Consider the following 55,609-nt stretch of genomic DNA (forward strand, 5'->3'; position numbering starts at 1 on the left):
GACATTGGAGCCTTCCAGCGCGCCCTGCACGACATGCGGCTTTTCGACGGGCACTTCCGGCTGGTCGGTGGTGTAGAGCGTGCCGCCCGCCGCCTTCAGCAGGCGCTCATTGTCGAATTCGACGAGGCCGAGCGTGCCGCGCTGGCCCTGATCGGTCGAAATCGTGCCGTCGCGGGCGATGGCGATGTCCTGCTCGTCGGGACGGAAGGTGACGACCGAGCCGTTGTCGTCGAGTACGGGGTTTCCTGAGACATCGACGAGGCGGCCCTGCGCGTCGAGCGAGAAGTGGCCGTTGCGGGTGTAGCGGATGCCCGCATCCGTCTGGACCTTGAAATAGCCCTTGCCGGCAATGGCGACGTCCATCGGGTTGCCCGTCGGTTCGAGCTTGCCGTCGGCCAGGTTGCGGTTGAGGCCGATGTCCTGGACGAAGGAGAGCGACTTGTCCGGGCTGTCCTCGGAGGCGACCGGCATGACGTATTCGTCGAACAGCATGGATTCCGACTTGTAGCCATTGGTGTTCATGTTCGCGAGGTTGTTCGCGATGATGGCCATGTTGCGTTGCATGGCCATCTGTCTCGACAATCCGATGAGCAGTGCGTTTTCCATGGTGCAGTCGTCCTGGGTGGCTGTCCGGTTTGCGCTGTGATCCCGGGTTTGCTTGTGCAGGCGCTGTGCCAGATAAATATTTCAATGAAAACAGTGGGTTGGCGTTTCCACGACGGCGGCGTTATTTGCTTGTGGAAGGCTTTACCCGGCAAAAACTGCCGCTTTTTCCGGCGCGCCTATATAAGGATTCGCGCGCATGTGTACGCGCAATCATTAAGGGATCTTCCGGTTACAACCCTTCGTTAACGAAACTCCACGATGATCGGTTTGTCATGAAGCACATGTCCCGGGCAGGACGTTTCATGACGCGGGCAAACAAGAGGTGGGGCTATGACCGCGACAGATGTCGATCCGTCCACGGATGTGGGTGACGTCTCCGATTCTTCTGAAAAGAAGTCGGGACCCAACAAGCTCGTGCTTGTCGGGGGGCTCGTTGCGGTGTTGCTCGTCGTCGGAGGCGCCGGAGCCTGGTTCACGGGCATGCTGGGGGGCTCCGGCGCCCCGACGGAAGAGCAGGCGGCTGTTGCGCCCGTCTTCTACGACCTTCCCGATTTTCTCTCCAATCTGAGCGGTCCGCCGCCGCAGCGCTATCTGAAGATGCGGGTGTCGCTGCAACTGGAAAACCCCGAAGCGAGCAAGATCGTCGATCAGCAGCTTCCCCGGGTTCTGGACGGCTTTCAGACCTATCTCAGGCAGCTCCGCCCCGAAGACCTCGAAGGGTCGGCGGCGATGATGCGCCTGAAGGAAGAGCTTCTGCGGCGCCTGAATCTGGCGATTCAGCCGCCCGTGGTCAAAGACATCCTGTTCAAGGAAATCATCGTTCAGTAAGCGGACCGAATTCTCATGGCCGACGCCGACCTGCAAGACAAGACTAGCGAAGCCCCGGGCGAGACGCCGGAGGCCGCCGAGGGCACGTCCGAGCGCGTGCTCAACCAGGACGAAATCGACAATCTTCTCGGCTTCGAGGTCGAGGAGGAAGAAGCCGACGAGCGCACGGGCATTCAGGCCATCGTCAATTCGGCGCTGGTTTCCTATGAGCGCCTGCCGATGCTGGAGATCGTGTTCGACCGGCTGGTCCGGCTGATGACGGTCTCGCTCAGAAACTTCACCTCCGACAATGTGGAGGTCTCGCTCGACAATGTGTCGTCGATCCGTTTCGGCGATTATCTCAATTCGATCCCGCTGCCGGCGATCCTCGGCGTGTTCCGCGCCCGGGAGTGGGACAATTTCGGCATGTTCACGGTCGATTCCAACCTGATCTATTCGGTGGTCGACGTGCTGCTGGGCGGACGCCGCGGCACCGCGGCCATGCGGATCGAGGGGCGTCCCTATACGACCATCGAACTCAATCTCGTGCAGCGCATGATCGAGGTCGTGCTGCAGGACGTGCAGGCGGCCTTCGAGCCGCTGTCGCCGATCACGATGGAACTCGACCGGATGGAAACCAATCCGCGGTTTGCCGCGATTGCGCGTCCGGCCAATGCGGCCATTCTGGTCAAGCTGCGCGTGGACATGGAAGACCGGGGCGGGCGCATGGAAATGCTGCTGCCCTATGCGACGCTCGAACCCATCCGCGAATTGCTGCTGCAGATGTATATGGGCGAGAAGTTCGGCCGCGACAGCATCTGGGAAGAACATCTGGCGACCGAACTCTGGTCGACCAAGGTGCAGCTCGACGCGGTGCTCGACGAGCAGCGCATGTCGCTGCGCGACGTGATGAAGTTCGAGGTCGGGCAGACGCTTCTGCTCAACAACACGCCGGACGGTTTCGTCGACATGCGATGCGGCGAAGCGGTGATCGGGCGCGGACATATGGGCCGCGTCGGCAACCGGATCGCCGTGAATATCGAAAAGGCGATGCGCAAGCGGGCGCAGGCCGCGGTTTCGGCTCCGGAAAAAGCCGAAGACCTTCAACCTGGCGCCGCGCCGGAGCGGCCCGAGGCGGAGACGAAAGAATGAATAGCGTACCTGCGGGACTGCTGCTTGAAGGCGTCGTTTGCGTGTTTCTCGTCGCAACGATCGGTTATTGCTGGCTGCTGAACAAAAGGCTGCAGGCGCTGCGGTCGGGCCAGGACGGGCTGCGCGATCTCATCCGGGACCTGAACAAGGCGACGGGACAGGCGGCGAACGCGATCAACGAGCTGAAGGCGGCGAATGCCGAAGCCGGCGCGGCGCTGAACGGACGCCTGAGAGATGCGCGGGAACTGGCCGACGAGCTGGCGCTGATGGTGAATTCGGGGAATTCGATTGCCGACAGGCTGGGGCGGAGCATCGAGCAGCGTCATGCCGCCGCGCCCGCGCCGAAACCCGCCGCCGGCCCGCGACAGCAGGCGCCGCAACAGGCCCCGAGGCAGCAGGCTGCGCCGCAGCGCCGGGACGGCGCACAGGCCGCCGCGCCCGCCCCGCAACGTGTCCAGCGCCAGCCGCATCCGCTTGTCGATGCCGTGCGCGGCAAACGCTAAGAGCGCTTTGAGGAATTTGTTTCATGCTTGACCGGCTTCGACTTCTGCCCATGGTGATGGTGGCCGCGGCGCTTCTGCTGGGGCTGAAAGTCATCGATATCGGCGAGCAACTGACCGGCGGTCCGGGCGGACGGTTCGACTATGTGTCGCCGGCCGTTGCGTCGGCGCCGGAAAAGGATGTCGCGGAAGACGCGGAGAAGGACACGGCGGAAGACGCCGATACCAAGGCCGCGGAGGCCGGGGACGATCCGGCGGGCGATAGCGTGGTCGCGAATGCTCCAGCCGGTGCGACGGGGATCGACGGCGGTGCGAACGATCTTTCCAAATCGGAGATCGCGGTGCTCGAAAGCCTGTCGAAGCGGCGCGAGGAGCTGGCGCGGCGCGCCAAGGCGCTCGACATGCGCGAACAGCTTGTCGGCGCGGCGGAAAAGCGCCTTCAGGATCGCGTGGACGAACTGAAGCAGATCCAGGCCGATATCGACAGAACCATCGAGCGGAAGGACGAGCGGTCCGAAGAGCGTCTGGCCTCGGTCGTGAAAATGTATGAGAGCATGAAGCCGAAGGATGCGGCGCGGATTTTCGAGCGGCTGGATATGGGCGTGCTGCTCGATGTGGTGAAGCGCATGTCGCCGCGCAAGATGGCGAGCGTTCTCTCGCAGATGGACCCGGTGGCGGCGCAGGAACTGACTGTGGAACTGGCGACGGGCGAAAACCTGCCCGACATCAAGGGCGGGGGCATGCCGCCGCGCACGCTGCCGGCGGCATCGGTTGCGCCGGTGAATTCCAGCTCGTGACGGACCGACGGCGGGGATGAGGCGTCGCGCTTAAAGAGGGCTTAACCGTAAGCGGCTAGCCTTCAGGACTGGGTATTTTCAAACGCTTCGCCCATGGACGAGCAAAGCCGGGGCGGGCAGGGCGAGTGGATCGGGTGGGAAGCGCGTGACCGGCATCCGGTATTTCTGGAACGTGGCGAACGGGGCAGGGTGGCGAACCGCGATGGCGGCCGCCCTCATCGTGACGCTGTCGCTCGCGTCGAGCATCGCCCGCGCCGCCGAAACGCCGCGCCTGTCGCTCAAGGAGGAAGACGGCTTTGGCCGGATGATCTTCACCTTCAAGGGCGAGGTGCCGGCCTATACGCAAAAAACGGTGGCGGGCGTGCTGGTGCTCACTTTCGAGCGGCCGGTGAGCGTCGGTCTCAAGACATTCGCCCGGGAAATGCCGCGCTATGTGGCGCAGGCCCGCGAGGACGCCGCCGGCAAGACGCTGCGCCTGGCGCTGACCACCGATTTCTGGGTCAATATGCGCGTTGCCGAACGCTCTCTTTATGTCGATCTCATTCCGCCGCAATGGACAGGCCCGGCACCGGACCTGCCAAAGGACGTGCTGGCGCGCCTGGCGGCGGCGGAAAAGGCGAAGCAGGAAGCCGAAGCCGCGCGGAAGGCGGCGGCCAAGGCCGGTATCGACGTGCCGACCGCGCCCGCGCCGACGCTGCGCGTGCGCGCGGTACATGCCAATGCGATGACGCGGCTGGTGTTCGACTGGAACCAGCCGGTTCTCTACGCGCTGGCGCGACGCGGCAACCGGGTGACGCTTACTTTCGACCGGGATGCGGAGGTGGATCTTGCGCCCCTGCGCGTGAACCGGCCGCCTTATCTGAAGGATATCGAGGCCACCAAGCATCAGGGCAAGCTCGTCGTGCAGCTGACGGTGGCGGACAAGGCCAAAGTGCGCGATTTCCGGGAAGAGCTGAGCATCGTGCTCGACATAGAGGGCGATCATCCCGCCGCGTCGGCGGTGACGGATACGACCGGAACGACGGCGCCCGACGCCGCGCTGTCGCATGAGGCGGCGGGCGGCGTTGCGAAAGACGGCGCGGCGAAGGTTGGGGCGTCCGCGCCGGAACGGGATCGCGCAGATGGCGAGGCCGGGCAGGCGAGGGCGGACCGTCAAGGCGGGGCGGAGGTTTCCTCTCGTACCGACGGGGCCCGGGCCGACGACATGCCGCTGCCGAAAGAAGGTTTGCGGGCCGCCGATGGCGAGGTGACGGTGACGCTCGATGCGGGGCCGGAAACAAGCGATCTCATTTTTTCTTGGCCGGAAGAAGTCGGCGCGGCCGTTTTCGAATGGGCGGGCGATCTGTGGGTGGTTTTCGACCGGAAGGCCGATTTCGACCTTTCGTCGCTGCCGGCGGATGGCGGGGCGCGCATCGGGAAATGGCGCGCCGTGGCGCTGCCGAAAGGCGCGGCCTTTGCCGCGAAGCTGAACGGCCCCATGCTCATCGGCGCCAATGCGGAAGGGCGCGACTGGCGGATCAGCATTGGCGAGACGCTGACCAGCGCGGGCGGCGCCGTTTCGGTGTCGCGAAGCTGGCAGGATGACGGCCGGGGCGTGGTGACGCTGGGACTTGCCGCCGCGGACCGGGTGATCCGCATTACCGACCCGCTGACAAGGCAGAAGGCGATTGCCGTGACGGCGCGGGCGCCGGTGCAGGGCGTTCAGACGCCGCGCAGCTTTATCGAGTTCCGGATTCTGCAATCGGTGCAGGGCGTGGGCGTGGTGCCCATTGCCGACGATGTGAATGTGGCCGTGGCGCCGCAATCGGTGGTGGTGTCGCGCAAGAACGGGCTGACGCTGTCGGCGGATATGCCGGTGGACCGGGGCGGGCGCATGGCGCGGGCCGAGGGCGAGGACGGCGGCACGGCCGGGCGTTCCCTGCCGGGGCGCATGGACCTCGAAGAATGGGCCAAGACGCCCGCGGAAGCCGGGAGCGGCTTCACGGCGGGACGGCAATATTACCAGAGCCGCATTGCGCGCGCGGGCTTTACCGATGGGGGCGCGGCCTGGCTCGACTATGCGCGCTATCTGGTCGGGAACGGGTTGGGGCAGGAGGCGCTGGCGGCTCTCGCATCGGCGGTCGCGGCCGAGCCGTCCTTCATCAACACCGCTTCCTACCGGGCATTGCGCGGCGCGGCGGGCGTGCTGGCGCGGCATTATGCCGAGGCGATCGACGATCTCAACGGGCACGGGCTCGACAGCGACCCCTATGCGGCGGGCTGGCGCGGCGCGGCCCGGGCGCGGCGCGGCGAATGGGAAAGAGCGCGCAGCGAATTCGCGCTGGCGGGCGACACGGTGGACGGTCTCGGGCCGGAGACGGCCCTCGGTTTCCGGATCGACGCGGCGGTGGCGGGGCTGGAGACCGGCGATCTCGATTTCGCCCGGCGCATGGTGCGCGCCATGCCCGATGCCGGCGGTGACGGGAAGATGGCGGCCCGGACGCTTGTCGTTCAGGCGCGGCTTGCCGAAGCGCAGGGCCGGGTCGACGATGCGAAGATCCTCTATGCCGATGCCGACGAAACCGGCTATCCGCCGGTGCGGGCCGAAGCGCGGTTCCGGATTTCCGATCTGAAACATCGCAGCGGCGAAATGGACGACGCGGCCTTTGCCGACGAGCTTGAAAAGCTGCGCATGGCGTGGCGCGGCGGCGAGCTGGAGCTTTCGGTGTTGCGGGCGCTGGCGGATATCCGTCTGCGCCAGGGCAATATTCAGGCGGCGCTGGAGCTGATGCGGACGGTGTCGCTCAACTTTCCCAACAGCGATGCCGCGCATGTGCTGGCCGGGCGGATGTCGGATGTGTTCGCGAATTATTTCATTTCGGGCGGCGGCCAGGACATGTCGCCGGTGAAGGCGCTCGCCTTCTATTACAGTTTCCGGCAGCTGACGCCGGTGGGGCAGAAGGGCGACGAGATGATCCGCCACCTGGCCGACCGGCTGGTGGAGGTGGACCTGCTGCCGCAGGCGGCGCAATTGCTCGACTACCAGATCGAGAAGCGCCTTCATGGCGGGGTGGCCAAGGCGCAGGTCGCCGCGCGGCTGGCAGGCATCTATCTGCTTGACCAGAAGCCGAAGGCCGCGCTCAGAGTGCTGCGCGATACGCGGCAGGTGCAGCTTCCCGCCGCGCTGCAGGAACAGCGCCGTCTTCTGGAAGCCCGCACGTTGGCCGACCTGCATCAATACGACAATGCGCTCGACCTGCTGGCGCAGATGCGGGACCGGAAAGCGGTTCTGCTACGCTGCGACGTGCTGTGGGATTCCGCGCGCTGGCCCGAAGCGGGCGCGGCGCTGGAAGCGCAGCTCGGCGATAGCTGGAAGAGCGACGGCGCACTGGACGGGGAAACCCGCTTCGAGGTGATGCGGACCGCGATCGCCTATTCCATGGCGCAGGACGAGGAGGGGCTCGGGCGGCTGCGCAAGAAATTCGGCAAGAAGATGCAGCAAAGCCCGGATGCGAGCGCGTTTGCCGCCGTGTCCGACCCCATCGGGGCGGGCAATGGCGGGGTCTTCCGCGATACGGTGCGCCGCATCGCCTCGGTGAACACGCTCGACAAGTTCATTGCCTCGTTGGGCAAGGACAAGATGTCGGATATGGCGCTGAACTAGCGGTTTCCTTTCAGGTCACAAACGGCGGATTTTTCTTCCTCTTGCGTGCGGCCCCTGTTTCATGATTGTTATGTTATAATGTAACAAAATGTTCCGGCTCACGTTTCAGGAGGCTCCCATGTCCGCGCAGAAACTTCCCGTTACCGTCCTGTCAGGATTTCTGGGGGCGGGGAAGACGACACTCCTCAACAATATCCTGAACAATCGCGAAGGCCGCCGCATCGCGGTGATCGTGAACGATATGAGCGAAGTGAATATCGACGCCGATCTCGTGCGCGCGGGCGACGCGGCCTTTACGCGGTCGGAAGAGCAACTGGTGGAAATGACCAATGGCTGCATCTGCTGCACCCTGCGCGACGACCTGCTGAAAGAGGTGCGCGACCTCGCGGAGGAGGGCCGCTTCGATTATCTCGTGATCGAGTCCACCGGGATCTCGGAACCGCTCCCCGTGGCCGCCACATTCGATTTTCGCGACGAAGAAGGCGAGAGCCTCGGAGATGTGGCGGCACTCGATACGATGGTGACCGTGGTCGATGCGGCGAACCTGCTGAAGGATTATTCCTCGACCGACTTTCTCGGGGATCGCGGCGAAAGCCTCGGCGAGGGGGATGACCGCTCGCTGGTGGGCCTGCTGGTCGAGCAGATCGAATTCGCCAATGTGATCGTTCTCAACAAGGTGGACGAGACGACGCCGGAGGATCTCGATATTGCGCGCGGCATCATCCGGTCGCTCAATGCGGATGCGAAAATCATCGAGACCAATTTTTCGCGCGTGGCCCTCGATGAGGTGATCGATACGGGACTTTTCGACTTCGACGAGGCCCAGCGGCATCCGCTCTGGTACAAGGAATTGCTGGGCTTTGCCGACCATGTGCCGGAGACCGAGGAATATGGCATTCGCAGTTTCGTCTATCGTGCGCGGCGACCTTTCCACCCGGAGACGTTCCACGCATTTCTGAACAAGAGCTGGCCGGGCGTGGTGCGCGCCAAGGGGCATTTCTGGCTGGCGACGCGGCCCGAATGGGTGGGCGAGGTCAGCCAGGCGGGGGCGCTTGTGCGCAATGAAGCCATCGGTTTCTGGTGGGACGCGCTGCCGCGCGAGCGCTGGCCGGAAAATCCCGAATGGCGGACCGAGTTGCGCAAACACTGGCACAAGGTCTGGGGGGATCGGCGGCAGGAGATCGTGTTCATCGGGCGCGATATGGACGAGGCGTGGATCAGGGCGGAACTCGATGCCTGCCTTCTCGGAACCGACAGGAAAGCGCGTTTCGACTGGAAGGCCTGGTCGGAGCTTCGAGATCCATTCCCGGTCTGGCGGAGCGATGTGCTGGCCGAGGACGCATAAAAAAAGCCGGGCATGACGCCCGGCTTTTTCGTTGCTCCCCTCGGGCTCGCGCGGGCCCCTTCACGCCGCCTTGGCGTGGCCGTGCTGCTCGCGGATGGTTTCGTCGTGATATTGCGAGGGGTCGGTCGTGTATTCGGCGTGGCCGTATTCGACCAGCAGCTTGTTCAGCTTGTCGATCAGGCGTTTGTCGGCCCATTTCCTGAGGCCCGGCGTGCGCAGGGCGAGCGCGTAGAGCTTCTCGCGGCCGAAGATGAAGCCCGCCAGGGCGACGAAGAGCGGCAGGTCGTAGGGCCTGAGTTCCACGCCCATCTGCTTGGCCTTGCCTGTCGTGTCGCCGCGCAGGAATTGGCGGTTGAAATAGACGCGGGCGAAGCTCCTCTCCGCCCAGTTGAAGAGGCGGCTTTTGAGCGATTTGTCCGACGGGAAATAGGCGGCCATGGTGGCGCGGACCAGCGCGCCGCAGGTCTCGTCGTCATAGCCGTCGCGCAGCGTGCCGGAATAGACGGTCATGGCGTCGTAGATACCTTGCGGCGTGGTGGCCAGCAGGTCTTCCGGCAGGCCGAGAAGCCAGCAGCGATAGCGGTTGAACTCCACGAAGGCGCGTTCGGCGGGCGTGAACTCCGTGCGGCCCGCGCGCATCATCTGGAAGGCGAGGAGGAAGACGGCGATGGTGCCCGCCGGCATCTGGTCGACCTGCGGGACCGGAATGCCATAGACGTTCACGTCCCATTTGGCCGAGCCGCGCAGCACGTTGAAGCGCACCATGGAGTGCATGAGCCGCACCATGGCGGCCGATTTGAAGCCGGGGCCGAAACGCTCCAGCGCGCCGGGGAGCGAGGTGGTGGTGAAGAAGCTCGCCGTCTCCTTGATGCGGCGCACGGCGGTCTCGTGCGAGAGCGTACCGGTGAGCGCCATGGGGAGCGCGGAATATTTGTTGAGGAAGGTGGCGACGAAGGCGCCGCGCACCACGAAGGGGGAGAGGTTCGCCATGGGATTGCGGCTCACCCGCGCGCCCGCCTCGATGAGGCGCATGTCGATCCAGTCGGGCGTGTCTTCCATTTCGCGGATGAAGGCGACGAGTTCCTTCGGCGCGTCGGGCACGTTTTCCACGCCCTTGTCGCAGGCTTCCGTCAGCATGGAGATGAGCCCGCGAAAGCCGTATTTCGGCATCAGCGCGGCATAGGCGTCGGAGGTGGCGTCGCCCAGCATGGTGTAGGCGCGGGCACGGGCGACCTTTTCCGGATCGGAAAGGAGGCGGCGGCGCACGGGCTCGTCGCCCTCATTGAGCTGCATGCTCGGGATGTCGAGCGACCCGGCGAACCGCTCCGGCGTAATCGAAAAATCCACCTTGCCGTACATTTCCGGCAGGTTGACGGCTTGCGCGGCCACGCGCGCTTCCAGGGCTTCCAGGCTCTCCATCCCATCCTCCAAAACTTACAATTCATAAGTTACAAATTGTAAGTTATGCTCTCCGGAGCAGCGGAGCAAGTATGCAGAAGGCAAAAAATACAAGTCGAACCACACCGCGCCAGCGCATGAGCGTGACGGACAGGCGCGAGCAGATCCTGGATACGACGCGGGACATGGTGGACGCGGAAGGCTTTCACGCGGTGACGCTGGACCGGGTGGCGGGGGAATGCGGCATCACGCGGACGGTGATCTACCAGCAATTCGGCAATCTGTCGGACCTGCTGCTTGCCATGGTGGACCGGGAATACGAGCGGGCGGCGGAGAGCTTTTCGCTTGCCTCGCAGCGCGCCGAGGGCAAGGGGCGCTCGCGCTTCGCGGCCGGCGTGGCGGGCGTGCTGGAGGCGGTGGACGCCTCGCCCGCGACCTGGCGGATGCTGCTCATGCCGAGCCCGGGCGGGCCGCCGGAGCTTTACGACCGGCTGGAACAGGGCCGCGCGCTGACGCGGGCGCATTTTTCGGAGGCGCTGGCGAAGGAGGGCATGGGGGCCTCGCCCCGGGCCAACCCGGATAGCGAGCTTGCCGTGCACATGCTGCTCGCCGTGTCGGAGGAGCTGGTGCATCTGAGGCTGACCGATCCCAAGGCCTATACGACCGAGCGCCTCATCGCGCAGGCGGAATGGCTCTTCAAGGCCATGTTCCCGGGGTGAGGGGGGCGCTCAGGCGGCTTTCATCGCAACAAGGCACGTTCCCATGACAGTACAAAAAGTGCGTTAGGTGCACTTTTTCTTGTTATAGTGCGCCGTATGCACTATATTTCCCGTCAAGGAAGTACGGAATGCCAACCATCAAGCAAATCGGGAATGTGAAGGTGCAGATCTTTCCCGACGACCATAACCCTCCGCACTTCCATGTGGTTACGCCCGACCATGAAGCTCTGATCCTTCTTTCCAGTTTCGAGCTTCTTGCCGGGCGCATGGATCGCAAGTCCCTTGAGGCGGCCCTTGATTGGGCCTCGAGCAACAAGGAGCTATTGCAAGATGAATGGACACGCCTCAATGAGCGATGAAATTCTGGATACAGGTATCGACCTGCCCCGCATTGCATCCGCCGAGCCACTCGACGGGCGCAAGGTTCGCGTTACCTTTGACGATGGGGAAACCAAAGTGGTGGATATCGCCCCCGCTTTGGCCAACCGCCGTATCTATATGCCGCTTCGGGACGATGACGAGCTGTTCCGCTCCTTTAAAGTCAATGAGGAGCGCAATGCTATCGAGTGGAACGACGATCTGGATTTTTCCGCTTTGTGGCTGGCCGAGCTGCCATCGACCGAGTTCGGCAATGACGAGTTCTGCGATGCCATGGAGCGGCTTGACATGACGTTGGACGGGATGGCCGCCGCCCTGGAAATTTCGCGGCGCCTTGTCGCGGAATACAAGAAGGACAAGCCGATCCCCCGTCACATCGCTCTGGCGACGCGATATCTGGTGGAGAGAAAGGCCAGGAAAAACCTGGCGGCGTAAATGCCGTTAGATTGGAGGTGCTCCGTCACCTGCCAAATTCCGATTTGATTTTGTCCGCCGACAGAACGCTCATCGAGCCGGTCGTCGTTGAAGTACTGCTGGATATGAACTTCGGACGTGGACAAGCGGGAACAGCTTGCAGCCGCCCTTTCAGATTCCGCAGCTCCGGACCAGTTTTGTCGCTTTGCCGAAGCGCGGGGCGATGGGGCGTTCAGGCGGCTTCCATATCCTCGAGCTTTTCGATCGCGGCGATCTCGTCTTCCATTGCCTCGGCGTCGATGGCGAGGTCATAGGCCGCCTGCATGTTCATCCAGAATTGCGGCGTGGTGCCGAAAAACTTGGCCAGGCGCAGGGCGGTGTCCGTCGTGACCGGGGTTTCTTCTCGGGCGAGGCGTTCGATCCGCGTGCGGGGGACGCGGAGCTTCTTGGCGAGTGCATAAGGCGTCAGCCCGAGGGGACGCAGAAATTCCTCACGCAGGATTTCGCCCGGATGGATGGGCGGCAGTTTGTTCGGTGCCATTCGATCTCTCCATGTATGCCATGGGTTTCAGCGGTTAGTGATAGTCAGTGATCTCGACATCCTCGGCGTGACCATCGACCCATTTGAAGCAGAGACGGAACTGGTCGTTCACCCGGATGGCGTGCTGACCTTTCCGGTCTCCCTTCAATGCGTGCAGTTTGTTTCCCGGCGGCGAGGCGAGGTCACCCAACGCCACCGCATGCTCGAGCATGACAAGCTTGCGTTGGGCTATGCGGACAAGATCGGCCGGAAATCCCTTGAACGGTTTTCCTTCGGCCAAAGCGGCCGTCTTCCTGTCCTTGTATGACCGTATCATCCCGCCTCCCAATGAAGCGTATCGTAGGGTGATACTATTCCGCGGTCAAGCGAATTGTATCGTGTGATGATACGGTTTTGCCAAATGGTAGCGCCGGTGCGACTTGAACCCCCACAGGGCGAAGGCGGGGGCCGCCTTACCGATTTGCAACCATATGCCGCATTGCAAATGAGAGGGGCTTGCAGTGAAGTGCGCCCGAACCTGCCCGCGAGAGGCAGGCTGAAGGGCAGGCGCCATGACCACCGACACCGTTGACCGATCCACCGTTCCCCATTGGCCGCTTGGCGAAGGCCGGGTGGGCGATGCCGGGATCGTGGCCGATATCGTAGCGGCCGACGACCAGCCCGAACTCGAGCGCCTGCTGCTCGAGATGGGGTTCGTGGAGGGCGCGCGGGTGGAACTGCTGCATGAAGGGCCGATGGGGCGCGATCCCATTGCCGTCAAGGTGGACGACATGCGCGTGGCGCTGCGCCGCCGCGAGGCCGGTTTCATCCTTGTGGTTTCGGAAGCCCGCCGGCCATGACGTCTTCCGCGCTTCATCTCGGCCTTGTCGGTAATCCCAATTGCGGAAAGACGGCTCTCTTCAATGCGCTGACCGGCAGCCGGCAGAAGGTTGCGAACTATGCAGGGGTGACGGTGGAGCGCAAGGAGGGCCGGTTCGTCACGCCCGCGGGGCGCGAGGTCGTGCTGCTCGATCTGCCCGGCACCTACAGCCTTCGGGCGCGCAGCCCCGACGAACAGATCACGCGCGACGCGGTGCTGGGCACGCTGGAAAGCGAGTGTACGCTCGACGCCATCGTCTGCGTGGCCGATGCGACCAATCTCCGGCTGATGCTGCGTCTGGTGCTGGAGCTGAAGCAGACGGGACGTCCGCTCGTGCTCGCACTCAACATGTACGACATTGCGAAGCATCGCGGCATCGACATCGATATCGACAAGCTGTCCGGCGAACTCGGCATTCCCGTGGTGCCGACGGTGGCGGTGCGGCGCAACGGCACGGATGCACTGCTGGCCCTTCTCGACAAGATGGCGCCGGACAAGGTCGTGGCGGCGGCGGCCGCTTCCGCCAATAGCTGGGCGGCACCGGATGCGAAGACCGTGCGCGAAACGCACCGCATGGCAGACCTCATCCTCAGGGATTGCGTGACGCGGCCGGAAGACGGCGACGAGTGGACGGCGCGTCTGGACCGCGTGTTGCTGCATCCGATCTGGGGCATCGCGATCCTGCTCGGCATTCTCTTTCTGATGTTCCAGGCGGTGTTCAGCTGGGCGACGCCGCTGATGGACATGATCGGCGCCGGTTTCGAGTGGCTGTCGGCGCTGGTGCAGACCGCGCTGCCGGACGGGTTGCTGCGCAGCCTGATTTCCGACGGCATCATTTCCGGCGTGGGCAGCGTGCTCGTCTTCCTGCCGCAGATTGTGATCCTGTTCCTGTTCATCATCCTGCTGGAAGATGTGGGCTATATGGCGCGCGCGGCCTTTCTGATGGACAAGCTGATGGGGCGGGCGGGGCTTCACGGGCGCGCCTTCATTCCGCTGCTGTCGAGCTTTGCCTGCGCCATTCCCGGCATCATGGGGACGCGCGTCATAAACAGCTGGCGGGACAGGCTGGTGACCATTCTGGTTTCGCCGCTGATGACCTGTTCGGCGCGCATTCCCGTCTATACGCTCATCATCGCCGCCTTCATTCCGCGCGGCACGGTGTTCGGCGTGGTCGACCGGCAGGGGCTCGTCATGTTCGGTCTTTACGCGGCGGGGATCGTGAGCGCGCTGAGCGTTGCCATGGCGATGCGGCTCTTCTTTCACCGGCATGCCTCCGAGCCGTTCATCATGGAGCTGCCCGACTACAAGCTGCCCAGCGTGAAGAATGTGGCCTGGGGCGTGATCGAGCGGGCGCGCATCTTTTTGCGCCGGGCGGGCACCATCATCCTGTCGATGATGATCGTGATCTGGTTCCTGAGCAGCTTTCCCGCGCCGCCGCCGGGCGCGACGGAGCCCGCCATCCATTACAGCCTCGCAGGCATGATCGGCCATGCGGTGGAGCCGGTTCTGGAGCCGATCGGGTTCAACTGGCAGATCGCAGTGGCGCTCATCACCGGGCTGGCGGCGCGCGAGGTGGCGGTGGCCGCCCTCGGCACCGTCTATGCGGTGGGCGGGGAGAGCGGCGGGTCGCTGACGCAGATCCTCGCCTCGCACTGGTCGCTCGCCTCGGGGCTCGCTTTTCTGGCGTGGTACATCTTCGCGCCGCAATGCGCCTCAACGCTGGCCGTGGTCAGGCGCGAGACGAATTCATGGCGCTGGCCGGCCATCATGTTCGCCTACATGCTGGCGATGGCCTATATCGCGGCGCTGATCGTCTATCAGTCGGCGGTCTATCTCGGCGGGTAGGCCGGACGTTATCCGTGTCCGAAACTTCGGACGAGGCTTCCCGCGATCAGCGACCAGCCGTCCACCAGCACGAAGAAGATGAGCTTGAACGGCAGTGAGATGATCACCGGCGGCAGCATCATCATGCCCATGGACATGAGGACGGAGGCGACCACCATGTCGATGACGATGAAGGGCAGGAAGACGAGGAAGCCGATCTCGAAGGCGCGGCGCAGTTCCGAGATCATGAAGGCGGGAACCAGCACCTGAAGGCCGATGTCTTCCGGTTTGTCGGGCGTGCCGGCCTCGGAGAGGTCGACGAAGAGCTGCAGATCCTGGTCGCGCACCTGGCCCAGCATGAACGTCTTGAAGGGCTGGGCGGTCTGGGTGAAGGCTTCGCCGAATTCGACCTGCTGGTTCATCATCGGCTCGATGCCCTGCTCATAGGCCGCCTTGAAGGTCGGCGTCATGATGAAGGCGGTGAGGAACAGCGACAGGCTGATGAGGACCGCATTGGGCGGCGATTGTTGCATGCCGAGCGCGGTGCGCATCAGCGAGAGCACCACCACGATGCGAACGAAGGACGTCACCATGATGAGGATCGACGGGGCGAGGCTCAGAATGGTGACCAGCGCGACGATCTGGACGATGTGATCGGTGAGGCCGAGATCGCCGCCGAGATTGACGGTGATCGGATCGGCGGCCATGGCGGTACCGCCCGCGAAAAACGCGACGGCGAAAGCGAGCGCGGCGGGAAGAAGCGTTTTGCGGGTCATGCGCGGCGCTCCTTCAGGCGGCTTACCAGGCGGTGCATCTGCTGGGCCGGGACGGGGAGCTGCGCGACGAAACGCTCGTTTGCGGTTTGGGTTGCGGTTTCGGGCTCTCTCTTATCGTTCGTGTCCGCGTCATTGGCGGGCGCTTCGACCTTCCGTTCTTCGACGGGTGCATCGATGCCGCTTTCGATGACGAGACTTTGTTCCGCGCCGAGCAGGATCAGATGTTCCTTGCCGTCGCGGCGAATGAGGACGAGGCGGTTTTTGGTGTCGAGCGGTTTCGTTTCCACGATGGCGAGGCGTTTCAGCGCGCCCGGCATGGTGTAGCCGCCGGTGAAGAGACCCCATTTGCGCGCGGCATAACCGCAAAGCCCGATCAGCCCGATGATGAAGACGAGTGCGCCGACGAAGCGCAATACTTCCGTGATATCCATTGAATGCCCAATCCACCCCAAACGACGAAGGCGCAGCCCAATTGCGCGTTACCGCCGTGAATAGGCAGAATTTGCCGCGTCAGACTTAATGCCGGGTTAAACGAACGGACAGTCGCCGTCTTTTTAGGTAAATGCGAAATGAAACGCCCGGCAGAAATTGCCGCCCGTTAGGGGCTTCTTAAGAACCGGGGGTCAACACTGATCCTGCCGCCAAGGAATGCGTGGCTCTTTTCATACCGGCAGTAGCGGGCTTCAGAAGGAAGTGCGTGACGAATTCCCCGGGCAGGGAACGCCGGTCGGTGGGGCACGCACATGGCTTTGGGCGATCTTCCTCTTTTGTCGATGATGAAGCTGCGGCTGCAATGGCTCGGCGAGCGCCAGCAGGTGCTTGCGCAGAACGTCGCCAATGCGGACACGCCGGGCTATGCGGCGAAAGATCTCAAGGATCTGGATTTCGGCGCGCTGGTGAGCCGGCAGAGCGGCATGCTGTCGCCCGTCGCCACGACCACAGGACATATCGGGACGCCGGTCGTCGGCGCGTCGCTGACGGGTACCGCGGCGGGGCGCGCGGCGGTGACCCATGCGCGCGGCGGCGAAGTGCAACGCGCACCGGATTTCGAAACCTCGCCGACGGGTAATTCCGTCGTGCTGGAGGAACAGATGATGAAGGCCGCCCAGACACAGATGGACTATCAGGCGGTCACGGGTCTTTACGCCAAAAGCGTCGGGCTTATCAAAATCGCGCTGGGACGCGCCTGAGGCGCCGTGCGCGGCCAGGGAATAAAGGAGAGACGGGCATGACTGCGATGGATCTCATCAAATCGATGATGGTGGCGGCCTCGGGCCTGAAGGCGCAGAGCGGGCGCATGCGCATCATCGCGGAAAATATCGCCAATGCGGAGTCCACCGGCAACACGCCGGGCGCGGACCCGTATCGCCGCAAGATCGTGACCTTCGAGGATACGCTCGACCGGCAGATGGGCGTGGACAAGGTGACGCTGGGCCGGCCGGAAACCGACAAGTCGGACTTCAAGCTCAAATACATGCCGGACCATCCGGCGGCCAATGGCGACGGCTATGTGAAGTTTCCGAATGTGAACGGCATGGTCGAGGCGATGGATATGCGCGAGGCGCAGCGCAGCTACGAAGCGAACCTGAACATCATTCAGGCCTCGCGCCGCATGATTTCGCAGACCATCGACATTCTGCGCGGATAAGGGGTAGGGGACCATGGCAACACCGGCTTCTCTTGCACTGAACGCCTATGCCCGCGCCGCGGGCATGGCGTCGAAGGGACCGCAGACGCAAGGCGCCAATGCCGGACAGGCGGCGGGCGGCTTCGACAACATGCTGAAAAGCGCGCTCGACGAGGCGGTGGATACCGGCAAGGCGAGCGAGCAGAAGGTGGCGGCGATGACCGGCACGAGGCAGGGCAACCTCGTGGATGTGGTGACGGCCGTTTCCGAAGCCGAGGCCACGCTGCAGACCGTGGTCACGGTTCGCGACAAGGTCATTTCGGCCTATCAGGAAATCCTGCGCATGCCCATCTGAGGGCCTGCGTTCCAGTTTTAGTCGGGTGGGGGCATGACCGGACCTGAAGTTCTCGATATTGCGCGGCAGGCGATCTGGGTGATGCTGGAAGCATCCGCCCCGATGATGATCGTCGCGCTGCTGGTGGGCCTCGTCATCGCGCTCTTCCAGGCGCTGACGCAGGTTCAGGAAATGACGCTGGTCTTCGTGCCGAAGATCGTCGCCATTTTCCTGACGCTGCTGATCTCGCTTCCCTTCATGGGCAGCGTGATGAGCGGGCTGATGCATCTCGTCGCCCAGAAGATCGTCTCGGGCTGACTATTGCGATGACCGGCGATCCCGTTATCAGCATCGACATCCTGCCGGATACGGCTTTCGTGTTCCTGCTCGTCTTTTCGCGGCTGGGCGCGATGGTGATGATGATGCCGGCGATCGGCGAAAACGGCATTCCGGCGCGCGTGCGCCTCATCATGGCGCTGCTGCTGACCCTCATCATCATGCCGCTTGTCGCCGACAGCTACGGCAAGCTGCCGGAAAGCGTGGCCGGCGTGGCGGGCATCATCGTTTTCGAGGTCGCCGTCGGCATTTTCATCGGGATGGCCGCGCGGATCATCATGTCGGCGCTGCATGTGGCGGGCAACATCATCGCACTTCAGATGAGCCTGGCCTTTGCGCAGAATGTCGATCCCACGCAGGGCCAGCAGGGCGTGCTGATCGCGAATTTTCTCAACCTGCTCGCCGTCACGCTGATTTTTGCGACGGGGCTCGACCATCTGCTGATCGCGGCGATGCGCGACAGCTACGATCTGTTCAAGCCGGGGCAGTATCTGCCGGTCGGGGATTTCTCGCGCATGGCGGTGGAAACCTTTTCCCACGCCTTTCGACTGGGATTGCAGCTTTCGGCGCCGTTCCTCGTCTTCGGACTGGTCTTCTATCTGGGCATCGGCGTGCTTTCGCGCCTGATGCCGCAGATCCAGATTTTCTTCATCGCCATGCCGGCGAACATCATGCTGGGGCTTTTGCTGCTGATGGTTCTGCTCGGCGCCATGATGACGTGGTTCCTCGACGCCTTCGAAGCCACGCTCACCCTCTTTCTGCATTAGGGGAGAGGCATGGCGGAAGAAAACGATTCAGAAAAAACAGAAGAACCGACACAAAAGAAACTCGACGACGCCGCCAAGAAGGGCGACGCCCCCAAGAGCCAGGAGGTCAATGCCTGGTTCGTGATGCTGGGCGGTGCGCTCGCCGTCATGATGCTGGGCAATTCCACGGCCGGGGCGCTGATGGATCATCTGCGCATCTTCATCGCGCAGCCCGAGGCGATCCCCATGGACGCGGAACATCTGCGGCTTGTCTGGCTGGGGCTCGGCAAGTCGGTGATGGGGGCCATCGCCATTCCGCTGCTGATCCTCATCGTCGCGGCGATCGCGGGCAATGTGGTGCAGCACATGCCGGTGTTCACGGGCGAGAACATGAAGCCGAAGCTCTCCAAGATCTCGCCGATGAAGGGGATGGAGCGGCTGTTCGGGCCCAAGAGCGTGATGAACCTCGTCAAGGGCATCGTGAAGATGGCCGTGGTGGGGCTCGTCACCTTCCTGATCGCCTGGCCGGAACGCGACCGGCTCGGCCTGATGATGACATGGGACGTGACGCTGCTGCTGCCCGCGGTGCAGACCATGGCGCTGCGCATGCTGGCGGGCGTCATCGCGGTGATGACGGTCGTCGCCGTGCTCGACTACATGTTCGAGCGGATGCAGTGGATGAAGAAGCAGCGCATGTCCGTTCAGGAAGTGAAGGACGAATACAAGCAGATGGAAGGCGATCCGACGGTGAAGGCGAAGCTGCGCCAGATCCGCGTGGAGCGCGGCCGCAAGCGCATGATGGCCGCCGTGCCGGAAGCGACCGTGGTCATCACCAACCCGACCCATTATGCCGTGGCGCTCAAATACGAGCAGGGCATGGGCGCGCCCATCGTGGTCGCCAAGGGTATGGATGCCATCGCCTTCAAGATCCGCGAAATCGCGCAGTCGCACGATATTCCCGTGCTCGAAAACCCGCCGCTCGCCCGTGCGCTGCATGCCAGCGTCGAGGTCGACCAGCCGATCCAGCCCGAGCATTACAAGGCCGTGGCGGAGGTGATCGGCTACGTGATGCGTCTTAAGGGTAAATTCGCTAAAAACTGATCCTATTCGCGATAGACTGCGATTCGGGCAGAGTGGTTTTTGGCGGGAGAATGCAGGGCATGGCTGACGCGCCGGCCGACATGACGAAGGGCGAGGATGCGCCCGGAGAGGGGATCGAGCAGGCCGGGTTTCGCCCCGGGCCGCGCAACGCCCTGCTGACGCCGCGTCTCGTCATCATTATCGCCGCCGTTTCCTTCGGTATCATTGCCACGCTTCTCGATCTCGTCGGGGTGCGCCTGTTCGATATGGGCGGCGCGCTGATGGCGACGGGGTTGATTGCCATCGCGCTCGCCGCGTTTTTCGGGTTCGTTTCGGCGGGGGCGAACGATCTGACGCGCTCGCCGCTCGCGGCCGCCGAAGCCTTCAATGCGCTGCCCGACCCCTGTTATGTGACGGACAGGCGCGGGGCGGTGCTTTTTGCCAATGAGGCCTATCGCCATCTGGCAGGCGTCTATGCGCAGGACGAGCGCCCGGCCTCGCTGGAAAGGCTGCTGGCGGGGCGGGCGGATTCCGCGGAGATCGCTTTCCGGCTGGCGCAGGCCGCGCGCACCGGCTTTGCCGCCGACGAGGAAGTGCGACTGGCGATCCGCAGCGGCTTTACCCGCATCTATAAGGTGATCGTGCGGCCGATGAGCGGGGCGCGGGGCGGGGCGGTGTGGCTTTTCCGCGACCTGACCGTGGAACGCGAGCGGCTGGAAGTCGCCGAACGGAAGCTCGACGCCTTCACCTCCTATCTCGACGGGGCGCCGGCGGGGCTTTTCATCGTCGGCCCGGGCGGCGAGATCGATTATGCCAATGCCGCGCTGGCCGGCTGGCTGGGGCTCGATGCGGGCCATATCGCCGAGCAGGGGACGACGCTCGATGCGATCGCGGCGAGCGCGTTTTCCGACATTCTCGACGCCGAGGGGGACGAGCCCGGTTTCGTGGGGCCGGTCGATGCCGAACTGAAAAAGACGGACGGCACGCTGTTGCCGGTGCGCGTCGTGGCGCGGCGGATCCGCCGCGATGGCGGGCAGGGCTGGTGCGTGCTGGCGCTCGACCGCGAGCTGTCGGGCGAGGGGCAGGACAATGCGCGGGATGCGCAGCTTCGCTTTGCGCGTTTCTTCAACAATGCGCCCATCGGGATTGCGACCGTCGATACGCAAGGCCGGATCGAGAACGCCAACAGCGCCTTCATGGCCTATGTGGGCGGGGAAGCGGTGCGCGGGCAGGCGCTGGCCGAGCTGCTGGTCGAGGACGACCGGCCCGCCGTGCTGGAAACGCTGTCCGATACGAGCGCGGGGCAGACCGCCGGACCGGCGGTCGACATTCACCTGCTCAACCATCCCGACCGCGTGGCGCAGCTTTATGCCGCGCGGATCGATACGGGCGAGGGAGCGTCGCTCGTCGTCTATCTGATCGATGCGACGGAGCAGAAATCGCTCGAAATGCAGTTCGCCCAGTCGCAGAAGATGCAGGCGGTGGGCCAGCTCGCGGGCGGCGTGGCGCATGATTTCAACAATCTGCTGACCGCGATCATCGGCTTTTGCGACCTGTTGCTCGCGCGGCACCAGGCAGGCGATCCGAGCTTTGCCGATGTGGTGCAGATCAAGCAGAACGCCAATCGCGCGGCGAACCTGACGCGGCAGTTGCTCGCCTTCTCGCGCCGCCAGACGCTGCGCCCCAAGGTGCTGTCGCTGACGGACTCGCTTGCCGAATTGCAGAACCTGCTGGCGCGGCTGCTGACGGAGCAGGTGGAACTGAAGATCGTGCATGGGCGCGATCTCGGCCTTGTGAAGGTCGACCAGAACCAGCTCGAACAGGTCATCATGAACCTGGCCGTCAATGCGCGCGACGCGATGCCCGAGGGCGGGCGGCTGACCATTCGCACCGCCAATGTGAGCGAGGAGGACAGCCGCGCGCTCGACCATGCGCTGATGCCGGTGGGCGAATATGTGCTGATCGAGGTGTCGGATACGGGCTTCGGCATTCCGAAGGAAAATCTCGGCAAGATTTTCGAGCCCTTCTATACGACCAAGGATCCCAGCAAGGGGACGGGGCTCGGCCTTTCCACCGTTTACGGCATCGTGAAGCAGACGGGCGGCTATATCTTCCCGTATTCCACGGTGGGCAAGGGGACGAGCTTCCGCATTTATCTGCCGCGCTATGTGGAGACGGCGGCCGAAAAGGCGGCCAATGAAGAAGAGATCGCGGTGCCGCCGCCGGAGGCCGCCGACCTGACCGGCAAGGGCACGATCCTGCTGGTGGAAGACGAGGACGCGGTGCGCACCTTTGCCGCCCGGGCGCTGGAGACGCGCGGCTATGAGGTGTTGCAGGCAGAAAGCGGCGAGGCGGCGCTCGACGTGGTGGCCGGTTTCGACGGGCGGATCGATCTCGTCGTCTCCGACGTGGTGATGCCCAATATGGACGGGCCCACCATGGTCAAGGAACTCAAGGGCAGGATTCCCGATACGAAGATCGTTTTCGTTTCCGGCTATGCGGAGGACGCCTTCGCCAAGAGCCTCGACCCGGATCAGGAATTCCACTTCCTGCCCAAGCCCTTCTCGCTGAAGCAGCTTGCCTCGATGGTGAAGGATGTGATGAACGGCTGAGGGCGGCATTTCGTCCCGGCGGCGGGCGCCTTTCATCGTCGAGACTGGCCCTTTACGGGCATCTGGCCTATTTTACCGGAACAGCCATGTATTCGGCCGGGCGGGCCGTCGATTGGCGGAGGGCTCTTTTTTGGCAATGACGACACTCGAAGCAGTGGAAGCGGGCAGCTCGCGCCCCGTGGCCGCGGCGTCGGACGCGCATATGGAACATCACCGCGCGGCGCTGACCATTGCGCGGCGCTATATGGGCGACGTCGCCTGGGGCACGGTGGCCACCTCGCTGGGCTCGCTCGCCGCGCTGGGGCTTTCGAGCTATGCCGCGCTGGCGGGCTGGTGGCCCTATTGGGCGGCGATGCTGGCCAATGGCTATCTGCTTCTGATGCAGTTCATGGCGGTGCATGAGGGGCTTCACCGCGCGATCGGCGGGGACGACCCGCGCTGGAAATGGCTGAGCCCGGCGCTCGCCTGGATCGGCGGTATCGCCACGCTCATTCCCTATCGCGGCTATGACACGATGCATATGGTGCATCACCGCTATACCAACGATTTCGAGCGCGACCCCGATACCTGGTGCGCGGGCACGAACCCCGTGCTGCTCGTCCTGCGCTTCTTCACCCAGACGCCGCATTACATCTATCTGATGACGAAATTCGGCTTCTGGAAGGACCCGAAGGAGCGGCGCGGCTACTGGATCGCGGCGGCGCATCACATCACCGCCTGGTCGCTGGTGGCGGCGGGGTTCTGGTTCGGCTATTGGCGCGAGATCCTGATGCTGTGGATCGTGCCGACCTTCCTCAATGTCGCCTTCATCGGGCTCATCTTCAATTACCTGCCGCACCACCCGCATGTGTCGCGCGAGCGCTATACGGATACCAGCGTCTTCCTGCTGCCCCGGCCCATTCACGGGCTGGTGACGGCGCTGGACATGTTCCAGACCTATCACCTGATCCATCATCTTTTCCCGCGCATTCCTTTTTACCGGATCGGCCGGGCCTTCGACGAGATGCGGCCCATTCTGGAAGCCGAGGGCGCGCCGATCCATGACTGGAGCGACGCCTGGAGCCGGAAGCGGGCGTAAGGCGGAATCGGTCGAGGGCGGCGGGGCGCTGCGCGGCACGCGCGGCCGACCGGGTGCGCGAGTCGGGTTTCCTTGCGTGAACGTCACGCGAACTTGTCCTGAAATTCATTTTAAAATCAATTGGTTGAAAATATCTTTGCCATTGGGAACAAAATAGGTACATTAACTGAAATTGCGCGGGACAAATCGGTATGAAATAAGGGGTGCAGGTCCATGTCCAAGAATGTTGTGAACCTCGTGGCAAAAGACGATTCCGAAAAGAAGAAGGCGCTTGAGGCGGCTCTGAGCCAGATCGAGCGCAATTTCGGCAAGGGCTCCATCATGCGGCTCGGCAAGAACGAGCAGGTGGTGGAGATCGAAGCCATATCCACGGGCTCGCTGGGCCTCGACATCGCGCTGGGGATCGGCGGTCTGCCGCGCGGCCGCGTGATCGAGATCTACGGGCCTGAAAGCTCCGGCAAGACGACCATGGCGCTGCATACGGTGGCCGAAGCCCAGAAGAAGGGCGGCGTCTGCGCCTTCGTCGATGCCGAACATGCGCTGGACCCGGTCTATGCCCGCAAGCTGGGCGTGGAACTCGACGACCTTCTGATTTCGCAGCCCGATACGGGCGAGCAGGCGCTTGAAATCGCCGATACGCTGGTGCGCTCCGGCGCGGTGGACGTGCTGGTGGTGGACTCTGTCGCCGCGCTGACGCCCAAGGCCGAACTCGAGGGCGAAATGGGCGACTCGCTGCCCGGCCTGCAGGCCCGCCTGATGAGCCAGGCGCTTCGCAAGCTCACCGGCTCGATCTCCAAGTCCAATACCATGGTGATCTTCATCAACCAGATCCGCATGAAGATCGGCGTGATGTTCGGCAGCCCGGAGACGACGACGGGAGGCAATGCGCTGAAATTCTATTCCTCCGTCCGTCTCGATATTCGGCGTATCGGCGCGATCAAGGATCGCGACGAGGTGGTCGGCAACCAGACCCGCATCAAGGTGGTCAAGAACAAGGTCGCGCCGCCCTTCAAGCAGGTCGAATTCGACATCATGTATGGCGAGGGCGTGTCCAAGACGGGCGAACTCATCGATCTCGGCGTGAAGGCCGGGATCGTGGAGAAATCCGGCTCGTGGTTCTCCTACAATTCGCAGCGCATCGGGCAGGGCCGGGAGAATGTGAAGAATTTCCTGAAGGAAAACCCGGACATGGCCGACGAGATCGAGGCGGCGATCCGCCAGAATGCGGGGCTGCTGGCCGAGAAGATCATGGATGTCGGGCCGGATGCGGAGGACGACGGGGATTTCGACGATGCCGAGGGCCTGGAGGCCAATGGCTAGATAGCGGTCGGGGCGCGAGGCCGCGCCCCGGACATCCCTTGAAACAGAGCGGCGCCGGAACCCCGGCGCCGCTTTTTTCGTCTGTTTCATATCTGTTTCGCGTCTATTTCTCATTCGGGGCCCTTGCTGGACAGCACCGAGGGCGACAGGTAAAAGCGTGGGCCTTATATTGCCTTTGGAGAGAGGCAGTTAGCCCGTTGAGGGCAACGGCTCCAAAGTAGCGAAGCGTTCAATTTGCGAGATCTATTCCCATGTCCGGCCTAAACGAGATCAGAGCCAAATTTCTCGACTATTTCGCGTCGAAGGAGCACGAGATCGTGCCCTCCGCCTCGCTTGTGCCGAACAACGACCCGACGCTGCTCTTCACCAATGCGGGCATGGTGCCGTTCAAGAACGTGTTCACGGGGCAGGAGACGCGGCCCTATAGCCGCGCCACCAGCTCGCAGAAATGCGTGCGCGCGGGCGGCAAGCATAACGATCTCGACAATGTGGGCTATACGGCGCGCCACCACACCTTCTTCGAGATGCTCGGCAATTTTTCCTTCGGCGATTATTTCAAGCCGGATGCCATCGAATTCGCCTGGGAGCTGGTGACGAAGGAATTCGGCCTGCCGAAGGAAAAGCTCATCGCCACGGTCTATTCCGAAGACGACGAGGCGTTCGAGCTGTGGAAGAAGATCGCGGGTCTTCCCGACAGCAAGATCATCCGCATTCCGACCGCCGACAATTTCTGGCAGATGGGCGATACCGGCCCCTGCGGTCCGTGCTCGGAAATCTTCTACGATCATGGCGACCACATTCCCGGCGGCCCGCCCGGCAGCCCGGACGAGGACGGCGACCGCTTCATCGAGATATGGAATCTCGTCTTCATGCAGTTCGATCAGCAGGGCGACGGCGAGCGGCTCAACCTGCCGCGGCCGTCCATCGATACCGGCATGGGGCTCGAGCGCATCGCCGCGGTGCTGCAGGGTACGCATGACAATTACGCGACCGATCTGATGCGGGCGCTGATCGAGGCATCGGCTCATGCGGCCAATTCCGATCCCGACGGGCCGCACGGGGTGAGCCATCGCGTGATCGCGGACCATCTGCGCTCCAGCTCGTTCCTGATCGCCGACGGCGTGATGCCCTCGAACGAAGGGCGCGGCTATGTGCTTCGTCGCATCATGCGCCGCGCCATGCGCCATGCGCAGATCGTGGGCGTGGACGAGCCGTTGATGTGGCGGCTGGTGCCGGCGCTCGTGCAGCAGATGGGCGCGGCCTATCCAGAGCTTCGCCGCGCCGAAGCGCTCATCACCGAAACGCTGAAGCTGGAGGAAACGCGCTTCCGCGAGACGCTGGCACGCGGGCTGAAGCTGCTCGACGAGGAAGTGGAGAGCCAGGCGGCGAAGGGCGTGCTGCCGGGCGAAGTCGCCTTCAAGCTCTACGACACCTATGGCTTCCCGGTCGACCTCACCCAGGACGCGCTGCGCGCCAAGGGCATGACGGTCGATATGGACGGCTTCGACGCCGCCATGCAGCGCCAGCGCGAGGAAGCGCGCAAGGCCTGGTCGGGCTCGGGCGAGCAGGCGACGGAAACGCTCTGGTTCGAGCTGCGCGACCGCGTGGGCGCGACCGAATTCCTCGGCTACGAGACCGACGACGGCGAAGGCAAGATCGTCGCCATCGTCATGGACGGGCAGGAGGTGGATGAGATTTCCGCCGGCGCCAGCGCGCAGATCGTGACCAACCAGACGCCTTTCTACGGCGAGTCCGGCGGCCAGGTCGGCGATACCGGCGTGATCTTCACGCCCAAGGGCGCGGAGTTCCCGGTCGAGGATACGCAGAAGAAGCTCGGTGCGCTGCATGTGCATATCGGCGAGTTGACGCGCGGCACGCTGAAGGTCGGCGATGTGGTGGAGATGAAGGTCGATACGGCACGGCGCGATGCGACGCGGGCGAACCATTCCGCGACGCATCTCCTGCATGAGGCGCTGCGCCGGGTGCTGGGCGATCACGTGACGCAGAAGGGGTCGCTCGTCATGCCGGACCGGCTGCGCTTCGACTTCAGCCACCCCAAGCCGATGACGCAGGAGGAGATCGCGGAAGTCGAGGAAATCGTGAACCGCGTGGTGCGGCAGAACTCCGATGTCAGTACACGGATCATGACGCCGGACAAGGCGATCGAGGCCGGTGCGCTGGCGCTTTTCGGCGAAAAGTATGGCGACGAGGTGCGCGTCCTTTCCATGGGGCTCGACGAGGAGAAGGCGAACGGCGTCTATTCCGTAGAGCTGTGCGGCGGCACGCATGTGCGACGGCTCGGCGATATCGCCATCTTCAAGATCGTGAGCGAGGGCGCGGTCGCCTCCGGCGTGCGGCGCATCGAGGCGCTGACGGGCGAGGGCGCGCGGCGCTATCTGGCCGAACAGGAACGCATTGCGCGGGAAGTGGCCGGCGCGCTGAAGACGACGGTGGACGATCTGCCCTCGCGCGTGCATTCGCTGGTGGATGAGCGGCGGCGCCTGGAGCGCGAACTGGCCGAAGCGAAAAAGAAGCTCGCGCTGGCGGGCGGCGGCGGAAGCGGCGGCGAGCAGCCTTCCGCGAAGGACGTGAACGGCGTGCAGCTTCTCTCGCGCCGCCTCGACGGGGTGAACCCGAAAGACCTGCGCGGCCTCATCGACGAGGGCAAGAAACAGGTCGGGTCCGGCATCGTCGCCTATGTGGCCGTGTCGGAAGACGGCAAGGTGGGCATCGCCGTCGGCGTGACGGACGATCTTACCGCGCGCTACAACGCGGTGGACCTTGTGAAGACCGGTGCGGCGGCCCTGGGCGGCAAGGGCGGCGGCGGCCGGCCGGACATGGCGCAGGCGGGCGGGCCGGATGCTTCCAAGGCGGATGCGGCGCTCGACGCCGTGAGCGCCGCCGTCGGCGAGTTGGCGGGTGCCGCCTGAACCGGCGCATAGGCCTGCCGGATCTTCCGGCGGGGCCGATGACGGCGGGGGGCCGGCTCCCGGTCCGCTGGAGGGGGTGCGCGGCCGCCTCTACATCATCCTGGAGGCGGGCCGCACCAGCGACTGGCCGAGCCGGGTCTTCGATTTTTTCATGGTGTCGCTCATCCTCGCCAACGCGGCGGCGTTTGCGCTGGAGACGGTGGAACCGCTGGCGGCGGAATATGGATCCGCCTTCGCGCTCTTCGATCTCGTTTCGATTCTGATCTTCACTGCCGAATATGCGGCCCGGCTATGGGTGTGCGTGGAGCATAGCGAGCATGAGGAGCTGCCTTCCTGGCGGATCCGGCTGCAATTCGCGCGCACCTGGCCGATGCTGATCGACCTCGCGGTCATCCTGCCGTTCTGGCTGGGGGTCTTCGTTCCGCTGGATCTGCGCTTCCTCCGGATTTTCCGGCTGATCCGGTTCCTGAAGCTCGGGCGCTATTCGCCCGCGCTCTCCTCGCTCGCCCGCGTCCTCTACAATGAACGTCACGCCATCACGGGCGCGCTCATCATCATGGGCGGCCTGCTGCTTTTGTCGGCGACGGTGATGTATGAGCTGGAAAGGCATGTGCAGCCGGAGGTCTTCGGCTCCGTGCCCGCGGCCATGTGGTGGGCGCTCGCCACGCTGACGACGGTCGGGTATGGCGATGTCGTGCCGGTGACGGTGCTCGGCAAGATCGCGGGCGGGATGGTGATGATCTTCGGTCTGGGCATGTTCGCGCTGCCCATTGCCATCGTGTCGGCGGGCTTTGCGCAGGAAATCCACCGGCGCGAATTCGTGGTGACCTGGGGAATGGTGGCGCGGGTGCCGCTGTTTTCAAAGTTCGACGCACTGACCATTGCGCGGCTGGCCGAACATCTGAATGCGCGTGTGGTGGAGGCGGGTACGGTAATCGCACGGAAGGGGGAAGAGGCGGACGCGATGTATTTCCTGCTTTCCGGCGAAGTGCAGCTCGATTTTCCCGACGGCCCGATCACGCTGGAGGACGGCGCCTTTTTCGGCGAGATGGCGCTGCTCTATCAGCGCCGCCGGGCGGCGACGATCACGGCGATCACGCGCTGTACGCTGCTGACGCTGCAATCGGACGATTTCGCGCGCTTCATGCGGCGCCACCCGGATGTCCGCAATACCGTGGCGCAGGTGGCCGAGCACCGGCTCGCCGAGCTGAGGCGGCGCAGCGAGGCGGAAGCCGAAAGGCAGGAAGCGGAGCGCGCCCAGGAGGCGCAGTCCGCACCGGAGTAGATCGTCATGGCCCGGCTTGTCCGGGCCATCCACGTCTTTACACGCCGCAGGCACAGGGCTGGATGCCCGGATCAGGTCCGGGCATGACATCGAAGGATAGGGAAGTGAAAAGCCCTTACTTCTTCAGCGCCTCTATTTTTTCAGGGCCTTGGCGAGGTTTTCCTCGACCTTGTCGAGGAAGCCTTCGGTGGAGAGCCAGGACTGTTCGGAGCCGACCAGCAGGGCCAGATCCTTGGTCATGTGGCCGCTTTCCACGGTCTGCACGCAGACCTTTTCCAGCGTGTGGGCGAATTCTTCCAGCTCTGGCGTGTCGTCCAGCTTGGCGCGATGGGCGAGGCCCCGCGTCCAGGCGAAGATGGAGGCGATGGAGTTGGTCGAGGTCGCCTCGCCCTTCTGGTGGTTGCGGTAGTGGCGCGTCACCGTGCCGTGCGCGGCCTCGGCTTCCAGCGTTTCGCCGTCCGGCGTCATCAGGACCGAGGTCATGAGGCCCAGCGAGCCGAAGCCCTGCGCCACCGTGTCGGACTGCACGTCGCCGTCATAGTTCTTGCAGGCCCAGACATAGCCGCCGGACCATTTGAGTGAGGAGGCGACCATATCGTCGATAAGGCGGTGCTCGTAGAGGGCGCCGACCTTTTCGAACTCGGCCTTGAACTCGTTCTCGTAAACCTCGGCGAAGAGATCCTTGAAGCGGCCGTCATAGGCCTTGAGGATCGTGTTCTTGGTCGAGAGATAGACGGGGTATTTGCGCGGCAGCGCATATTTGAAGCAGGCGCGGGCGAAGTCGCGAATGCTGTCGTCCAGATTGTACATGCCCATGGCGACGCCGCTGCCGGGGAAGTCGAAGACTTCTTCCTCGATGGTCTCGGAACCGTCTTCCGACACCCATTTCATCATCAGCTTGCCCTTGCCGGGCACGCGGAAGTCGGTGGCGCGATACTGGTCGCCATAGGCGTGACGGCCGATCACGATCGGTTCCGTCCAGCCGGGCACGAGGCGCGGAATGTTGCGGCAGATGATCGGCTCACGGAACACCGTGCCGCCCAGAATGTTGCGGATGGTGCCGTTGGGCGAGCGCCACATCTTTTTCAGGCCGAATTCCTCGACGCGCGCCTCATCCGGGGTGATGGTCGCGCATTTCACGCCGACGCCGTAATGCTTGATGGCCTCCGCGGAGTCGACCGTGACCTGGTCGTCCGTCGCGTCGCGGTGTTCGATGCCGAGATCGAAATATTTCAGATCGATGTCGAGATAGGGAAAGATGAGTTTGTCCTTGATCAGCTTCCATATGATCCTGGTCATCTCGTCGCCATCGAGTTCGACGACCGGATTTTTCACTTTGATCTTGGACATGGAGCTACCCTTCGAAACATAACGGACGGGGGGTCGGCGAGGACCGGCGGGGGCGGTCTTCGATCGAAGACCTGCGTGGCTCTCCTATAACACCGCTGGCGCATTGATTAAAGACAGGCGATCCCTTATTGACGCAGGCTTGTTTGACCAAAAACGCATGTCGGAACGATGGCCGGAACGGATCGTAGAAAGTCGGGTGTGACGCTGGGTGAAGAAAGCCCCGCCATTGTGCTGGTGGCACCTCAACTTGGCGAAAATATCGGCACGGCTGCCCGCGCGATGCTCAATTTCGGGCTGACCGATCTGCGACTCGTCAGCCCCCGGGACGGATGGCCCAATGGCCGCGCTGTCGCGGCCTCGGCGGGCGCCGATATCGTGATCGAGAATGTGCGCGTTTTCGAGACGACGGCGGAGGCGGTGGCCGATCTCGATTATGTGCTGGCCACCACGGCGCGCCCGCGGGACATGGTGAAGCTCGTCTATACGCCGGATCGCGCCGCCGCGCGGCTGCGCGAGGCCTTCGCGGGCGGGGGCAAGGCGGGGGTGCTGTTCGGGCCGGAGCGGACGGGGCTCCATAATGACGATGTGGCGCTGGCGGACGCGGTGCTGACGGTGCCGCTCAACCCGGCCTTTTCCTCGCTGAACCTGGCCCAGGCCGTGCTGCTGATGAGCTATGAGTGGCACAAGGCGGCGGACGAGACGGAGGCCGAAACGCTGGAAATGCGCGAAGGGCGGCCTGCCACCAAGGAAGAATTGCTGATGTTTTACGAGCATCTGGAGCGCGAACTCGACGCGCACGGGTTCTTCCGGACCGACGACAAGCGGCCCGGCATGGTGCGCTCGATCCGCAATCTTTTCGGGCGCTCGGGTATGACGGAGCAGGAGGTCCGGACCTTCCGGGGGATCGTCGCCTCGCTGGTGCGCAGCGTGCCGAAGGGGCAGGGGCCGGAGAAGGATCCGGACGGCGACGAATAGGCCGAACCCCCTGATTTCGCGCGGAAATCGGCTCTTCGGGCCGCCCGATGGCGGATTGACACGGGCGGGCCCAGGGGCTAGAAGAACGGCCTTGCGGGGCGGGCCTTGAGGTCGGTCCCGTTTCATATGAAATATACGCACCCGAGGGCCGGATACGCTTTACGCCGGTTCCTGTCGGTTTCGAGGCAACTCGAGGCAGAGGAGGGCGCGTTTCCTTGGTTTTTTTGAAAGGAAACAGCGATGTCAAAGCGCATTGCCGCCAAGCATAAACTCGACCGCCGTATGGGCGAAAACATCTGGGGTCGCTCCAAGAGCCCGGTGAACCGCCGCGATTACGGCCCCGGCCAGCACGGCCAGCGCCGCAAGGGCAAGCTCTCCGACTTCGGCGTGCAGCTTCGCGCCAAGCAGAAGCTCAAGGGTTTCTACGGCAACATCACCGAAAAGCAGTTCCGCGCCATCTACAAGGAAGCCGAGCGCCTCAAGGGCGATACGGGCGAGCTTCTGATCGGCCTGCTGGAGCGCCGCCTGGACGCGATCGTCTATCGCGCCAAGTTCGTGCCGACCGTCTTCGCCGCCCGCCAGTTCGTGACCCATGGTCATGTGAAGGTGAACGGCAAGCGCGTGAACATTCCGAGCTACCGCGTCCGCGAGGGCGACGTGATCGAGGTGAAGGACGCTTCCAAGCAGATGGGCCTCGTGCTCGAAGCCATCCAGAGCCCGGAACGCGACGTGCCGGATTACATCGACGCCGACCATGACAAGCTGACCGCCAAGTTCGTGCGGACGCCGGGTTTCTCCGATGTGCCCTATGCGGTGCAGATGGAACCGAACCTCGTCATCGAATTCTATTCGCGCAGCTGATTTTTCAGTCGAGCGATAGCGAATACGAAAAGGCCGCTCTTTCGAGCGGCCTTTTTTGTTTTCCCTCGTCAAGCGTCATGCCGGACCTGATCCGGCATCCATGGGAAGGCCGAGGCAGATGGCGACGCCCTATGGACCCCGGGGCAAGCCCGGGGTGACGGTCAAAGAAAAAGGCCCCGGATTTTTCCGGGGCCTTTCTTCGTTCCGATGGCAGTTCGACTACTGCTGCGCGGTCTAACGCAAAAGATCCTGTCGATAGATTTCGAGGGTCCAGGCCGGCAATAACGGTTTGACGAATGTCACACGCCCGTCGGTAAAGGCCATGATCCGCTCGGGAGGTTCGTTCAATCGCGAGTTGTCGAAGACGAAGCCCCGACTGGAAAGCAGCATGGCTTCGCGGATCAGCGGGCCGTTTCGGTCATACCGTTCGCGGATCTTCTGCTCCGGGACCGGATGACCGCCTTCGACAACACGCTCTCTGACCCGTTCCACCGAGAGGTCGGCCTTGTCCACGCCGACATGGAAAAGGATCACGGTGAACCCCAGCGCTTTTGCCCGATTGACCAGTTCCAGCTTGGAGGGGTGGGAGAAGACAGTCTCAGTAGCGAAGCTTTTTCCCTGTGCGAGATGTTCTTCGCGACGCTTCGCAGCTATTTCCAGTGCGCGATAGGCCGCTTCGGGCGAGGGGTCGTCCAGCTCGCCGCGCTGAATGAGGTCGGCGTTGATGAAGGGCGCTCCAAAGCTCGGGGCAATGCGCGTTTCGTAGAGGGTCGATTTGCCGGCCCCGTTGGGACCGGCCAACAGAACCATGGTCGGGATCACGAGGCGTCGGATTCCCTGACGATCTCGCCATTGTCGGCAAGACCGACACCGAGGCCCAATTGCCGCCGCCGCTTGAAGAAGGTTTTTTCCGTCTCGCTCGGTTCCGCCATCTTCTCGGCAAAAGCGTTGAGCCAGACCTCCTGTTCCTCCGCCGTCAGTTCATCGGGGGAGAGAGAGGCGTCAAGCGCGGCGCCGATGCGCCGGTAGTCGAAGTTTCCGGATAGCTCGATGGCGCGCCCGATGCGAAGCCAGTGGGTGATCTGTCCCGCCACGGATCTGCTTTGCCGGTCCGACTCGTTGCGTACCAGCGCCATAACATCGTCGCTCAACTTTACAGACTGTGCCATATGCGCCTCCTTATCCGTGGATGAAAGGTAGCATTTTGCTACCTCAATATCAAGGGGCGCATTCGGAGCGTGATGACGAGAACAAGCGCGTTCAAATAAAAAACCCCGGAAAATCCGGGGTTTCCCTGTTTCCTATCGCGCTCGCCTTACTGCTGCGCGGCTTCTGTCTCGATGCCCTTGGAGGCGAGGTATTCGCGCAGCTCGCCCTGTTCGAACATTTCGCGGACGATGTCGCAGCCGCCGACGAACTCACCCTTTACGTAGAGCTGGGGGATGGTCGGCCAGTCGGAGAATTCCTTGATGCCCTGACGGATGTCCTCGTCGGCCAGCACGTTCACGCCGTGGAAGGGGACGCCGAGATAGGTCAGCACCTGCACCACGGCGTTGGAAAAACCGCATTGCGGAAAGACGGGCGTGCCTTTCATGAAGAGCACCACGTCGCTCGTGTCGAGTTCGCCCTTGATGCGGTCGAAGACCGGATTGTCGCTCATCTTTTTATCCTCTCGTCCCGCGCGGGCCTTTTGGAGGGCCGACGGGCTATGCAGTTCAACTGTGTCGTTCAGTTCTCGGGCGCGCTGGTCTGAAGGGCGAGGGCGTGAAGCTCGTTGCCCATGCCGCCCTTGAGTGCGCCGTAAACCATCTGGTGCTGCTGTACGCGCGTCTTGCCCCTGAAGGCCTCGGAGATCACGGTGGCGGCGTAATGATCGCCGTCGCCGGCCAGATCGCGGATTTCGACTTGCGCGTCCGGAATGGCGTCCTTGATGAGGCGTTCGATGTCGGAGGCGGTCATCGCCATGTCGTACAGCGCTCCTCTTGAGCTTGGCCGAAGCCTTAAAGTTCGGGGGCCGCGGCCATATAGGTCGGGAGCCAGCCTTCATGGATGGCCTTCAGCCCCGCCACAGATATGGGCGTGCCGCCATTGAGTGTCAATTCATGGGTGCCGGTGGTGCCGATGCGGGCGGCCGGAATGCCGGCTTTTTCGGCGCGGGCGAGGAGGGCGTCCGCCTCGCCGTCCGGCACGGTGACGACATAGCGGCCCTGATCCTCGCCAAAGGCCCAGGCATGGAGGGCCAGGTCGGTTTTCGCGGTGATTTCCGCCCCCATATTGCCGGCCATCGCCATTTCGGCCAGGGCGACCAGCAGGCCGCCATCGGAGACGTCATGGACGGCGGTGACGCGGCGGGCGCGGATTTCCTCGCGGACGAAGTCGCCGTGACGGCGTTCGAGCGTGAGATCGACCGGGGGCGGGGCGGAGGCGTCGCCGCGGCCATCGGCAAGGTCGCGATGGTAGATGGACTGGCCGAGATGGCCTTTCGTGTCGCCGAGGACGATGACGGCGTCGTTCCCCGCCTTGAAGGCGATGGTGGCGCGCGCCGTCACATCCGGCAGCAGGCCCACGGCGCCGATGGCAGGCGTCGGCAGGATGCCCTGTCCGTTGGTCTCGTTGTAGAGGGAGACATTGCCGGAGACGACGGGGAAGTCCAGCGCGCGGCAGGCTTCGCCGATGCCCTGAATGCAGCCGACGAACTGGCCCATGATGTCGGGCTTTTCCGGGTTGCCGAAATTGAGGTTGTCGGTGACGGCGAGCGGTTCCGCGCCGACGGCCGACAGGTTGCGCCAGCATTCGGCGACCGCCTGCTTGCCGCCCTCGAAGGGGTCGGCGGCGCAATAGCGCGGCGTCACGTCGACGGTGAAGGCGAGGCCCTTCTTTTCCGTGCCGTCCACGCGGATGACGGCGGCGTCCCCGCCGGGGCCCACCGAGGTGTTGCCCTGAATGAGGTGGTCGTATTGCTCCCAGACCCAGCGGCGCGAGCACATGTCGGGCAGGCCGATCATCTTTTCGAGCGCCTTGCCGATGTCGTTCGGCGCGGGGAGGGAGGAGGGATCGAGCGCAGCCGGTTTCGGCGTCGCTTCCCAGGGGCGGTCATATTCCGGGGCCTCGTCGCCCAGTTCCTTGATCGGCAGGTCGGCCATGACGTCGCCATGCTGGCGGACGCGGAAGCGCAGATCGTCGGTGGTGGTTCCGACAATGGCGAAATCGAGATCCCATTTGCGGAAGATCGCTTTCGCCTGCTCTTCCATGGCGGGGTCGAGCACCATGAGCATGCGCTCCTGGCTTTCCGACAGCATCATCTCATAGGCCGTCATGCCTTCTTCGCGGCAGGGCACGGCATCGAGGTTGAGTTCCACGCCGAGATTGCCCTTGGCACCCATTTCGACCGCCGAGCAGGTGAGGCCGGCAGCGCCCATATCCTGAATGGCGATGACGGCGCCCGACGCCATCAGCTCCAGGCAGGCTTCGAGCAGCAGCTTTTCGGAGAAGGGGTCGCCGATCTGGACGGTGGGGCGTTTTTCTTCCGTGTCCTGATCGAACTCCGCAGACGCCATGGTTGCGCCGTGAATGCCGTCGCGGCCGGTCTTGGAGCCGAGATAGACGATGGGCAGGCCCACGCCCTTGGCTTCGGAATAGAAAATCTTGTCGGTATCGGCAAGGCCCGCCGCGAAGGCGTTCACAAGGCAGTTGCCGTTATAGGAGGGGTCGAAATTCACTTCGCCGCCGACGGTCGGCACGCCGAAGGAATTGCCATAGCCGCCGATGCCCGCGACGACGCCCGAGACGACATGGCGGGTGCGGGGATGGTCCGGTTCGCCGAAGCGCAGCGCATTCAGCGCCGCGACGGGGCGCGCGCCCATGGTGAAGACGTCGCGCAGAATGCCGCCCACGCCGGTCGCCGCGCCCTGATGGGGCTCGATATAGGAGGGGTGGTTGTGGCTTTCCATCTTGAAGATGACGGCCTGACCGTCGCCGATATCGACGACGCCCGCGTTTTCCCCCGGGCCGCAAATGACGCGCTCGCCGGTGGTGGGCAGGGTGCGCAGCCATTTCTTGGAGGATTTGTAGGAGCAGTGCTCGTTCCACATGGCCGAGAAGATGCCGAGCTCGGTGAGCGTCGGTTCGCGGCCGATGAGGTCCAGAATGCGCTGATACTCGTCCGGTTTCAGGCCGTGCTCGGCGATGAGTTCCGGCGTGATTTCGATGTCGTTACGGATCACGCCACGGCCTCCAATACGCTTTCAAACAGGGCCCGGCCATCGGTGCAGCCGTTCAGCTCTTCGATCATGTTTTCCGGGTGCGGCATCATGCCGAACACATTGCCGCGTTCGTTGAGGATGCCGGCGATGTCGTTGATGGAGCCGTTGGGGTTGTCGCCCTTCGCATAGCGCAGGCCCACGCGGCCTTCGCCTTCCAGGCGCTCGATGGTGGCTTCATCGGCGAAATAGTTGCCTTCGCCATGGGCGACGGGGCAGCGCCAGACCTGCCCTTGCGCATATTTGCGGGTGAAGTCGGTATCCGCATTGGCGGTTTCGAGCATCACTTCGCGGCAGACGAATTTGAGATCCGCATTGCGCATGAGGACGCCCGGCAGGAGGCCCGTCTCGCAGAGGATCTGGAAGCCGTTGCACACGCCCAGCACGCGTACGCCGCGCTCCGCGGCCTTCGCGACGGCGGGCATGATGTGGGCGCGGGCGGCGATGGCACCCGTGCGCAGATAGTCGCCATAGGAAAAGCCGCCGGGGACGACGACGAGGTCCACATCGGGCAGTTCACTATCGGCATGCCAGACCGCGGCGGGGCGCGTGCCGGAAATCATTTCCAGCGCATTCAGCATGTCGCGTTCGCGGTTGGAGCCGGGGAAGACGATGACGGCCGATTTCATGCTTACTTCTCGTCCAGCTCGATGGCGTAATTCTCGATCACCGTGTTGGCGAGCAACTGGCGGCACATCTCGTCGAGCGCGGCCTCGGCCTTCGCCCTGTCGGTTTCGGCCAGTTCCACCTCGATGAACTTGCCCTGACGCACGCCCTCCACGCCGTCGAAACCGAGCGCGCCGAGCGCGTGCTGGATGGCTTTCCCCTGCGGATCGAGAACGCCGTTCTTGAGCGTGACTTTGATACGGGCCTTCATGCGTCTTCCGTGTCCTTGGTTTCGGATGGCTGCCGTCATTGCGAGGAGCGCAGCGACGACGCAATCCATTTCATCATCTGCCGCCTTCCGGATTGCTTCGCGTCCCGAAGGACGCTCGCAATGACGACAGAGGGGCGGGGCCGGTCCTTATTTCACCAGCGTCGGGCCGCGGCGCTTGGGCTCGTTCTCGTAGAGAATGCCGAGGCGGCGCGCGACTTCCTGATAGGCTTCGATGAGACCGCCCATGTCGCGGCGGAAACGGTCCTTGTCGAGCTTGTCGTTCGATTTGATGTCCCAGAGGCGGCAGCTGTCCGGGCTGATTTCGTCGGCGAGCAGAATGCGCATCATGTCGCCTTCATACTGGCGGCCGAACTCCACCTTGAAGTCCACCAGCCGGATGCCGATGCCGAGGAAGAGGCCGGTCAGGAAGTCGTTGATGCGCAGTGCCAGCGCCATCATGTCGTCGATCTCCTGCGGAGAGGCCCAGCCAAAGGCGGTGATGTGCTCTTCGGAGACCATCGGATCGTGGAGTTCGTCCGACTTGTAATAGAACTCGATGATGGAGCGGGGCAGCAGCGTGCCTTCTTCGAGGCCGAGCCGCTTGGCCAGCGAGCCGGCGGCCACGTTGCGCACCACGACCTCGATCGGGATGATCTCGACTTCGCGGATCAACTGCTCGCGCATATTGATCGAGCGAATGAAATGGGTGGGCACGCCGATGTCGTTCAGCCGCGTGAAGACGAACTCCGAGATGCGGTTGTTCAGGACGCCCTTGCCCTCGATGACGGCATGTTTCGTCGCGTCGAAGGCGGTGGTGTCGTCCTTGAAATGCTGGACGAGCGTGCCCGGTTCCGGGCCTTCGTAAAGGACTTTGGCCTTGCCTTCGTAAACGCGTCTGCGCCGGCTCATATTGTTGAATCCATTCGGTTGGCGCCCCCGGGGCTCATGGGCCTTGGGGACGAAATGCGGGGCAGGTCTCCCGATCCGGGCCCACCGGGCCTCGGGAGAAAGGGGCCTTCGGAATCGCCCCTTCGGCAGGCGCAAATTAGCGCAAGGGAGGGGGGGATACAATCGGCGCCTTTCGCGGCTGCGTAAAACCTCATACGCCGCCAAAAACCATTCCAGAACAAAGCGTTATATCTGGTTCCGAGCGGCCGGGTTCAAGGGGCGGCCCGGCTCGTCTGGTATCGGGGACCCTCCGTGCCTATGTCCTGTAATGTGAGCGGGAAATCTGTCCGGATCGGCCGGTCAGTGGCGCCAAGAGATGGAGCAGCATCCACATGTCCAATATCGACAAGCGTGGTGAAGCCTATGAGAACAAATTCGTTCATGACGAGGAAACGCGCTTCAAGGCCACGGCCCGGCGCAACAAGCTGCTGGGGCTCTGGGCGGCGGAGCTGATGGGGATTACCGGCCCCGAGGCCGACGCCTATGCGCAGGAAGTGGTGGCTGCCGATTTCGAGGAAGCGGGCGAGGAGGACGTGTTCCGCAAGGTGCGCCGCGATCTGGACGAGCGGGGCGTGGACCAGTCCGACCACCAGATCCGCCGGACCATGGCGGAGCTGATGGAAGAGGCGGTCCGTCAGGTCACGGGCTGAGGCGAAGGGCGCGGCTATCGGCCCGGCCTTCGGTCGCGGCCGATATCAGCGTCGAGGCGAAGCTGTGCGCGGCGGCCTCCCGCGCGATTTCCTCGGTGAGGCCCTCGATCGCATTGGCAGGCGTTTCGCGCATGCGGTGCATGGCCGTCCATGAGATCGCTTCCAGGGCGATGCGGGCGGCCAGTTTCAGATCGGGGCCCGGTTTGCCGCGCCGGCCGACGATTTTCAGTGCAACGGCGGCCAGTTCGTCGCGGAAATCGCCGCGCATGGCCGTCGCCTGCAGGGCGTCGATTTCCGAAATTTCCAGAGCGAGGCGGTTCATGAGCCAGACGGCGCGGCGCGCGCCGTGCATCAGGTCGTAGAACTCGCCGCCGATTGCTCCCAGCTCCGGGATGCCGGGTGTGGCGCCCTTGCCGAGGGCGGCGGCGAGAGAGGGCAGTTTCACGATTTCCGCCCGGCGCGCCGCCACGACTTTCACTGTTTCCCGCATCGAGGTCGCTTTCAGCGGCAGGGCGAGCCCTTCCAGCGGGCGCTCGCAGGCGCGCAGGATGGCGAGGTGGAGCAGGGCTTCCTTGCCGGTGACGTAGAGATAGAGCGTGCCGACGGAAACGCCCGCCGCTTTCGCGATATCGGCCATCTGGGCGCGGCGGAAGCCCAGCTCCGTGAAGCAGTCCACGGCGCCCTCGGCGATCTGTTCCAGACGTTTTTCGCTCTTCTTCCGCATCCCGCTCTCATTCGGAAATCATTGCCTTCCCGGGCAGGGTATAATATATGAATGAATGGTTCATTATAAAAATGGAAAATGGCCATGCGCGCCTTTCGGATTATCGGTGTCTGCGTCCTGTTCTGCCTGCTGATCGCGCCGGCCCGCGCGGGCGACGCCATGGCGGACGGGGGATGGGCCTCCTATGGCGGCGATGCGGGCGGGCAGCGCTATGTCGCGGCGGACCGGATCTCACCGGAAAACGTGTCGAAGCTGGCGCCCGCCTGGACATTCCGGACGGGCGCGCTGGACGGGAAAACGGACAAGGTGCTGGGGCGCACGGCTTTCGAGGCGACGCCGATCCTTGTGGCGGGGAGCCTCGTCTTCTGCACGCCCTATAATGAGGTGATCGCCATCGACCCGGCCACGGGCGACGAGAAATGGCGTTTCGACCCGCATTTGCCGCTGACGCTGCGGCCCGCCAATCAATATGTCTGCCGGGGCGTGGCCTATTGGAAGGACAGTTCGGCGCCGGCGGGGCAGGGCTGTTCGGAGCGTATTTTCGTTGCGACCAATCATTCGCGGTTGATCGCGCTCGATGCGCATAACGGACAGGTCTGCAACGGGTTCGGCTCGCGCATCACGCCCGGCATGGTCGATGCGGGACCGGACAGGCTGCTGATCTGGCCCGGCGAGTTCCAGATCACCTCGCCGCCGGTGGTGGTCCATAATGTGGTGATCGTCGGCTCTTCCATTTCCGATAATGCGCGCACCGATGCGCCGTCGGGCGTGGTGCGGGCATTCGATACCCGCAGCGGCGAGCCCATCTGGACGTTCGATCCGCTGGACCCGCAGAACCGGGAGCCGGGACTTGCCAAGGTGGGGGCTGCCAATGTCTGGGCGCCCATGTCGGTGGATGCCGAGCGGGGGCTCGTCTTCCTGCCGACGAGCAGCGCGAGCCCGGATTTTTTCGGTGGCGGTCGGCCGGGCAATAATGAGCTTGCCGATTCCGTCGTCGCGGTGGATGTGGAATCGGGGCAGGTGGTCTGGTCGTTCCAGACCGTGCATCACGATGTCTGGGATTACGACCTGCCCGCGCAGCCGACGCTTGCCACCATCATGCATGACGGCAAGCCGAAGGATGTCGTTATCCAGGCGACCAAGACCGGCTTTCTGTTCGTGCTCGACCGCGACACGGGCAAGCCCGTTTTCGGTGTGGAAGAGCGCAAGGTGCCGCCATCCGACGTGCCGGGCGAGACGCTGTCGCCGACGCAGCCCTTTCCGGTGAAGCCGCCCGCGCTCATTCCGCAAAAGCTCGACAAGGGCGGTAGCTGGGGCGTGGTCGCCTTTGATCAGCTTTCCTGCAATCGCCGTTTGCAGCACTATCGCAGCGAGGGGCTTTTCACGCCGCCGTCGCTTCAGGGCACGATCCTCTATCCCTTCAACGGGGGCGGGGCGAACTGGGGCGGGCTTGCCTTCGACCCGAAGCGCAACATCGCCGTGGTGAACATGAACAGCATGGCGCATGTCGTCACGCTTATTCCGAGCGACAAGGTCAAAGGCGAGAAGGAAACGCATGAGGGCGCGGAAATCTCGCCGCAGGCCGGCGCGCCCTATGGCATGCGGCGCGATCTCTTCATGTCGCCGCTGGGACTTCCCTGCACGCCGCCGCCCTGGGGCTATCTCATCGGGGTGAACATGGAGACGGGCGAGATCGCCTGGCGCAAACCGTTCGGCACGGTGCGCGACATGACGCCTCTCGCGCTGCCGCTGGAATGGGGCGTGCCGAGTTTCGGCGGGCCGCTCGTCACCAAAACCGGGCTCATTTTCATCGGCGCGACGATGGATAATTATCTTCGCGCCTATTCGACGGAGACGGGCGACGAGGTGTGGAAGGCGCGGCTTCCAGCCGGTGGGCAGGCGACGCCCATGTCCTATACATGGAAGGGACGGCAATATGTGGTGATCGCGGCGGGCGGCCATGCGCGCGCCGGCACGAAGCTTGGCGACTACATCATGGCCTATGCGCTGCCGGAGAAGGGAAGCGCAGGCAAGTAAGGCGGCGCGACAGCTTGCGTTGCCTGCGTTCCAGACGCCAAACTCTCCTCACAACAAGAAAAGGGAGGAGAGATAATGGGCGACTACAGGAATGTGACGGTGGAGCGCGACGGGCCGGTGGCGCTGGTTCGGTTCGACCGCAAGGGCAATCGCAATGCCTTCAATCAGGAAACGATCGTCGAGCTGACGGATGTCGCGCGGCGCTTCCAGGACGATCTGGAGGTGCAGGCGGTGGTGCTGACGGGCACGCGCGAAGCCTTTTCCGGCGGGATCGACCTCAAGGAGCGGTCCACGCGGGACGAGGATGCGGAGGGCGATCTGGAGCGCCGCCAGGTCTATTACCGCGGCGTGAAACTCTGCCAGGCGTGGGAGGACATGCCGCAGGTGACGATCGCGGCCATCGACGGCATGGCGGTGGGCGCGGGCGTTGCGCTGCCGCTGGCGCTCGACTGGCGCGTGATGGGGAAGGACGCCTTTCTTTATGTGCCGGAGGTGAAGATCGGCATCAACCTGCAATGGGGCGCGCTGCCGCGTCTCGTGACGCTGGTGGGTCCGGCGCGTGCGAAACGCATCTGTATCCTTTGCGAGCGGATGGGGTCGGCGCATGCGCTGGACTGGGGCATCGTCGACGAGGTGGCCGAAGACGGCAAGGCGGTAGAGCGCGCGATGGAGATGGCGCGGGAGGCCGCGTCCATGCCCGCGCCGGCCGTGCGCATGGTGAAGGAGGCGGTGAACGCGACCGCCAATGCGCTGCACAAGGCGGTGAGCTATGCCGATGCCGACCAGAGCCAGCTTTCGTCGAGCTTCACATCGGCGAAGTCGGAGAGCGACAAGTTCGTGAAGAAGGCAGGCTGAATTAAAACGTCATTGCGAGCGAAGCGAAGCAATCCAGAGCGGCAGATTCAGAACTGGATTGCTTCGTCGCTTCGCTCCTCGCAATGACGAACTTTTACTTGAGGGGAATAGTCAGGCGGGCAGCGCCTTGGCGCGGAGGCGGGTGGCGATCTGTTCCAGCGAGAGCAGATGATTGCCTTCCTTCACCACGTCGTAAACGGTGACGTTCACGGCACGGAGCGTCTTGCGGGAGATCTCGCGGGTTTCCGGATGCTCGTCGAAGTCGATCACGTTGACGCAGCAGGTGTTCTGGTCGAGCGCGCAGAAGGTGGAAAGCCCCGTGTCGAGCGCCCAGCCGATGACGAGACGGTTGATGCCGCCATGGGCGACGAGGGCGAGCGTGTCCCACTCCGGATCGGCAATCACTTCTTCGAGCGCGGCGACGACGCGCGCATTCACCTCCTCGAAGCTGTCGCCGCCATTATAGCGCGCACCCGGTACATGGGCGTGTCTGAAGGAATAGGCGATCTCGTTCAGGTCGGTGACGGCGTTGCGGAATGCCGGGTCGCCGTTGAATTCGACGAAGCGGTCATGCGGTTCCACCTCGAGGCCGCGGCCTTCGAGAATGAGGCGGGCGGTCTCCTGCGAGCGCGGATAGCTGGAGGCGACGGCGCGGTCGAAGGGGATGTTGGCGAGCGCCTGTCCGGTGCGGGTCGCCTGTTCGCGGCCCCATTCCGTCAGCGGCACGGTTTTGGGGTCGGCCACGCGGTTGCCTGCATCGTCGACATAGGAGACGTCGCCATGGCGGAAGAGATAGATGCGGCGGCGGCGCGAGCCGTCGAAGGCGGTGCGCAGGAAATCGGTCATATCGGGCCTCATGAGTTGCGTTTGGATCCGAGTATAGGACCGAATATGACGGCGGGGTGAAGGGGAGAACCTGTCGTTGTCGTCCTAAATTAAGCTCCGCTTGATAACCAAGAGTGTATGAAGTACATTTTTGGTTATCTAAGTTTGGAGATGTGCCATGTCATCGAGACGGAAGGTGCCCGCTAAGCTGAAGCGCGATATCGGTGAGCGTATCCGGGCTGCGCGAATGACTGCTGGCTTCAACACAGCGACTGACTTTGCTTCGGCGTTGGATATTGAGCCTTTGACTTACCGGCGTTATGAGCGCGGTGAGGTAATTCCTGATGCAGAGTTGCTTGTTAATATTTCAAATCTAACAGACTACACGCTGGACTGGATGATTGCGGGGAAAGGACCAGCTAGGCGTTTAGTCTAAAGACTTGAAAGTTACCGCAAAAATCAATTTCGCATCAGTTTCATGATCTCTTCGGTGCCGAGTTTGATGCTTGCTCGGCCCCGAATCCGTGTGAACGGGCTGCGATCAGCTTTGGACATTAGGATACGTTTATCCTTGGTTACCTCAAATTCTATGGCCGTACCGGGCTCAAAGCCTAGTTCGTCACGGAGCTTCTTGGGAATGGTGACTTGTCCCTTGTGATTGACGACTGCGTTCATGTTCCCTCGAATACTGAGACGAAGACTGAGGTTAGCGGTTGCGACTCAGCCTGAAAACACACGCAAGGCCTTACTCCGCCGCCTGCTTCATCGCTTCCGGGCCGAAGACGCGGGCGAAGATCGTGTCGACGTGTTTGGTGTGGTAGCCGAGATCGAAACGCTCCTCGATTTCCTCGTCCGTCAGATATTTCTTCACATCCGGGTCGGCTTTCAGCAGCTCGAGGAAATTGCCTTCGCCGCGCCAGACGGGCATGGCATTGCGCTGGACGAGGCGGTAGGCGTCCTCGCGGCTGGCGCCCTTTTGCGTCAGGGCGAGGAGGACGCGCTGCGAGTGCACCAGGCCGCCCAGCTTGTCCATGTTCTTCTGCATGGTCTCCGGATAGACGAGCAGCTTGTCGATGACGCCGGTGAGGCGCGACAGCGCGAAGTCCATGGTGACGGTCGCGTCCGGGCCGATCATGCGCTCGACGGAAGAGTGCGAGATGTCGCGCTCGTGCCAGAGGGCGACGTTTTCCAGCGCGGGCGTCACCATGCCGCGCACGACGCGGGCAAGGCCGGTGAGGTTTTCCGTCAGTACAGGGTTCCGCTTGTGCGGCATAGCCGACGAACCCTTCTGGCCTTCGGAGAAATATTCTTCCGCCTCAAGTACTTCCGTGCGCTGAAGATGGCGGATTTCGGTGGCGACGCGCTCGACCGAGCTGGCGACGACGCCGAGGGTTGCAAAGAACATGGCGTGGCGGTCGCGCGGGATGACCTGCGTCGAGACCGGCTCCGGCTCGAGACCCAGGGCCTTGGCGACATGTTCTTCCACGCGGGGGTCGATATTGGCGAAGGTGCCGACGGCGCCCGAAATGGCGCAGGTGGCGACTTCCGCGCGGGCGTTCACGAGACGCTCGCGGCAACGGGCGAACTCCGCATAGGCTTCGGCCATTTTCAGGCCGAAGGTGACGGGCTCGGCATGGATGCCATGGCTGCGGCCGATGGTGACCGTGTCCTTGTGCTCGAAGGCGCGGCGCTTGATGGCGGCCAGCAGTTCGTCCATGTCCTTCAGCAGAATGTCGGCGGCGCGGACGAGCTGCACGTTGAAGCAAGTGTCCAGCACATCCGACGAGGTCATGCCCTGATGGACGAAGCGCGAATCCGGCCCGATGAATTCGGCCAGATGCGTTAGGAAGGCGATGACGTCATGTTTCACTTCGCGCTCGATCTCGTCGATCTTTGCGACGTCGAATACCGCGGCGTCGCCCTTTTCGCGGATGTTCTTCGCGGCTTCCTTCGGGATCACGCCAAGCTCGGCCAGCGCCTCGCAGGCATGGGCCTCGATCTCGAACCAGATGCGGAACTTGGTTTCGGGGGACCAGATGGCGACCATTTCGGGCCGCGAATAGCGCGGAATCATCGGCTGAGTCTCATGATGCTTGAAGGAACGGGCAGGGTGTAGCACCCGGGGGGCCGCCCCTCAAGTGGCCCCCGGGGCGAGACGGGCTCGCTTCCCGCGCCGCCAGCCGGTAAGCTGCCGGTTCCGCAGAAAATAGCCAAAAAATTGGGGGGCATAATGGACGAACTGGCAAAGCTCGATGCGACGGGGCAGGCCGAACTGGTGGCGAAGGGCGAGGCGAGCCCGGTTGAGCTGGTGGAGGCGGCGATTGCCCGCATCGAGAAGGTCAATCCGCAGGTGAACGCGGTCGTCACCACCTTCTACGACAAGGCGCTGGAGGAGGCGAAAGCGGGGCCGGCCAAGGGGCCTTTCCACGGCGTGCCGAACCTTGTGAAGGATCTCGACAACCTCAAAGGCACGAAGGCGACGTCGGGCTGCCGGTTGTTGGCCGAAAACATTTCGCCGGAGACAGACCCCGTGATCGCGGGGTTCGAGGCGGCGGGCTTCGTGATGCTCGGCAAGAGCAATACGCCGGAATTCGGCCTGCTGGGGACGACGGAATCCATGCTGCTCGGCCCCTGCAACAATCCGTGGAACCTCGAGCATTCGCCGGGCGGCTCGTCGGGCGGCGCGGCGGCGGCGGTCGCTTCCGGCATGGTGCCGCTGGCCCATGCGACGGATGGCGGCGGGTCGATCCGCATTCCGGCGTCCTGCTGCGGCGTGTTCGGGCTGAAGCCCAGCCGGGGGCGCATCGAACTCGGCGAGCGGCAATTGCCGGGCGATATCGGCTTCCAGCATTGCGTGAGCCGCAGCGTGCGCGACAGCGCCACCGCGCTGGCCGTGAGCGAGAAGCAGGGCGCCAATGCCGTCTTGCCGCCGGTCGGCCGCGTAGAAGGGCCGGGCAAGAAGCGGCTGAAAATCGCCTTCGGCACGGCGGATTACACGGGCAACGAACCTTCGGCGGAGGTGAAGGCGGCGACCGAGAGCGTGGCGAAGCTTTGCGAAGAGCTCGGCCATGAGGTGGTGCCGGCGACGAGCGAGGTGAATGGCGAGGCGTTCAAAGATGCGTTCCTTGCTGCCTGGGCCTCCGGCCCGTCGCAGCTTCTGGCGCTGGTGAAGCAGATGGGGCTCGATCCGGAAGCGGTGCTGGAGCCCTGGACGATCGGCCTGGCCAATCTCTTCGACAGCAAACCCGCCGACACGCTGGAAAAGGCGCTGGCGGAATTTGCGATCGTGACCGCCGAAACGGCGGCCTTCATGGCCGATTACGATGTCTGGCTGACGCCGGTGCTGGCCGCCGTGCCGCCCAAGACGGGCGAGCAGGGCCCGAGCGTGCCGTTCGATACGCTTTATGAGCGCGTCTTCAACTATGTGACCTATACGCCCGTGCACAATGTGGCGGGGACGCCGGCCATGTCGGTGCCGCTGTCGTGGAGCGAGGCGGGGCTTCCCATCGGGGCGCAATTCGCCGCGCCGCTGGGGCAGGAGCGTGTGCTGCTCGAACTGGCCTATGAGCTGGAAGAGGCCCGTCCGTGGGCGGACAGATATCCGCCGGTCTTTGCCGGGTAGGCCTTAGCCCGCTTCCTCGACCAGAATGTCGAGGAAGCGCCGGGCGGCGGGACCGGGAGGCGCCTTGACCCGCCACAGCGCGGCGAAGCGGCTGGTGGAGGGGTGCGCGATGTCGGCGCAGGGAATTTCCACGAGGCGGCCCGCTTCCTCTTCCTGGCGGAGCGTGGGCTCGGGGATATAGGCCCAGCCAAGGCCCGCGCGCAGCATGGCATGCGCCATCTCCATATTGTCGGCGATCAGAATGTCGGTGCCGTGGAAGCGGTAGTCGAAATCCTGCCGGTCGGTGAGGTGCGAGGCGACGACGATCTGGCGGTGATCGTCGAGCGCGCTCAGGGGGATAGGCTCGTTGCGACGGGCCAGCGGATGGCCGGGCGCGGCGGCGATGGCGAGCGAATAGACGGCGACCTCCCGCCCGTCCAGCTCCTTGGCCGGCATGCCGGCATTGAGCCCCACCAGGGCGAGCTGGCATTCGGCGCGCATCACCGCGTCCCAAGCTTCCTTGTCGATGGCGGTGTGAAGGCGATAGTCAAGATGGGGGATTTTCTCGTCCAGCCGGGCGAGCGCGCGGGCGAGCAGGCCGCGGTCGAAACTGGTGTCGACCGACAGGGTGAGTTCCACTTCCTGCCCGGTCTTCATGGCGCCGATGCGCGCATTCAGCCGGTCGAGGCGGCGGAAGACGATTTCCGCATCGGTGAGAAGGGCGCGGCCTTCCTCCGTCAGGGCGGGGCGGTAGCCGGAGCGGTCGAAAAGGTCCACCTCCAGATGCTGTTCCAGATTGGCGACGGCATAGCTTACCGCCGAGACGGCCCGGCCCAGCCGCTTGGCGGCGGCGGAGAAGCTGCCGGTTTCCGCCACGGCGCGGAAGATTTCGAGCTGGCTGATGAGATTGGGATGGCGCGTCTTCGGGGTCATCCGGAGATGTTCGGATAAGCTGAAAAAGATTGCCAATCTTTTCTGGTTTTTCTGTTGGAAACGGGTGGCTAACCTCGCGACACACGGTGGCAGACCGGATTCGGATTTTAAGGAGGAGAGTCATGAGCATTCAGCTTTCGCGGCGCGGGTTCCTCGCGTCGGCGGCGGTCAGCGCGCTTGCCGTGGGCATGGCGGGCGTCAAGGCGCGGTCGGCCTTTGCCGCGGAGACGGCCGGTCTCGACGCGATGGCGCAGGCCGAGCTTGTCGCCAGGGGCGAAACGACCTCGCTGGAACTGGTCAACGCGGCCATCGACCGGATCGAGGCGGTGAACCCCAAGGTGAACGCGGTGGTGACCGAGACGTTCGATCGGGCGCGCGAGCTGGCGGCGTCGGGCAAGCTGCCGGAGAGCCCGCTTTCGGGCGTGCCCTATCTCATCAAGGATCTCGACGATGTGAAGGGCGTACGCACGACGCATGGCTCGCGCCTGATGGCGGAGACCATCGCCGAAGAGAACTCCGCGATGACGACCTATGCGGACGAGGCGGGGCTTGTCGTTCTCGGCAAGACCAATACGCCGGAATTCGGCCTGCTGGGCACGACGGAGTCGCTGCTGCTGGGGCCTTGCCACAATCCCTGGGGGCTCGATCATTCCACGGGCGGGTCGTCCGGCGGCGCGGCGGCGGCGGTCGCCTCGGGCATGTTGCCGGTGGCGCATGCGACGGATGGCGGCGGGTCGATCCGCATTCCGGCGTCGTGCTGCGGCGTCTTCGGCCTGAAGCCGAGCCGGGGCCGGATGGATCTCGGCGGCCATGCCATGCCGGGCGATATCGGCGTTCAGAACAGCGTGAGCCGCAGCGTGCGCGACAGCGCCATGGTGTTCTCGCTGTCGGAAGACCGGCGCGACAAGGCCGTGTTCAAGCCGGTGGGCTATGTCTCCGAGCCGGTGAACCGGAAGCTGAAGGTCGGTTTCGGGACGGCGGATTATTTCGGCAAGGAGCCCGATCCGGAAGTGAAGGCGGCGCTGGAGGATGTGGCTAAACTTTGCGCCGATCTCGGCCATGAGATCGTGGAGGTAAAGAACCCGCTCAATGGCGAGGAGTTCATCGACAGGTTCCTGACCATCTGGGCGTCCGGCCCGGCCAATCTCGTCGCAATGGCGAAGGCGAAGGGGCTCGATCCGAACGAGGTGCTGGAGCCCTGGACGGTGGGGCTGGCGGAGTTCTATGCCGCGAAACCCGAGGGCGCGCTGAATGAGACGGTCGCCTATTTCAAGCAGGTGGAAGCGCAGATGGACCAGTTCATGTCGGGCTTCGATGTCTGGCTGACGCCGGTGCTGTCCTCGCCGCCGCCCAAGCTCGGCCAGCAGGCACCGACCGTGCCCTTCGATACGCTTTTCGAGCGGACCGTGCAGTATGTGGCCTATACGCCTGTGCACAATGTGGCGGGGACGCCGGCCATGTCCGTGCCGCTTTCCTGGTCGAAGGCGGGGCTTCCCATCGGCAGCCAGTTCGCCGCGCGCAAGGGGCAGGAGGGGCTTCTTTATGCGCTGGCGCTCCAGCTCGAGCAGGCCCGTCCCTGGGCGGACAAGCACGCGCCGGTGTTTGCGGGGTAAAAGACCTTCCAGTCTTCGTCATTCCGGGCCCGACCCGGAATCCATTCGGCGCTGCCTGCGGGACGGGCAGGCCGGGTGGACCCCGGATCAAGTCCGGGGTGACGATGGAAGGGGGCATCGATGGCGGCATCTAAATAATACAATTATTGTATCATTTGGGTGATCGCGCTATAGCTGTCCGGGACAAGGAGGAGGAGCCCATGTCCCGGACAACCGCCGCTAACGACCGCAAATACAATGTGCTGATGATCCTGACCGATCAGGAGCAGAGCCTGGCGAGCTGGCCCGAGGGGCTGCTCGACAAGCTGCCGGGGCATCGCGCGCTGCTGGAGCGCGGGCTGCTCATCGAGAATTACCATGTGCAGACGACGCCCTGCAGCCCGTCGCGCTCGACGATCTTTACCGGGCAGCACACGCAGACAACGGGCGTTTATCAGAACACCGATACGCCGCCCAATCCCGGGCTTTCCGATACGCTGCCGACGCTCGGCACGATGATGCAGGCGGCGGGGTATTATTCGAGCTACAAGGGCAAATGGCATCTGTCGCAGATCAACCGCGAGCGCGACTGGAACCAGGTGCCGCGCGGGCTCTATCCGAACACCGAAAAAGCCATGGAGAAATACGGCTTCCATGACTATGGCTTCGATGGGGAAGCGGTCGGGCTGACATGGGACGGCTACCGGTCCGACGCCTTTACCGCCGCGGATGTGGGACGGACGCTGTTCGACTATGCGCGCCATGACAAGGCGGGCGGCAAGCCGTGGTTTCAGGTGGTGGGGCTCGTCAATCCGCATGACATCATGTTTTACGATGCGACGGGCAAGCAGTCGGAAGACCGGCTGCATCCCGACCTGCTGGCGCCGCTTCGCCGCGAGCCGGGCGACCCGATCTACGAGACCGATAACGGGTTCGACCTGCCGGAAAGTTTCTACAAGGACGACCTCGGCACCAAGCCGGAAGCGCATAGCGGGATCGTGCGCCAGACCGACAGTTTCTATGGCCGGATCGAGCGCACGGACGAGGCGTCGTGGCGGCGGCTCGTGAACTATTACTACAACTGCATCAGGGATGTGGACCGGCGGCTGGAACAGATCCTCTGGGCGCTGACGGAAAGCGGCCAGATGGAAAGCACGATCATCGTCTATACCTCAGACCATGGCGAGCGGGCCTCCGCGCATGGCATGCACCAGAAGGCGGGGACCGTTTACCGGGAAGAGGTCAATGTACCGATGATTATCGTGCATCCGGACTTGCCCGGCGGGCGGCGGACGAAGCGGCTGATGAGCGCCATCGACATCGCGCCGACGCTGATGGGGCTGGCGGGCATGGCGCCGGAAGAGGCCGAGGCGCAGTTTCCCGGGCTGCCGGGCGTCGATCTTTCGGCCATGATCGCCGACCCGTCGCAACCGAGCGAACGGGACGCCCGCGGGCATCTGTTCGATTATGCGGTCGCCTATATGTGGGAGCCGCTGGGCGCCTTTGCCAACTACCCCAAGGGCGTGGACGGGCTGGACAAGGTTTTCGACCTGACCAAGCGGCGGCTGCATCGCGGCGTGCATGACGGGCGATGGAAATTCGCGCGCTACTTCGCGCCGTCGCAGCATCACACGCCGGAGGATTGGGAGACGCTCAGCCGGCTGAACGATCTGGAGCTTTACGATACGGAGGCCGATCCGAACGAACTCGTCAATCTCGCGCATGACCCGGCGCAGCGCGACAACATCATGCGGCTTAATGCGATGGTGAACGATCTCGTGGCGCGGGAAGTCGGCCGGGACGACGGCCGCGAATATCCGGGGGATGCGGCCATCTATAATCAGGTGGCCTGAGGGATGTAGCCGATGCGGGTCAGCCGGTTTTCGGCTTGCGCCGCGCCTTGACGCTTTTCGCCGTCTTCGCGGGGGCGGGGGGCGGTACGTCGATCACCACCGGTTCGCCCCAGTCATGCGCAAGGCCTTCGCGCAGGCTCTTGAAGGCGTCGGCCCCGATGCGGCGTCTCAGGAGCTTTTCGAGTTCCGAGACGGCGATATGCGCCGCCTGACGCAGATCGTCCGCGCCGTCGCTATATTCCACGATCCGTCCGCGCGCGTCCTCCGGATCGACGGCGAGCGTGATGAGCCCGCGCCGGCTGAGTTCGGCAATGACATGGCTCACCGCCTGCCGGCTGACGCCCAGCATCGTTGCGAGACGGGAGGGGCGGTTCTCGCCGGCGGCGAGGCAAAGGAGAAACATCGACTGGGTGCGCGTGACGGGCCGGTAGCCGGCTTTCGCCAGACTGGCTTGCAGCGACTCGTCGAACCAGAAGAGCAGGCCGGACAAGCGGATCATCAGGGCGGGCGCGTTGGTCATCGCTTCATCTAGCAGGAGTTCCGGCGCATTGGCCAGCGCCTCCCCGCTGCGGGGCGGTCAGATGAGGCCCAGCGAGCGGAAGCTGGCGTGGCGGTTCTTGCCGACGACGAGATGGTCGTGAAGTTCGATGCCCAGCGGCTTTGCCGTTTCGGCGATGCGGCGCGTCATCTCGATGTCGGCGCCCGACGGCGTGGGGTCGCCCGAGGGGTGGTTGTGGACGAGGATGAGAGCGGAGGCGTTGAGTTCCAGCGCCCGTTTCACCACCTCGCGCGGATAGACGGGGGTGTGGTCCACGGTCCCCTTCTGCTGCACCTCGTCGGCGATCAGCACGTTCTTGCGGTCGAGAAAGAGTATGCGGAACTGCTCGATCGGGTTGTGCGCCATGGAAGCCGAGCAATAGTCGAGCAGTTCCTGCCATGAGGAGATGACCTCTTTCTCGATCACGGCGGCGCGCGCCATGCGCAGGCCCGCTTCGCGCAGGATACGGAGTTCCGTCACGATGCTGTCGCTGACGCCGCTCACTTCAAGCAGTCTTTCGGGGGCTGCGGAAAGCACTTCGGAGAGCCCGCCAAAGCGCGCGATGAGGTCCTTCGCCAGCGGTTTCACGTCGCGGCGGGGAATGGACCGGAAGAGGATGAGTTCCAGCAGCTCATAGTCGGGAAGGACGTCGGGCGCCGTCAGGAAGCGGGCGCGCAGGCGCTCGCGGTGGCCGGCGTAATGCGGCTTGCCGTCCGGCTTACCCGTGGTCCCCCCGGACAATGTCGCCCTATTTTCGGTAGGGCGGGCAGTCGAGCCCGGCAGGCGATTTGGTGAAAATCTCGTAGCCGGTTTCGGTGACGCCGATGGAGTGCTCGAACTGGGCGGAGAGCGAGCGGTCGCGCGTGACCGCGGTCCAGCCGTCAGACAGGATCTTCACGCCCGGCTTGCCCGCATTGATCATCGGTTCGATGGTGAAGAACATGCCCTGTTTCAGCGCCGCGCCCTGGCCGGGGCGGCCGTAATGCAACACGTTGGGCAGGTCGTGGAAGACGCGGCCCAGGCCGTGGCCGCAGAACTCGCGCACCACGGAGAAGCGCTGGCCCTCGGCAAATTCCTGAATGGCGGCGCCGATGTCGCCCAGCGTGGCGCCGGGCTTCACCACCTCGATGCCGCGCATCATCGCCTGATAGGTGACGTCGGTCAGGCGCTGGGCCTTGCGGGACACCTCGCCCGCGAAATACATGCGGTTGGTGTCGCCGTGCCAGCCGTCGAGAATGTAGGTGATGTCGATATTCAGAATGTCGCCGTCGCGCAGCGCGCGGTCGCCGGGAATGCCGTGGCAGACCACATGGTTGAGCGAGGTGCAGCTGGAATGACGGAAACCGCGATAGCCGAGCGTCGCGGGGATGGCGCCGTGATCCATGCCGTATTCATAGACGAGCTTGTCGAGATGGGCGGTGGTCACGCCGGGCTTCACCTCGTCGACCAGCATGTCGAGGGCGCTGGCGGAGAGCTGCCCGGCTTTCCGCATGCCCTCGAAATCCTCGGGCGTGTGGATGGGGATGCCCTTGTGCTGTTCCGGGTGATGGACAGCGCTGTCTGTGTCTTCGACTTGGCTCATTCGATCGATTTTTGCGTGGTGGCCGGGGTGGACGCCCGATTTCGGCGCCGTTTTCCCTAACATAGTGGTTCGGGCCGTCCGGGGCTAGGGCCGGATTTTTCCCGCCTTTTTCGCATCACCGGTCGCTTCGGTTTGTGTGGAAGGAGAGGCGGGCTTATCTTGCGGCGCATATCGAAACGGACAGGTGCGAGAATGAGCGGGACCGGCGAAGGGCAGGGCGAAAATTCGGGCAAGACCGTCACGGCCTGCGTGTTGCTGATCGGCGACGAAATCCTTTCGGGCCGCACAAAGGATTCCAATCTTTCCTATATCGCGCAGCATCTGAACCGGATCGGCGTTCAGGTGCGCGAGGCGCGGGTGATCCCCGATATCGAGGAAGAGATCGTCGCGACGGTGAACGAGGTCCGTGCAAAATACGATTATGTCTTCACCACCGGCGGCATCGGGCCGACCCATGACGACATCACGGCGGATTCGGTGGCGAAGGCCTTCGGCGTTTCCATCGGGCCAGACCCGGAGGCGATGGCGCTTCTGCAGGCGCATTACGCGGAAACGGGGGGCGAGTTCACCTCCGCGCGGCAGCGCATGGCGCGGCTGCCGGACGGCGCGCGCATGATCGCCAATCCGCTCAGCAAGGCGCCGGGGTTCCGGATCGGCAATGTGTTCGTGATGGCGGGCGTTCCCATGGTCATGCATGTGATGCTGGACAGCCTGCTGGGACAACTGGAGGGCGGGGCGAGCATGCTGAGCCGCACGCTCACCGCCGCGATCGGCGAAGGGTCCATCGCGGAGACGCTGGGCGAAATCCAGTCGCGCCATGCCGACGTCTCCATCGGCAGCTACCCCTATTACAGGGGACGGGAATTCGGCACGAGCATCGTCATGCGCTCGGTCGATTCGGCGGCGCTGGAGCGGGCGGAAGCGGATGTGGCGCAGATGTTCGAGAAACTCGGCGTGAGCGCCGTCGCGGGCGAAAAAAGCTGACTTTATTCGTTATGTTTCAGAGGCTTATAGTGTAAAGTCACGACGCATATGCGTTGCGGGGGCGGCACATTACGAAACTTTCAGGGTTTTTCGCCATGTGTCGCGATACAATCTGGCTGGAAACATTTATTGTTCCGGCCATGAAAAGCTCTTCGTCCGCCCTCCGGGGCGGGGACGAGAGTGGGGGAAAGCTCCTCTTTCCAGGTTTTTTCTGGGAGTGGATTGAATAACCGGAAAGCGAGGCCGTTAACGGCGGCCGAAGTGGACAATAAGGGTCGAGTTGGCCCGGAGGGAGAAACGAACATGAAGAAGACCATTGCCATTCTGGGTATGGTTGCCGGTATTGCGATGAGCGGTGCGGCTCCGAGCTTTGCGCTGGATTCCAGCTTCGACGCGCTGTCGAAGTCGGGCACGCACAAGTTCTATGTGTGGTGCACGGGCAAGGCCGACAGCGAACAGTCGGCTCAGGGCGCCAATGCCAAGGAAGCGCAGGCCGCTCTCGCCTCGAAGGTGGGCGACACGTGCTGGCCGGTCTGGCAGGGCCTGGAGAACTAAGTTCTCTCACAGCCCGAACGGGTTTCGAGCGGCGGTTATCCGAAAGGGTAGCCGCCGTTTTGTTTTTCGGGGTTTGCGCGAGCGGCGGGAGACGGGCATATCATGTCGTCCCGGCCTTGCCGTGGGATTCGGAGCATCCGGCGCCCGGCCGGATCGGCGGACGTGGTGGAACTGGTAGACACAAGGGACTTAAAATCCCTCTCGGGCAACCGAATGCGGGTTCGAGTCCCGCCGTCCGCACCAACTCCCGAAGGCTCCCCGGTGCGGCAATCCGCGCAGGCGCCCCGCTTTGCCGCCTTCCCACAAATTGAGCCGCATCAAGGTTTTCGTCCCGCGGGCGCGGGATAGTTTTCTCACGGTTATTCCCGGAGGAGGAAACGATCCGTGCCCTACCGGACAGCGCGAGAACATAGAGAGGCGCACCAGCCCGAAACGACCGCCATGCTGCGCGCGAAGGCCGAGGCGCTGCCGTCGCCCGAGAAGGCGGAGGAATTCGGCGCTTT

General features: G+C 63.7%; 57 protein-coding genes and 1 tRNA gene (2 of these 58 only partly in view). 35 read left to right on the forward strand and 23 right to left on the reverse strand.

Annotation, left to right across the window (positions count from 1 at the left end; all coding sequences use genetic code 11):
• Positions 1-606, reverse strand: partial view of a flagellar basal-body rod protein FlgF gene (gene flgF / locus FHS78_RS07085; RefSeq protein ID WP_167092402.1) — the 5' portion only. It extends 126 nt beyond the left edge of the window; only the first 606 of its 732 coding nucleotides appear in the window; the start codon lies at positions 604-606; its stop codon lies off the left edge, out of view.
• 330 nt (positions 607-936) lie between these two features.
• Between flgF and FHS78_RS07090 the strand changes: the two genes are divergently transcribed.
• The 6 genes from FHS78_RS07090 (at position 937) to zigA (ending at position 8,850) form a co-directional block, all read left to right on the forward strand.
• Positions 937-1,434, forward strand: coding sequence for a flagellar basal body-associated FliL family protein (locus FHS78_RS07090; RefSeq protein WP_167092405.1), 498 nt, complete (start codon positions 937-939; stop codon positions 1,432-1,434).
• A 15-nt stretch (positions 1,435-1,449) separates the two neighbouring features.
• The gene (gene fliM, locus FHS78_RS07095) at positions 1,450-2,565 is read left to right on the forward strand and encodes a flagellar motor switch protein FliM (RefSeq protein WP_167092408.1); all 1,116 of its coding nucleotides are present in this window, start codon (positions 1,450-1,452) and stop codon (positions 2,563-2,565) included.
• A complete protein-coding gene (locus FHS78_RS07100) occupies positions 2,562-3,068 on the forward strand; it encodes a DUF6468 domain-containing protein (protein ID WP_167092411.1) in 507 nt (168 codons plus the stop codon). Before fliM ends, FHS78_RS07100 begins: the two co-directional genes overlap by 4 nt.
• Before the next feature lie 23 nt (positions 3,069-3,091).
• Positions 3,092-3,862 carry a MotE family protein gene (locus FHS78_RS07105; RefSeq protein ID WP_167092414.1) on the forward strand — a complete coding sequence of 257 codons (771 nt, stop codon included), beginning with the start codon at positions 3,092-3,094 and terminating at the stop codon, positions 3,860-3,862.
• Between the two features lie 145 nt (positions 3,863-4,007).
• Positions 4,008-7,505 (forward strand): hypothetical protein, encoded by a 3,498-nt coding sequence (locus FHS78_RS07110; RefSeq protein ID WP_167092417.1) that lies wholly within the window; start codon positions 4,008-4,010, stop codon positions 7,503-7,505.
• Positions 7,506-7,623: 118 nt separating this feature from the next.
• Complete coding sequence (gene zigA / locus FHS78_RS07115; protein ID WP_167092420.1) at positions 7,624-8,850, forward strand: zinc metallochaperone GTPase ZigA; 1,227 nt, start codon at positions 7,624-7,626, stop codon at positions 8,848-8,850.
• A 60-nt stretch (positions 8,851-8,910) separates the two neighbouring features.
• Here the strand turns inward: zigA and FHS78_RS07120 are convergent, their stop codons facing one another.
• Positions 8,911-10,269 carry an oxygenase MpaB family protein gene (locus tag FHS78_RS07120; RefSeq protein ID WP_167092423.1) on the reverse strand — a complete coding sequence of 453 codons (1,359 nt, stop codon included), beginning with the start codon at positions 10,267-10,269 and terminating at the stop codon, positions 8,911-8,913.
• Positions 10,270-10,340: 71 nt separating this feature from the next.
• Between FHS78_RS07120 and FHS78_RS07125 the strand changes: the two genes are divergently transcribed.
• From FHS78_RS07125 to FHS78_RS07135, 3 genes are all read left to right on the forward strand, one after another.
• Entirely contained in the window at positions 10,341-10,967 is a 627-nt protein-coding gene (locus tag FHS78_RS07125) for a TetR/AcrR family transcriptional regulator (protein WP_205305228.1), read from the forward strand.
• Between the two features lie 128 nt (positions 10,968-11,095).
• On the forward strand, positions 11,096-11,326 hold the full coding sequence (locus tag FHS78_RS07130) for a DUF4160 domain-containing protein (protein ID WP_205305229.1): 231 nt from the start codon (positions 11,096-11,098) through the stop codon (positions 11,324-11,326).
• Positions 11,316-11,780 carry a DUF2442 domain-containing protein gene (locus tag FHS78_RS07135; RefSeq protein WP_167092426.1) on the forward strand — a complete coding sequence of 155 codons (465 nt, stop codon included), beginning with the start codon at positions 11,316-11,318 and terminating at the stop codon, positions 11,778-11,780. Before FHS78_RS07130 ends, FHS78_RS07135 begins: the two co-directional genes overlap by 11 nt.
• A 211-nt stretch (positions 11,781-11,991) precedes the next feature.
• Here FHS78_RS07135 and FHS78_RS07140 read toward each other — a convergent pair whose 3' ends face one another.
• Together FHS78_RS07140 and FHS78_RS07145 are read right to left on the reverse strand one after the other, a co-directional pair.
• Positions 11,992-12,300 carry a HigA family addiction module antitoxin gene (locus FHS78_RS07140; RefSeq protein ID WP_167092429.1) on the reverse strand — a complete coding sequence of 103 codons (309 nt, stop codon included), beginning with the start codon at positions 12,298-12,300 and terminating at the stop codon, positions 11,992-11,994.
• A 34-nt stretch (positions 12,301-12,334) separates the two neighbouring features.
• Positions 12,335-12,616: a type II toxin-antitoxin system RelE/ParE family toxin gene (locus tag FHS78_RS07145; protein ID WP_205305230.1), complete on the reverse strand. Its 282-nt coding sequence runs from the start codon at positions 12,614-12,616 to the stop codon at positions 12,335-12,337.
• Positions 12,617-12,851: 235 nt separating this feature from the next.
• On the opposite strand from FHS78_RS07145, the gene FHS78_RS07150 reads away from it, so the two are divergent.
• Together FHS78_RS07150 and feoB are read left to right on the forward strand one after the other, a co-directional pair.
• Positions 12,852-13,139: a FeoA family protein gene (locus FHS78_RS07150; protein ID WP_167092432.1), complete on the forward strand. Its 288-nt coding sequence runs from the start codon at positions 12,852-12,854 to the stop codon at positions 13,137-13,139.
• Entirely contained in the window at positions 13,136-15,004 is a 1,869-nt protein-coding gene (gene feoB / locus FHS78_RS07155; RefSeq protein WP_167092435.1) for a ferrous iron transport protein B, read from the forward strand. Before FHS78_RS07150 ends, feoB begins: the two co-directional genes overlap by 4 nt.
• Positions 15,005-15,012: 8 nt before the next feature.
• Here the strand turns inward: feoB and fliP are convergent, their stop codons facing one another.
• Both fliP and FHS78_RS07165 read right to left on the reverse strand, forming a co-directional pair.
• Entirely contained in the window at positions 15,013-15,759 is a 747-nt protein-coding gene (gene fliP, locus FHS78_RS07160) for a flagellar type III secretion system pore protein FliP (protein ID WP_167092438.1), read from the reverse strand.
• Positions 15,756-16,190, reverse strand: coding sequence for a FliO/MopB family protein (locus FHS78_RS07165; protein ID WP_167092441.1), 435 nt, complete (start codon positions 16,188-16,190; stop codon positions 15,756-15,758). The genes fliP and FHS78_RS07165 overlap by 4 nt, the downstream gene beginning before the upstream one ends.
• A 312-nt stretch (positions 16,191-16,502) precedes the next feature.
• On the opposite strand from FHS78_RS07165, the gene FHS78_RS07170 reads away from it, so the two are divergent.
• From FHS78_RS07170 to FHS78_RS07220, 11 genes are all read left to right on the forward strand, one after another.
• Positions 16,503-16,949, forward strand: coding sequence for a flagellar basal body protein (locus tag FHS78_RS07170; RefSeq protein WP_167092443.1), 447 nt, complete (start codon positions 16,503-16,505; stop codon positions 16,947-16,949).
• Positions 16,950-16,996: 47 nt separating this feature from the next.
• Entirely contained in the window at positions 16,997-17,407 is a 411-nt protein-coding gene (gene flgC, locus FHS78_RS07175; RefSeq protein ID WP_167092677.1) for a flagellar basal body rod protein FlgC, read from the forward strand.
• Positions 17,408-17,420: 13 nt separating this feature from the next.
• Complete coding sequence (fliE, locus tag FHS78_RS07180; protein ID WP_167092446.1) at positions 17,421-17,741, forward strand: flagellar hook-basal body complex protein FliE; 321 nt, start codon at positions 17,421-17,423, stop codon at positions 17,739-17,741.
• A gap of 33 nt (positions 17,742-17,774) precedes the next feature.
• Positions 17,775-18,038, forward strand: a complete 264-nt coding sequence (gene fliQ, locus FHS78_RS07185; RefSeq protein WP_167092449.1) for a flagellar biosynthesis protein FliQ — start codon at positions 17,775-17,777, stop codon at positions 18,036-18,038.
• Positions 18,039-18,046: 8 nt separating this feature from the next.
• Positions 18,047-18,823, forward strand: coding sequence for a flagellar biosynthetic protein FliR (gene fliR / locus FHS78_RS07190; RefSeq protein ID WP_167092451.1), 777 nt, complete (start codon positions 18,047-18,049; stop codon positions 18,821-18,823).
• Between the two features lie 9 nt (positions 18,824-18,832).
• Positions 18,833-19,903, forward strand: a complete 1,071-nt coding sequence (gene flhB / locus FHS78_RS07195) for a flagellar biosynthesis protein FlhB (RefSeq protein ID WP_167092454.1) — start codon at positions 18,833-18,835, stop codon at positions 19,901-19,903.
• Between the two features lie 59 nt (positions 19,904-19,962).
• Complete coding sequence (locus tag FHS78_RS07200) at positions 19,963-22,494, forward strand: hybrid sensor histidine kinase/response regulator (protein WP_246220377.1); 2,532 nt, start codon at positions 19,963-19,965, stop codon at positions 22,492-22,494.
• 136 nt (positions 22,495-22,630) lie between these two features.
• Positions 22,631-23,572 carry a fatty acid desaturase family protein gene (locus tag FHS78_RS07205; RefSeq protein ID WP_167092457.1) on the forward strand — a complete coding sequence of 314 codons (942 nt, stop codon included), beginning with the start codon at positions 22,631-22,633 and terminating at the stop codon, positions 23,570-23,572.
• 213 nt (positions 23,573-23,785) lie between these two features.
• Positions 23,786-24,892 (forward strand): recombinase RecA, encoded by a 1,107-nt coding sequence (gene recA, locus FHS78_RS07210; protein WP_167092460.1) that lies wholly within the window; start codon positions 23,786-23,788, stop codon positions 24,890-24,892.
• Between the two features lie 251 nt (positions 24,893-25,143).
• Positions 25,144-27,822, forward strand: a complete 2,679-nt coding sequence (gene alaS / locus FHS78_RS07215) for an alanine--tRNA ligase (protein ID WP_167092463.1) — start codon at positions 25,144-25,146, stop codon at positions 27,820-27,822.
• 76 nt (positions 27,823-27,898) lie between these two features.
• Positions 27,899-29,107: an ion transporter gene (locus FHS78_RS07220; protein WP_167092468.1), complete on the forward strand. Its 1,209-nt coding sequence runs from the start codon at positions 27,899-27,901 to the stop codon at positions 29,105-29,107.
• A 132-nt stretch (positions 29,108-29,239) separates the two neighbouring features.
• Here FHS78_RS07220 and FHS78_RS07225 read toward each other — a convergent pair whose 3' ends face one another.
• On the reverse strand, positions 29,240-30,457 hold the full coding sequence (locus tag FHS78_RS07225) for an NADP-dependent isocitrate dehydrogenase (RefSeq protein WP_167092470.1): 1,218 nt from the start codon (positions 30,455-30,457) through the stop codon (positions 29,240-29,242).
• A gap of 168 nt (positions 30,458-30,625) precedes the next feature.
• Between FHS78_RS07225 and FHS78_RS07230 the strand changes: the two genes are divergently transcribed.
• Positions 30,626-31,432, forward strand: a complete 807-nt coding sequence (locus FHS78_RS07230) for an RNA methyltransferase (protein WP_167092473.1) — start codon at positions 30,626-30,628, stop codon at positions 31,430-31,432.
• Positions 31,433-31,672: 240 nt separating this feature from the next.
• Positions 31,673-32,293: a 30S ribosomal protein S4 gene (gene rpsD / locus FHS78_RS07235; RefSeq protein ID WP_167092487.1), complete on the forward strand. Its 621-nt coding sequence runs from the start codon at positions 31,673-31,675 to the stop codon at positions 32,291-32,293.
• 234 nt (positions 32,294-32,527) lie between these two features.
• On the opposite strand, the gene FHS78_RS07240 is transcribed toward rpsD, so the two are convergent.
• The 8 genes from FHS78_RS07240 to purC all read right to left on the reverse strand — a co-directional run bounded on the left by FHS78_RS07240 (position 32,528) and on the right by purC (position 38,338).
• On the reverse strand, positions 32,528-33,115 hold the full coding sequence (locus tag FHS78_RS07240) for an AAA family ATPase (RefSeq protein ID WP_167092491.1): 588 nt from the start codon (positions 33,113-33,115) through the stop codon (positions 32,528-32,530).
• Positions 33,112-33,462: a TA system antitoxin ParD family protein gene (locus FHS78_RS07245; protein ID WP_167092494.1), complete on the reverse strand. Its 351-nt coding sequence runs from the start codon at positions 33,460-33,462 to the stop codon at positions 33,112-33,114. The genes FHS78_RS07240 and FHS78_RS07245 overlap by 4 nt, the downstream gene beginning before the upstream one ends.
• A gap of 146 nt (positions 33,463-33,608) precedes the next feature.
• Positions 33,609-33,953 carry a Grx4 family monothiol glutaredoxin gene (grxD, locus tag FHS78_RS07250; protein ID WP_167092497.1) on the reverse strand — a complete coding sequence of 115 codons (345 nt, stop codon included), beginning with the start codon at positions 33,951-33,953 and terminating at the stop codon, positions 33,609-33,611.
• Positions 33,954-34,021: 68 nt separating this feature from the next.
• The gene (locus FHS78_RS07255; RefSeq protein WP_167092500.1) at positions 34,022-34,258 is read right to left on the reverse strand and encodes a BolA family protein; all 237 of its coding nucleotides are present in this window, start codon (positions 34,256-34,258) and stop codon (positions 34,022-34,024) included.
• Positions 34,259-34,293: 35 nt separating this feature from the next.
• The gene (purL, locus tag FHS78_RS07260) at positions 34,294-36,516 is read right to left on the reverse strand and encodes a phosphoribosylformylglycinamidine synthase subunit PurL (RefSeq protein WP_167092503.1); all 2,223 of its coding nucleotides are present in this window, start codon (positions 36,514-36,516) and stop codon (positions 34,294-34,296) included.
• Positions 36,513-37,181, reverse strand: coding sequence for a phosphoribosylformylglycinamidine synthase subunit PurQ (purQ, locus tag FHS78_RS07265; RefSeq protein WP_167092506.1), 669 nt, complete (start codon positions 37,179-37,181; stop codon positions 36,513-36,515). The genes purL and purQ overlap by 4 nt, the downstream gene beginning before the upstream one ends.
• 2 nt (positions 37,182-37,183) lie before the next feature.
• Positions 37,184-37,429: a phosphoribosylformylglycinamidine synthase subunit PurS gene (gene purS, locus FHS78_RS07270; protein WP_167092509.1), complete on the reverse strand. Its 246-nt coding sequence runs from the start codon at positions 37,427-37,429 to the stop codon at positions 37,184-37,186.
• Between the two features lie 147 nt (positions 37,430-37,576).
• A complete protein-coding gene (gene purC / locus FHS78_RS07275; protein ID WP_167092512.1) occupies positions 37,577-38,338 on the reverse strand; it encodes a phosphoribosylaminoimidazolesuccinocarboxamide synthase in 762 nt (253 codons plus the stop codon).
• Between the two features lie 371 nt (positions 38,339-38,709).
• On the opposite strand from purC, the gene FHS78_RS07280 reads away from it, so the two are divergent.
• On the forward strand, positions 38,710-39,027 hold the full coding sequence (locus FHS78_RS07280; RefSeq protein WP_167092515.1) for a DUF1476 domain-containing protein: 318 nt from the start codon (positions 38,710-38,712) through the stop codon (positions 39,025-39,027).
• Here FHS78_RS07280 and FHS78_RS07285 read toward each other — a convergent pair.
• Positions 39,017-39,751: a TetR/AcrR family transcriptional regulator gene (locus FHS78_RS07285; protein ID WP_167092518.1), complete on the reverse strand. Its 735-nt coding sequence runs from the start codon at positions 39,749-39,751 to the stop codon at positions 39,017-39,019. The genes FHS78_RS07280 and FHS78_RS07285 overlap by 11 nt on opposite strands.
• 84 nt (positions 39,752-39,835) lie before the next feature.
• Between FHS78_RS07285 and FHS78_RS07290 the strand changes: the two genes are divergently transcribed.
• Both FHS78_RS07290 and FHS78_RS07295 read left to right on the forward strand, forming a co-directional pair.
• Positions 39,836-41,788, forward strand: coding sequence for a pyrroloquinoline quinone-dependent dehydrogenase (locus tag FHS78_RS07290; protein WP_246220378.1), 1,953 nt, complete (start codon positions 39,836-39,838; stop codon positions 41,786-41,788).
• 75 nt (positions 41,789-41,863) lie between these two features.
• A complete protein-coding gene (locus FHS78_RS07295) occupies positions 41,864-42,643 on the forward strand; it encodes an enoyl-CoA hydratase/isomerase family protein (RefSeq protein WP_167092521.1) in 780 nt (259 codons plus the stop codon).
• Positions 42,644-42,754: 111 nt separating this feature from the next.
• Here the strand turns inward: FHS78_RS07295 and FHS78_RS07300 are convergent, their stop codons facing one another.
• The gene (locus FHS78_RS07300) at positions 42,755-43,489 is read right to left on the reverse strand and encodes a histidine phosphatase family protein (RefSeq protein WP_167092524.1); all 735 of its coding nucleotides are present in this window, start codon (positions 43,487-43,489) and stop codon (positions 42,755-42,757) included.
• Positions 43,490-43,646: 157 nt separating this feature from the next.
• Between FHS78_RS07300 and FHS78_RS07305 the strand changes: the two genes are divergently transcribed.
• The gene (locus FHS78_RS07305; protein WP_167092527.1) at positions 43,647-43,904 is read left to right on the forward strand and encodes a helix-turn-helix domain-containing protein; all 258 of its coding nucleotides are present in this window, start codon (positions 43,647-43,649) and stop codon (positions 43,902-43,904) included.
• A gap of 23 nt (positions 43,905-43,927) precedes the next feature.
• Here the strand turns inward: FHS78_RS07305 and FHS78_RS07310 are convergent, their stop codons facing one another.
• Both FHS78_RS07310 and purB read right to left on the reverse strand, forming a co-directional pair.
• Positions 43,928-44,143 (reverse strand): AbrB/MazE/SpoVT family DNA-binding domain-containing protein, encoded by a 216-nt coding sequence (locus FHS78_RS07310; RefSeq protein WP_167092530.1) that lies wholly within the window; start codon positions 44,141-44,143, stop codon positions 43,928-43,930.
• A 70-nt stretch (positions 44,144-44,213) separates the two neighbouring features.
• On the reverse strand, positions 44,214-45,542 hold the full coding sequence (gene purB / locus FHS78_RS07315; protein WP_167092532.1) for an adenylosuccinate lyase: 1,329 nt from the start codon (positions 45,540-45,542) through the stop codon (positions 44,214-44,216).
• Between the two features lie 156 nt (positions 45,543-45,698).
• Here purB and FHS78_RS07320 point away from each other — a divergent pair, with 156 nt between their 5' ends.
• Complete coding sequence (locus tag FHS78_RS07320; protein ID WP_167092535.1) at positions 45,699-47,090, forward strand: amidase; 1,392 nt, start codon at positions 45,699-45,701, stop codon at positions 47,088-47,090.
• A gap of 3 nt (positions 47,091-47,093) precedes the next feature.
• On the opposite strand, the gene FHS78_RS07325 is transcribed toward FHS78_RS07320, so the two are convergent.
• Positions 47,094-48,002 carry a LysR family transcriptional regulator gene (locus FHS78_RS07325; protein WP_167092538.1) on the reverse strand — a complete coding sequence of 303 codons (909 nt, stop codon included), beginning with the start codon at positions 48,000-48,002 and terminating at the stop codon, positions 47,094-47,096.
• Positions 48,003-48,124: 122 nt separating this feature from the next.
• Between FHS78_RS07325 and FHS78_RS07330 the strand changes: the two genes are divergently transcribed.
• Positions 48,125-49,615 (forward strand): amidase, encoded by a 1,491-nt coding sequence (locus FHS78_RS07330; protein ID WP_246220379.1) that lies wholly within the window; start codon positions 48,125-48,127, stop codon positions 49,613-49,615.
• 200 nt (positions 49,616-49,815) lie between these two features.
• Entirely contained in the window at positions 49,816-51,447 is a 1,632-nt protein-coding gene (locus tag FHS78_RS07335) for a sulfatase family protein (RefSeq protein WP_167092541.1), read from the forward strand.
• 19 nt (positions 51,448-51,466) lie between these two features.
• Here the strand turns inward: FHS78_RS07335 and FHS78_RS07340 are convergent, their stop codons facing one another.
• From FHS78_RS07340 to map, 3 genes are read right to left on the reverse strand one after another with little or no spacing between them, the layout of a single operon-like run.
• Complete coding sequence (locus FHS78_RS07340) at positions 51,467-51,967, reverse strand: MarR family winged helix-turn-helix transcriptional regulator (RefSeq protein ID WP_167092544.1); 501 nt, start codon at positions 51,965-51,967, stop codon at positions 51,467-51,469.
• Positions 51,968-52,024: 57 nt separating this feature from the next.
• Positions 52,025-52,726, reverse strand: coding sequence for a RadC family protein (gene radC / locus FHS78_RS07345; protein WP_246220380.1), 702 nt, complete (start codon positions 52,724-52,726; stop codon positions 52,025-52,027).
• Between the two features lie 7 nt (positions 52,727-52,733).
• Positions 52,734-53,567 carry a type I methionyl aminopeptidase gene (gene map / locus FHS78_RS07350; RefSeq protein ID WP_167092547.1) on the reverse strand — a complete coding sequence of 278 codons (834 nt, stop codon included), beginning with the start codon at positions 53,565-53,567 and terminating at the stop codon, positions 52,734-52,736.
• A 192-nt stretch (positions 53,568-53,759) separates the two neighbouring features.
• Here map and FHS78_RS07355 point away from each other — a divergent pair, with 192 nt between their 5' ends.
• From FHS78_RS07355 to FHS78_RS07370, 4 genes are all read left to right on the forward strand, one after another.
• Complete coding sequence (locus FHS78_RS07355; RefSeq protein WP_167092550.1) at positions 53,760-54,551, forward strand: competence/damage-inducible protein A; 792 nt, start codon at positions 53,760-53,762, stop codon at positions 54,549-54,551.
• A gap of 303 nt (positions 54,552-54,854) precedes the next feature.
• Complete coding sequence (locus FHS78_RS07360; protein ID WP_167092553.1) at positions 54,855-55,106, forward strand: hypothetical protein; 252 nt, start codon at positions 54,855-54,857, stop codon at positions 55,104-55,106.
• A gap of 156 nt (positions 55,107-55,262) precedes the next feature.
• Positions 55,263-55,349 (forward strand) — tRNA-Leu (locus FHS78_RS07365).
• A 141-nt stretch (positions 55,350-55,490) separates the two neighbouring features.
• Positions 55,491-55,609, forward strand: partial view of an erythromycin esterase family protein gene (locus tag FHS78_RS07370; protein WP_343041939.1) — the 5' portion only. The gene runs 1,222 nt beyond the window's last position; 119 of the gene's 1,341 nt are visible here — the first part of the coding sequence; it begins with the start codon at positions 55,491-55,493; the stop codon falls past the right edge of the window.

This window comes from Parvibaculum indicum (genome assembly GCF_011762095.1).
GTDB lineage: Bacteria > Pseudomonadota > Alphaproteobacteria > Parvibaculales > Parvibaculaceae > Parvibaculum > Parvibaculum indicum.

Coding starts and splice junctions, on each gene's coding strand:
- fliM (WP_167092408.1), top strand. CDS start 1,450: ATGGCCGACGCCGACCTGCAAGACAAGACTAGCGAAGCCCCGGGCGAG.
- purB (WP_167092532.1), bottom strand. CDS start 45,542: ATGATTCCGCGCTATTCGCGGCCCGAAATGGTCGCCATCTGGTCCCCC.
- FHS78_RS07130 (WP_205305229.1), top strand. CDS start 11,096: ATGCCAACCATCAAGCAAATCGGGAATGTGAAGGTGCAGATCTTTCCC.
- FHS78_RS07320 (WP_167092535.1), top strand. CDS start 45,699: ATGGACGAACTGGCAAAGCTCGATGCGACGGGGCAGGCCGAACTGGTG.
- fliR (WP_167092451.1), top strand. CDS start 18,047: ATGACCGGCGATCCCGTTATCAGCATCGACATCCTGCCGGATACGGCT.
- purQ (WP_167092506.1), bottom strand. CDS start 37,181: ATGAAATCGGCCGTCATCGTCTTCCCCGGCTCCAACCGCGAACGCGAC.
- recA (WP_167092460.1), top strand. CDS start 23,786: ATGTCCAAGAATGTTGTGAACCTCGTGGCAAAAGACGATTCCGAAAAG.
- FHS78_RS07305 (WP_167092527.1), top strand. CDS start 43,647: ATGTCATCGAGACGGAAGGTGCCCGCTAAGCTGAAGCGCGATATCGGT.
- FHS78_RS07325 (WP_167092538.1), bottom strand. CDS start 48,002: ATGACCCCGAAGACGCGCCATCCCAATCTCATCAGCCAGCTCGAAATC.
- FHS78_RS07230 (WP_167092473.1), top strand. CDS start 30,626: ATGGCCGGAACGGATCGTAGAAAGTCGGGTGTGACGCTGGGTGAAGAA.
- FHS78_RS07105 (WP_167092414.1), top strand. CDS start 3,092: ATGCTTGACCGGCTTCGACTTCTGCCCATGGTGATGGTGGCCGCGGCG.
- rpsD (WP_167092487.1), top strand. CDS start 31,673: ATGTCAAAGCGCATTGCCGCCAAGCATAAACTCGACCGCCGTATGGGC.
- FHS78_RS07140 (WP_167092429.1), bottom strand. CDS start 12,300: ATGGCACCGAACAAACTGCCGCCCATCCATCCGGGCGAAATCCTGCGT.
- FHS78_RS07310 (WP_167092530.1), bottom strand. CDS start 44,143: ATGAACGCAGTCGTCAATCACAAGGGACAAGTCACCATTCCCAAGAAG.
- FHS78_RS07330 (WP_246220379.1), top strand. CDS start 48,125: ATGAGCATTCAGCTTTCGCGGCGCGGGTTCCTCGCGTCGGCGGCGGTC.
- fliQ (WP_167092449.1), top strand. CDS start 17,775: ATGACCGGACCTGAAGTTCTCGATATTGCGCGGCAGGCGATCTGGGTG.
- FHS78_RS07165 (WP_167092441.1), bottom strand. CDS start 16,190: ATGGATATCACGGAAGTATTGCGCTTCGTCGGCGCACTCGTCTTCATC.
- FHS78_RS07200 (WP_246220377.1), top strand. CDS start 19,963: ATGGCTGACGCGCCGGCCGACATGACGAAGGGCGAGGATGCGCCCGGA.
- FHS78_RS07090 (WP_167092405.1), top strand. CDS start 937: ATGACCGCGACAGATGTCGATCCGTCCACGGATGTGGGTGACGTCTCC.
- map (WP_167092547.1), bottom strand. CDS start 53,567: ATGAGCCAAGTCGAAGACACAGACAGCGCTGTCCATCACCCGGAACAG.
- feoB (WP_167092435.1), top strand. CDS start 13,136: ATGACGTCTTCCGCGCTTCATCTCGGCCTTGTCGGTAATCCCAATTGC.
- FHS78_RS07135 (WP_167092426.1), top strand. CDS start 11,316: ATGAGCGATGAAATTCTGGATACAGGTATCGACCTGCCCCGCATTGCA.
- FHS78_RS07120 (WP_167092423.1), bottom strand. CDS start 10,269: ATGGAGAGCCTGGAAGCCCTGGAAGCGCGCGTGGCCGCGCAAGCCGTC.
- flgC (WP_167092677.1), top strand. CDS start 16,997: ATGGATCTCATCAAATCGATGATGGTGGCGGCCTCGGGCCTGAAGGCG.
- FHS78_RS07290 (WP_246220378.1), top strand. CDS start 39,836: ATGCGCGCCTTTCGGATTATCGGTGTCTGCGTCCTGTTCTGCCTGCTG.
- purS (WP_167092509.1), bottom strand. CDS start 37,429: ATGAAGGCCCGTATCAAAGTCACGCTCAAGAACGGCGTTCTCGATCCG.
- FHS78_RS07150 (WP_167092432.1), top strand. CDS start 12,852: ATGACCACCGACACCGTTGACCGATCCACCGTTCCCCATTGGCCGCTT.
- FHS78_RS07285 (WP_167092518.1), bottom strand. CDS start 39,751: ATGCGGAAGAAGAGCGAAAAACGTCTGGAACAGATCGCCGAGGGCGCC.
- FHS78_RS07170 (WP_167092443.1), top strand. CDS start 16,503: ATGGCTTTGGGCGATCTTCCTCTTTTGTCGATGATGAAGCTGCGGCTG.
- FHS78_RS07360 (WP_167092553.1), top strand. CDS start 54,855: ATGAAGAAGACCATTGCCATTCTGGGTATGGTTGCCGGTATTGCGATG.
- flhB (WP_167092454.1), top strand. CDS start 18,833: ATGGCGGAAGAAAACGATTCAGAAAAAACAGAAGAACCGACACAAAAG.
- FHS78_RS07145 (WP_205305230.1), bottom strand. CDS start 12,616: ATGATACGGTCATACAAGGACAGGAAGACGGCCGCTTTGGCCGAAGGA.
- FHS78_RS07295 (WP_167092521.1), top strand. CDS start 41,864: ATGGGCGACTACAGGAATGTGACGGTGGAGCGCGACGGGCCGGTGGCG.
- FHS78_RS07355 (WP_167092550.1), top strand. CDS start 53,760: ATGAGCGGGACCGGCGAAGGGCAGGGCGAAAATTCGGGCAAGACCGTC.
- FHS78_RS07205 (WP_167092457.1), top strand. CDS start 22,631: ATGACGACACTCGAAGCAGTGGAAGCGGGCAGCTCGCGCCCCGTGGCC.
- alaS (WP_167092463.1), top strand. CDS start 25,144: ATGTCCGGCCTAAACGAGATCAGAGCCAAATTTCTCGACTATTTCGCG.
- purC (WP_167092512.1), bottom strand. CDS start 38,338: ATGAGCCGGCGCAGACGCGTTTACGAAGGCAAGGCCAAAGTCCTTTAC.
- FHS78_RS07280 (WP_167092515.1), top strand. CDS start 38,710: ATGTCCAATATCGACAAGCGTGGTGAAGCCTATGAGAACAAATTCGTT.
- FHS78_RS07300 (WP_167092524.1), bottom strand. CDS start 43,489: ATGACCGATTTCCTGCGCACCGCCTTCGACGGCTCGCGCCGCCGCCGC.
- FHS78_RS07125 (WP_205305228.1), top strand. CDS start 10,341: ATGCAGAAGGCAAAAAATACAAGTCGAACCACACCGCGCCAGCGCATG.
- FHS78_RS07100 (WP_167092411.1), top strand. CDS start 2,562: ATGAATAGCGTACCTGCGGGACTGCTGCTTGAAGGCGTCGTTTGCGTG.
- FHS78_RS07340 (WP_167092544.1), bottom strand. CDS start 51,967: ATGACCAACGCGCCCGCCCTGATGATCCGCTTGTCCGGCCTGCTCTTC.
- FHS78_RS07335 (WP_167092541.1), top strand. CDS start 49,816: ATGTCCCGGACAACCGCCGCTAACGACCGCAAATACAATGTGCTGATG.
- FHS78_RS07225 (WP_167092470.1), bottom strand. CDS start 30,457: ATGTCCAAGATCAAAGTGAAAAATCCGGTCGTCGAACTCGATGGCGAC.
- FHS78_RS07255 (WP_167092500.1), bottom strand. CDS start 34,258: ATGGCGATGACCGCCTCCGACATCGAACGCCTCATCAAGGACGCCATT.
- FHS78_RS07245 (WP_167092494.1), bottom strand. CDS start 33,462: ATGGCACAGTCTGTAAAGTTGAGCGACGATGTTATGGCGCTGGTACGC.
- zigA (WP_167092420.1), top strand. CDS start 7,624: ATGTCCGCGCAGAAACTTCCCGTTACCGTCCTGTCAGGATTTCTGGGG.
- fliP (WP_167092438.1), bottom strand. CDS start 15,759: ATGACCCGCAAAACGCTTCTTCCCGCCGCGCTCGCTTTCGCCGTCGCG.
- fliE (WP_167092446.1), top strand. CDS start 17,421: ATGGCAACACCGGCTTCTCTTGCACTGAACGCCTATGCCCGCGCCGCG.
- grxD (WP_167092497.1), bottom strand. CDS start 33,953: ATGAGCGACAATCCGGTCTTCGACCGCATCAAGGGCGAACTCGACACG.